Source organism: Cognatishimia sp. F0-27, from assembly GCF_020667845.1.
Lineage (GTDB): Bacteria > Pseudomonadota > Alphaproteobacteria > Rhodobacterales > Rhodobacteraceae > JAFMPQ01.
Genome location: NZ_JAFMPQ010000032.1, coordinates 1 through 55,495, shown reverse-complemented (window position 1 = coordinate 55,495; position 55,495 = coordinate 1). Strand labels below are relative to the sequence as shown.

Genomic DNA, 55,495 nt, shown 5'->3' with positions numbered 1-55,495 from the left:
CGACCAGACGCGCCGAACGCTCTGTGAACTCACGCCGCCATCTGACCCGGAATCCAGGACGGCGGGCAATGCGATTGCAGCGCATGATCGGGCGCGGGGCCTTTCAGGCCGCGGAACGGCTCGGCGGCGGTTGCGGACAGCGTCACCGGAACCTCGGGGAAGGTGCGTTTGCTCTGCAAGGTCGCGCGCGGCGCTGGCACCACGAACGGCTCAATGGGCGACGGCGTGGCCCGGATTGATGGCGAGGACCCGACCGTCGGCACGGCCGTTTCAGGCGCTCTTCCGCATAAGGAACACGCCTGCCACCGTGTTGTTATTCGCATAGGTCACGCGGTGTGGCAGCGTTGCGCCCTGCCTAAAATACTCCGGCCGCAAAACCGGCAGGTCAGGCGCTTTCCGGATCCGATCCCGACAGCCGAATACGATGGCAAAAGGGGCACCAACTCCCCAAGCGCGGGCAGCGGCGCGCATCACGACCCACGCCTGCTTGTCCAGTCCCAGCGATCCGCGCATGGTTGAGCGTCGGAATTGCCCCTTGGGTGGTGTCCCAGGGGCAAAACGCCGGCGTGCTCAGGCCGGAATGTCTTCGTCGACCACTTCGGCGAAGGACTTGAAGAATTTCGCGGCAAGCTTCTTGGCCGTGCTCTGGATCAGCCGGCTCCCAAGCTGAGCGAGTTTGCCCCCAATCTCGGCCTTCGCTTCGTAGCGCAGGATCGTCTTGTCCGGACCATCCGCGGTCAAGGTCACGTCAGCACCACCCTTCGCGTGGCCGGCTGGCCCGCCATTGCCTTGCCCCGTCAGCGAAAACGCGTCCGGCGCACCCGTGGTGTCGAGTTGCACATCCCCGCTGAACTTTGCTTTTACCGGTCCTACCTTCAGGACCACCTTGGCCTCCAGTTCCGTGTCGGAATGCTTGATCAGCTCTTCGCAGCCCGGGATGCATCGGCGCAGAACCTCCGGATCGTTCAGAGCCGCGTACACACGCTCTTTTGGGGCGTTGATGATGATTTCGTCGTTCAGTTCCATGGAACATCTCCTTAGCAACAGGGGAATTTCAGTGTAGCCAGATGATCGGCTTGCTGGGCAGTGGGCGCCCATCTGCGGCAGCGCCGGAACAAGTTAGAAATGAAGGCTTTCATGCGCTCTTCTCCATACATTTGAATTTGACCTCGCCGAAAGCTTCGACGGGGCTCGTCGCTGCGTTTGGATCCGCCAGAGCCGGTGCATAAGCGATCCGGAGGCCGCGACCCGCAGGTTCGGCGCCCATGGGCCCGATACTCCGCACGCGCTTTCCTGCTGGACGACCCGGCGCGGGGGGCCGGTCGAACCTGATCTGCGGCCAGCGCTTTGCACGGAAATGGACACGCTTGCGACGCGCGCTGCGTCCAGCACCCCGCCCCCCTGCCCCGCGGCATGCAATCATGGCGCAAGACCTACGCATGGGCCTGTGTCACCGAAGCCCGCCGGACTTGCACAAGCTGTGCGAGAATGGACAGCGCGATTTCTTCGGGCGTGACAGCCCCCAAATCCAGCCCGGCCGGCGCCTTGACCTTTTCGACGACGGATGGCGCGATGCCCGACGCGATCAGTTTTTCCGACAGGTTCGCGTATTTCTTGCGGCTGCCGACAAAGGCGATGAACTCGGCCTCGGCAGAAAAGGCGGAATTCAGAGCGTCCAGATCCCCTTGGCCCTGTGTTGCCACCACGACAAATCTCTGTCGCGTTTGCCGGGTTTCGGGCAATTGTGCCGTCACCGACCAATGGAACTGCGGTGCCAGCGCGCTGAGCGCCTGTGCGACGGGAGAGGCCCCGATGACCACAAGCTGCGGGGTCGGCAAACACGGCTCTATGAAGATATCCACCGTGCCACGCGAAGGGCATCCGTTGCGGGCAAAGCGGGTTCCGTCCACCTCCTCGCCGGCTCTGACACCTTTTTCGGCAAGGAGTTCTTCCGGCGCCACCGAGACAAGCTGGGGCGTGCCGTCCTGCAATGCCTGCAACGCCGCGCGCTTCACCGCACCGCGGGTACAGCCGCCACCGAGCCATCCCTGAAGGATCGTGCCATCCGCGCTCAGAAGCGCCTTGGCACCCGGCTTTGCGGCGGTTGCCCCAACCGTGCGCACAATCGTGGCGAAGGCGAAGGGCTCTTCCTTGTCTCGAAGCTGCTGCGCCGCCTGTGCCAGATCGCTTGAAAGGATTTCAGCCGGTGTCATAGCGCTGTCAGCTCCGGTTCCAGGGCTGCAAGATCGCGCAGCGTGTTGGCGGCTCTGAACGCGTCCAGATGCGGAAGTGCGGCCGCCATACCAGCGGCAACGGGGGCGTAATCCGCCCATCCTTTCAGCGGGTTGAGCCAAATCACCTTGCACCCGCGCTTGCGCAGCTTGGCCAGGGCATCGCCGATCATCTCGGGCGCCTCGGTGTCATAGCCGTCAGAGAGGATGAGCACGACACTGCGCCCATCCACGAACCGCTTCGCGTAAGTGTCGGAAAACCGCTTCAGCGATGGCCCGATCTTGGACCCACCGCCAAACCCGTCCGCCATGAGCGACATACGTCCGATAGCACGCATCGCATCCTTGTCGCGCAACGCTTCGGTGATCCGCACAAGACGCGTGTGAAACAAGTAGGCATCCGCAGATGTATCCGCCCGCATCAGCCCGGCAAGGAAGGCAAGGAACACTTGCGCATAGACGGACATGGAACCGGACACGTCGCACAGCGCCACGATCTTGCGTACGCGGTCAGGACGGTTTTTGAGCAACAGGCGCACCGGCTCACCCCCTGTCGACAGGCTCTGCCGGATCGTCTTGCGGAAATGCAGACGATCACCCTTGCGGGCTGCCTTGCGCCGCCGCGAGCGTTTGTCGCGCAGCGCCGCTCCGATGCGTCGGGCAACGTCTTCTGCCTCTGCGATGTCCTCCGGTCGGACAAGGTCGCGCAGATCCCGGCGACTGAGATTACGCTGCTCTGTGGCGATCAGTTTGCCGGTGCCGTCGCTCTCGGCCTCGCCCCCTTCGGTATCGGGTGCCGTGGCGGAGCCGGACGCGCCAAGATCCGCGCCCGTGGCATCGCGGGAGGATTTCACCGCATCGGTGCTCGGAGCCTTGGTTGTCGGCACGACCTTCTTGCGGACGCGCCCCATATCCATCCAGAAACTGTCGAACAGCGCATCAAAACGGACGGCTTCTTCTTTGCATCCGGTGCAGACCGCCCGCAAGGCACGGCGGCTCTCGTCTGGGTGGATCGCGTCAACCTCGGCAAGGGCCGCCATGGCCAGTTCCGCCTCCGCCACGCCAAGGCGCAACCCGTTGTCGCGCAGATGCGCGATAAAGCCCGCCACCCGCGCCGCAGGACCGGGATCCCTCGCGGCAAATTTTGTGACACGGCTCATGCGGCCCGTCCCGCGATCCGCCCTGCGACTTCAGGCGTGATACGGGCCTGATCGCTTTGCGTTTTCAGCAAGGTCGTCAGGGTCGACTGCAATATCGCCGGATCGTCTGTCAGATCGGCTATTCCCAGCCCCATCAACGCCGCCGCGAAGTCCAGCATTTCGGCGATACCGGGTGTTTTCTCGAGTTCTTCTTCACGAAGTTTCTGAACAAATCCAACGATCTGGTTGGCCAGATGCGCTTCGATGGCGGGACTACGGGCGTTGAGGATCGCCAGCTCTGTGCCCCTGTCGGGGTATTCGACATAGGTATACAAACACCGACGGCGCAAGGCGTCCGACAGGTCGCGCGTTCCGTTGGAGGTCAGCACGACGACCGGTCGGGTCTTGGCGACGATGGTGCCAAGCTCAGGGATGGAAACCTGAAAATCGGACAGGATTTCCAGAAGATATGCCTCAAACTCCTCGTCCGCGCGATCAATCTCGTCGATCAGGAGAACCGGTGCCTTGTCTTGGGTAATTGCCGCCAAGAGGGGCCGCTCCAGCAGGAAGTCCCTGGAAAAGATGCGATCCTCGACCGCCTTTCCGGTTTCGCCATCTTCCGCCGCCGCGCGGATCGCAAGAAGCTGACGCTGGTAGTTCCACTCATAGATCGCCTGCGCGGCGTCCAGACCTTCGTAACACTGCAACCGGATCAGGCGGGTGTCCCGCACCTGCGACAGCGCCCGCGCAATTTCGGTCTTTCCAACGCCAGCCGCCCCTTCAAGCAACAAGGGCCGCCCAAGCGACAACGCAAGCTGCAGTGCCACGGACAGGTCGTCCGATGCCACGTATCCCTGACCGCTGAGCGCGGTCTGCAGATCCTTCCAACTCATGGTCATGTGCTCCCGAGTGACGCGCGCACGGTGTCGCGCGCCCTGCTCTGCCGTCGTGGAGGGCGCGATCACCGCGCCCCCCGAAGTCGGGTCAGCCATGCAGGCCCAGTTCATTGGCGGTCTTCCAGATCCGCCAGTGATCGTGGGGCATGTTGGTATGGGTGTTTCCAAATGGTCGGAACGCGTCCTGAACAGCATTCGAAAAACACGGCACACCGCCCACATGCGGGCTCTCGCCCACGCCCTTGGCCCCGATCGGATGATGCGGGCTGGGCGTGACGGTGAAGTCGGTCTCGTAGTTCGGAACCTCCCAAGCCGTCGGCAGGAAGAAGTCCATCAGCGTGCCGGTCTTGACGTTGCCCATATCGTCATAGGCAATCTCCTGACCCAGAGCGACCGCGAGCGCTTCAGTCAGACCGCCATGCACCTGACCCTCGATGATCATCGGGTTGATCCGCGTGCCGCAATCGTCCAGCGCATAGAAGCGGCGGATCTCCGGCACGCCGGTATCCACATCGATATCCATCACGCAGACATAGGCCCCGAACGGGTAGGTCATGTTGGGCGGATCGTAGTAGCTGACCGCCTCAAGCCCCGGCTCGATCCCCGGAATTGCCTGATTATAGGCGGCAAAGGCGATTTCCTTCATGGTCTTGAACCGCTCCGGCGCGCCCTTGACCACAAACCGGTCGACGTCGAATTCCACATCGTTGTCATGCACTTCGAGCAGGTACGCGGCGATCATCTGGGCCTTGGCGCGGATCTTGCGTCCGGCCATCGCCGTGGCCGCACCCGCAACCGGGGTCGAGCGCGACCCGTAGGTGCCCAGGCCATAGGGGGCGGTGTCGGTGTCACCTTCCTCGATTGTGATGCTGTCTGCGGGCAGACCGATCTCGCTGGCGAGGATCTGCGCAAAGGTCGTGGCATGGCCCTGTCCCTGAGAGATCGTCCCCAGCCTCGCAATGGCCGAGCCGGTCGGATGAATGCGGATTTCACAGCTGTCAAACATGCCAAGGCCCAGAATATCGCAATTCTTGACCGGTCCTGCACCGACGATCTCGGTAAAGAAGCTCAGGCCAATACCCATGAGCTTTCGCGTCTTGCCAGCCTTGAAGTCCTCGACCCGCTGCGCCTGCTCTGCGCGCAAACCTTCGTAATCGACGGTCTTCAGAGCCTTGTCCCAAGCGGTGTGATAATCGCCGCTGTCATATTCCCAGCCAAGCGCCGCGGTATAGGGGAACTGCTCCTTCTTGATGAAGTTGATCCGGCGCAGCTCTGCCGCATCCATGTTCAACTTGATCGCCAGAACCTCGACCATCCGTTCGATGAAATAGACGGCCTCGGTCACCCGGAAGGAGCACCGATAGCTGACGCCACCGGGCGCCTTGTTCGTATATACGCCGTCCACCTCGAGATAGGCGGTCGGAATGTCGTAAGACCCGGTGCAGATATTCATGAACCCCGCCGGGAACTTGGTCGGATCGGCACAGGCGTCAAACCCGCCATGGTCGGCCGTCACGTGACAATGCAGCCCGGTGATCTTGCCGTCCTTGGTCGCGGAGATCTTGCCGGTCATGTGGTAATCGCGGGCAAAGGCGGTGGTCATCAGGTTGTCCATCCGGTCTTCGATCCACTTGACCGGCTTGCCGGTCACGATAGAGGCCACCACCGAACAAACATACCCGGGATAGGCCCCCACCTTGTTGCCGAACCCGCCACCGATATCGGGAGAAATCACGCGGATATTGTGCTCCTCGATGCCGGAAATCAGGCTGACCACGGTGCGGATGGCGTGCGGCGCCTGGAACGTGCCCCAGAGCGTGAGCTTGCCATTGACCTTGTCCATCGACGCAACACAGCCGCAGGTCTCGAGCGGGCACGGGTGCGTGCGATGATAATACATGGTCTCTTCGGCCACGACTTCGGCGTTTGCGATGACCTCTTCCGTCGCGTCCTTGTTGCCCGCATCCCATGTGAAGATATGGTTGGCGTGCTTGCGCGGTCCATGCGCCCCGTCGGGAAGCGAGCCGTCCTCGGCCACAAGATCCTCGCGCAGCACCACATCGGATTTCAGCGCCTCGAACGGATTGACGATAACCGGCAGCTCCTCGTACTCGACTTCGACCAGTTCGATGCCATCGGCGGCCGCATAGCGATCCTCGGCCACGACAAAGGCCACTTCCTGCCCTTGGAACAGAACCTTGCCATCCGCCAGCACCATCTGCTTGTCACCGGCAAGCGTCGGCATCCAGTGCAGGCCCAGCGGCTCCAGATCCTTGGCGGTCAAGACTGCAAGAACCCCCGGGACCTTCAACGCTTCCTCGGTGTTGATGCTGACGATCCGCGCATGCGCATAGGGAGAGCGGACAAAGTCACCAAACAGCATGCCATCCAGCTTGATGTCGTCGACGTAGTTGCCCTTGCCTTGCGTGAACCGGGCATCTTCGACGCGCTTGCGCGAGCACCCCATGCCCTTGAGGTTGGCGACGCGATCTTCGCGGGTGATTTCGTCCTTCATTCCGCCGCCTCCTTGGCCGCATTCATTTCCGCCGCAGCGGCCTGAATGGATTTGATGATGTTCTGATACCCGGTGCAGCGGCAGATATTGCCGGCCATGCCAAAGCGGATTTCCTCTTCGGTCGGGTTGGGGTTTTCCTCGAGCAGCTTGGTTGCGCGGGTGATCATGCCCGGCGTGCAATAGCCGCACTGAAGCCCGTGGTGCTCCTTGAACGCCGCCTGGAGCGGGTGCAGGTTATCCGGACCGCCGATGCCCTCGATCGTCGTGATCTCGGCCCCGTCGGCTTGCGCCACGAACATCGTGCAGGATTTCACGGACTTGCCGTTGATCGTCACGGTGCACGCGCCGCAATGGGAGGTCTCGCACCCGATATGCGGCCCGGTGATGTTGAGGCGCTCCCGCAAGGTGTAGATCAGAAGCTCGCGCGGTTCGGCGAGAAATTCCTCTTCCTTGCCATTCACGGTGATCTTGTAATGCTGTTTCTTCGACATGGTGTTTCCTTGTTTGCCCGGCCGATGCGCTACAGGAGGGCGTGGCGCCGGTGGCGCTGCAATCTGTGAGAGCTTTGCGCCTGCCCCTTGCGCTGCTTGCGGGCCGGTTCCCTTATGACCGCGACCAGGCGCGCTCGATGGCGCGGCGCAGGATGACGCCTGCGACGTGTTTCTTGAACGCGACCGGCCCTCGGTTGTCCTCGGAAGGGTCGATATCGCCGAGCATTGCGGACATGGCGGCCTTGATGGCGGTGTCGTCCACGCTTGTCCCGATCAGCGCTGCGCCCGCGGCTTCGGAAAAGATCGGCGTGTCACTCAGATTGGTCATGGCGATTGCCGCAGCGACGCATTTGTCGCCTTCCTTGACGATCTGAACCGCGGCGGCGGCGGTCGCATAATCCCCGATCTTGCGTTTTTGCTTCTCGTAGGCGTAGCCGCCTTTCGGCTTGGGAATGCTCACACCGGTGAGCACTTCGTCATCCTCGCGCGCGGTCATGTAGGCCGCCTCGTAAAACGCGCGGGCCGCGATGTCGCGCGCACCGTCCGGACCGACGACCGTGAAAGTGGCATCAAGGCATTGCATCAGACCGGGCATGTCGTTGCCGGGATCGCCATTGGCAACATTGCCGCCGACCGTGCCCATGTAGCGCACCTGCGGATCGGCGATCTGCAAGGCGGCTTCGCGCAGAATGGGCGCGGCTTCCGCGAGGCCGTCATGATCGATGATCTGATGCTGGGTCACCATGGCACCGATCTTGATGCTGTCGCTGCCGATCTCGATGTCGGACATGCCGCCCACGTCCTGAAGATCGATCAGATGTGGCACGTCGGCCATGCGCAGCTTCATCATCGGGATCAGGCTGTGCCCTCCCGCCATGACGCGCGCATCGTCGCCATGCTCCTCAAGGATCGACAGGACACCTGCCATATCCTTGGGGCGATAATATTCAAAGGCCGCTGGAATCATCGCTTTCTCCTCCCTAAAGCGCCTGTTCTGGCTTGCCGGGAGCCTGCATGCGGCCGCATGCCGCAGCACTATAAAATCAATGAAATACAGGTGTTTTGCACGAAATGCGCCGGATCACGCACGAATTGCGCCCGTTGCGCCGGCAAGTGCTTGCTTGATCGCGTTCAGCTTCGAACGGCTCACGGGCGCGGGCGGCAGATCGGGCGCGGTAAAGATGCAGCGCCCCTTGTCCTTGGTCCGCTCAAACCGCAAGACCCGCGCCGGATTGACCAGGTAACTCCGATGAGTCTGGAGGAATCCGGCAGGCACCAGGCGCTTCGACGCCTCTGTGACGGGCCACGCGCAGAACAACCGCTCGTCATCCGTGTAGACCTGCGTGTAATGCCCGTCTGCCCGCACAAACGCCACGTCCTCGGCGCGAACAAACACCTTCGCACCGTCGCGCTCGCAGGGAACCTGAACACCGATCGGTGCAGGTGGATCCTCCGACCGCGCCGGGGCATCCACGCTTTGCGCGCCACCCGCCGTGACGGGAGAGGCATCAGGAACGAGATATGTCACACTGACCCAAAGACAGGCACCGAAGATCACGAAGCTGAAAAAGATCACGCCGAGCGCGAGTGTCTCATTACTCATCGTCGGACCGAAATCGGACATGTTCGGTTCGGATACAAAGTTGGTGCCGGCAATGGCCAGAAAGTGAACCGAACAGACCGCCGCTGCGAAACCGGCGGTCCCGAGCAAGATGTTGCGGTTGGTGCGCTTTCCGTATGCGATCCCGAAGGCGAGGATACAGAGCCCGATCGCGGCGAGGGACGACAGGACAACCCCGGAGGGAGTGTACACGGCCCGGCAGAGTTCCAAGCCCGCCATCCCGATGTAATGCATCACCAAGATGCCAATGCCGACAATCCCGCCCGCAACCGCAATCGTCATCCGCGTGCGCTCGGTGAAATGCAGCAAGATCAGAGCGGCGCCAACAATCAGGATGGCAGACAGCGCAGACACAAGCGTGATGGCCGCATCGTAGTAGAACAGGATCGGTAGCTTCAGACCCAGCATTGCGACGAAATGCATGGCCCATATGCCACCGCCCAAGGCGACAGATGCAAGCGCGATGGAGGCCTTTTTCTGAAACATCGGTTTTGCAGAGAGATCGCGCGTGAGGGACAGGCCGGTAAATCCCGCGACAAGCGCGACGATACACGACATCGCGATCAGAAAGCTGCTGTGACTGACTGTCAGGAAGGCCATGCCGGTCAAGATGACCAAATCCTCAGCGCTTGGCAACAGATGCGGGCGGTCTGAAAACCCCTGTTCTGCGCGAATGGGCGCGCTGCATCACGATGTGTGAGACAGGCATGAAGCCCGAGCCACGCACCGCCGCGATCCCGCATCGACACGGCCGCCCGGCAGGATTTGGCGGCTTGAATTGCCCGACATTCGTCATTTCTGGGGGCGCAGAGAGCCTTAAGGCCGAAAACAGTTGCTATAGGCCCCGGCGCAAGCGACGCTTCCCGCACGCCTTAGACCTTCGGGCGTGTCTTGGGTTGTCCGGACGGCTCCATACCCGGAACACGCAACGTGCCTTGTTTTGAACCGCTGTCCGGTTTGCTGGTTTCCGGACGCTTGAACCGCCCCTGTTTTGCACAAGGAATACCACAATGGTTTTGTCGATTGCCCCATCCGCAACGGGCGCCACCAAGGGCGAAGTTGTCACTCTGCCGAACGGATCGTTCATGGTTGTCTGGATGCAGTCCGTTTCGGCGCAGGCGCCCATTCCGGGCGTGGCGGACGTGTCAGAAACGACCATTCTTGGTCGGATCTTTGACGAGCAGGGCCAGCCTGCAAGTGAGGCGTTCGCCATCAGCGCGGAAACCGGACCGAGGCGGCAGGACACGCCCGATCTCGCTGTTTTGGAGGGCGGAACGGTCGCCGTGGTCTGGCAAGAGACCCCGGTTCAGGGAACAATCGGCGTGGTTCTGGTGCGTTTGATCGGCGCGGATGGTGTGCCGGTGACCGAGCCCATCGCCCTGTCGGGTCCATCCGGCAATGCGCGGTTCCCGCAGATCGCGCCCACTTCGGATGGCGGCTTTGTCATGAGCTGGGTCGATGGGGCCGCAGAGGATTCATTTGCACCATGGCTGGCGCAACGGTTCGACGCGACCGGGATGGCGCAAGGTCCCGTATTCGATACCTTCCCGAACGGGTCGGGGTTCGCCGAGGTAGAGCGTGCGCTGGTGCCGCTGAATGATGGGCTCTTCTTGATGGCCGGCGCCAGCTATTTCGGGCTCGACACGCAGGAGGATGAGTTCGGCAGCGTGGTGCCTGTGGAGCTGGGCTTTGGCGGGCTGCGCGGATTCGAGGATCCGTTCTATTCGGGGCCGCTGGATGATGTCGCCGTGCTGGAGGACGGGCGTATTGCCTATATACGGGCCCGGGGCGCGACCGAGGCCAACCTTCTGGTGGCCTCGCTACAGGAACGCAATGGCGAGCGAGCGGTCTCGAGAGATTTCGACTTCTTCGGTCAGACCCTGCGCGCCCCGGACGGGACGGGGCCGGATTTCACGCCCGATCCCGGGTCGAGCGCGGCCACGGCGTTGGCCCCCCTGCCGGATGGCGGGGTCGCGGCGATCTGGAGCGCGGTTTCGGGCGGCACCGCCGCCGCACCGGAGTTCAGTGTCTATGCCGAGCTTTTCGATACCGAAGGGCTGTCTCTGTCCGGGGTGCAGGTCGTGGCAAGCGCCGTCTCCGGACAGACGGCGCCGCTGCCCTTTGTGAGTTCGGGCGAGGACGGCCAGCTGTTCATCGGCTGGACGGGCATCGCCGAGGGCACGGACGCGCCGGCGCTGTTGGGCGGGGTGTTCGATCTGCCGCGCGTGGGCAGCAGCGAAGCCACGGAGGGCGACGACCAGATCCGCGCCACGCTCGAGGATGACGTCCTGATCGCCACGGCGGGGGTGGACACGATCTATGCGCTTGCCGGCGACGACGTGTTTTTCCAGAGCGAGGATGGTCCCGGGCGCGGTTCACAATGGTTTGGCGGGATCGGTGACGACCGTTTTGTGTTGACCGGCTTCGTGCGCGATCTGCAGATCAATGGCGGTGCGGGTTACGATACGCTGGATCTGACGCTGCAACAAAGCGGATACAGGTTTCCCAACGACGTGCCCGAAGCGCTCACGGAGCGAACCATCGGCACAATGTTCAACGACGAGATCGCCGCCTGGAGCGATATCCACGCCGAGGCGGGCAATGATGTGGTGCGGATGGGATCGCTGTTCAGCGCCAACCGGCTGGATGGCGGCGACGGGACCGATATGCTGGTTTACGAGGGCGAACGGGACGATCTGATCCTCACCAATATGGGCGATCACTACATCATTCAGACGAACCGGCTCGACTTCCAGAGCGGCACACGCACGCCGGATCCGAACGAGACGGCCGAGATCCGCAGCTTCGAGTCGATCGGTTTCGCCTTTGCCGACGGGACCGTCGTCGATGAGATCGCGCTGGATCCGACGCCGAGCCTGCCCTCGGGCGGAGAGGGCAGTGCCGAAGGCCCGCCACAGCCTGAGCCGGGGATCGGCGCGGTCGGCACGGGATTGGCCAACCTGATCGAAGGTAGCGCGGGCAATGACGATCTGGCGGGTGCAGCGGGCAATGACACGCTTGTCGGCGGTCTTGGCAACGATTCCCTGATCGGGGGGATTGGTTTCGACGACTTGCGCGGCGATGCGGGTGATGACCGGCTGAGCGGACAGAACGGGTTCGACTTGCTTGACGGCGGAGCTGGCAATGATCTGCTGCAAGGCAATTTCGGCAATGACAGTCTTGAGGGTGGTCAAGGGAATGACACGCTTGAGGGCGGGCTTGGCTTCGACAGCTTGCGGGGCGGGTTCGGCGACGATTCCCTGCAGGCGCGCGATGGGTTCGATACGCTGATTGGCGGGGCGGGCGACGACACGCTTGAAGGCAACAATGGCAATGACAGCCTTGAAGGCGGCACCGGCCAAGACATCCTCGAAGGCGGGTTGGGATTTGACACGTTGGGCGGTGGTCTTGGCAATGACACGTTGCGCGGCGCGAACGGATTCGACCTGCTGATGGGGGGCGTGGGCGACGACCTTTTGCAAGGCGGCGCAGGCTATGACACGCTGATGGGCGGATTGGGAGAGGACAGCCTGCGCGGCGGTCTGGGTGCCGATACCTTCGTGTTCACCGGCGGAGCAGACCTGGTGACGGATTTCCAGACCGGTATCGATGCGATTGAAATCGCCGCTGATCTTCTGGCCGAGGGCGATCCGGTCGTTTCGGATCTGGTTGGCTATGCCAGCACTGCGGCCAACGGCGCCTTGCTTTTGGATTTCGGGACCGGCATCTCGTTGACCATCCAGAATGGCGGCCCCATCGAGACTCTCTTGGATGACGTGAGTTTCATCTGACGCTGCCGTCGAGGGCTTGGCTTCTCTGGCGATTGAACTGCGCAGCGCAATTGCTGCGGAGTGCACGCCGCACCGGCTCAAACGCTTGGTGCCGCCACCGTCTGTTTCGGTGGCGCGGAAATCGTTCTGCCTGAGATGGCGCACCGCATTGGCGCGTGCGCCCGGTCAGCCCAGCTGTGCTTTACCTAGCAACGGATCGGCGCTTCCATACGCAAGCCGGAAGCACGGTATTTCAAAGGATCGGGGTTTGGTCTTGCGCTCTCGGGAATGGCCTTCGCCGGATTGACAACCGCTAGCCTGATCAAACCGCGCATAGCGCGTGTTGCGCTTACTTTCGCGGCAACTGCATCAGAAATCATGGTCAAGGGTGGTTGGCGGACCGAGGAGGATTCGAACCCCCGACCCCTTGATTCGTAGTCAAGTACTCTATCCAGCTGAGCTATCGGTCCGTCGAGCCGGGAGATACCCCCGGCGCAGGACCGATGCAAGAGGGGTTGAAAAGAAAATTCACGCAACCCGGCCCATCGGCAGGCAGATTTCGAAAACCGTGCCGGTTTCTCCAGTGGATGTGAGCTCGAGCGTGCCTCCATGACCGCGGACAAGCTCGGCCACGATGGCAAGCCCCAACCCGGACCCGCCCTTTCGGGCGCCGCCTTGAAATGGCTTGAAAAGGTTTTCCTGCGCGCGCGGTGGCAGGCCCGGCCCGGTATCGGAGACCCGAATGAACCACTTGTCGCCCTCCTCGCGCGCGGAAACACAGATTTCACCACCCTCGCCCGACGCAACAAGCGCCTGACGGGCATTGCGCACGAGGTTCGAGACCGCGCGATAGATCTGCTCCGGATCGCCCCGCAGCTTCATTCCGGTGGGCACATCGTCCGAAAGGCTCAGATTGTGCTCCCCGATCGCAAGCCGCTCTGCTTCGAGCACTTCATGCACCAGTTCGGACAGGTTGAAATAGGTCAGCGTGGGTGCGGGTTCTTCGGCGCGACCAAAGGCGAGCGTGCTCTCGCACAAGGACACCGCGCGGGTGATGGAGTTGACCAGTTTGGGCACCAACCGCCGTACGACAGGGTCTTCGCTGCCTTCGATGCGGTCTGTAAAAAGCTGTGCAGAGGTCAGAATGTTGCGCAGATCGTGGCTCACACGGGCCACCGCCCCACCGAGCTGGGCGAGGCGTTCGCGTTGGCGGAGCGCCTGCGTGAGCTGCGTTTGCATGGATTGAAGCGCCTCTTCTGCTTCGCGCAATTCCCGCACGGTCGCTGTGGGCTCAATGATGCTGCGGGCATCTTCCGGCGCCTTGGCATAACCTTGCATGTGGCTCACCACACCCTTGATCGGCCGCACCAGAAGCACGCGGACCGCCAGAAACAGAAGTCCCGCCGTAATGACCGAGATCACCGCCGACAATACCAGGATCCGCAACCCGTAATCGATCATCGCCATGCGCAGATCGCTGGTTTCCATGGTCACTTCGATGAGCAGCCCCGCATCGCGAAACGGGTTGCCGATCACCCGGATCATCTCGTTTTCCGGCTCGACGAGCCGCGCCATCGCGTCGACGATCAGGGTTGCCGCGGTCGCCCCCCGCAGATCGTGGGTTTCATCCACCTCACCCGGCATCGGAGAGCTCAGAACAAGCTGGCGGATTTCGTCGCGGCGCAGAACCACGTTGAAGACCCCGGCATTGTCCAGCAATTCCGCCTCCAGTTCGGGGCTGATCATGTCATCCGCAAGAAGCGCGAGAGAGGCGATCTGGGCCCTCTCAAGCCGATTGAGAAGGTAGTCTTCGCGAAACCGCGCAATCGAAGGCACAAAGATCAGGATCTCGGCCAGCATCACGAAGATCACTGTCAGGATCAGGAAACGGCCGGAGAGAGAACTCATCATGTCGGGTGCTGTCTCAGGGTAGCCATCGCTGCACGAAGCCGACAACCTTCTTGACGGTATCGCTTTCGAACAGCCTTGGGGTGAAATAGGCACCGGCGGCGCGTTTGTTAACCTCTCCAATGGTGGGATAGGGGGAAACCATGTTGGACACATGACTCATTTTGAGCCCGTTGGCGATAACAAGTGACCACAGATTGATCAATTCCCCCGCCTGATGCCCGGCAATGGACACGCCGACAGGTTTGCCTTTTACCACCATGACCTTGATGAGACCTGTGGTCTTGCGCTCGGCAATCGCGCGGTCGTTATGGCTGTAGTGAAACCGGGCCACTTCCAGGGCGGGTCCGTGCTTTTTCTTTGCCTGCGCCTCTGTCAGCCCGACCTGCGCCAATTCCGGCTGGGTGTAGGTCGCCCAGGGGATATGCGCGGTCTTGGCCTTGGCAGGCAGACCGAACAGCGCCGAGCGAATGACGATCCCGGCGTGATAGCCGGCCACATGGGTGAACTGGAGCCCACCCGCGGCATCGCCAATGGCATAAACCCGCTTGTTGGTGGTTTTGAGGCTGTCATCGACCTTCACGCCCGCGCGGGTCGTCTTGATCCCGGCCTTGTCGAGATCGAGACTGTCGGTGTTGGCCTTGCGTCCCACGGCGACCAGAAGATGCGATCCCTTGAAGACGCGCCCATCCTCGGCCTCGACAGTGATATCCCCCTCGGTGCCCGAGATCTTGGCGGCTTTGGCGCCCTCTTCGATCACGACCCCCTCTTTCTTGAGGTTTTCGAGCACGATAGCGGCCATTTCCGGATCGTCCTTGCCAAGGGCCGTGTCGCCTTCGATCACGGTCACCTCGGAGCCGAGGCGGAGATGCGCCTGGGCCATTTCCATCCCGATCGGTCCGCCGCCGATAACAAGCAGATGCGCGGGCTTCTCGCGCAATTCCCACAGGGTTTCATTTGTCAAATACGGTGTCTTGTCCAGACCCGGGATTGGCGGCACGAATGGTGACGACCCGGTTGCGATCACGATGCGCCGAGCGGTGATGCGGTGCTCACCGGCTTGCACGGTATTGGCGTCCACGAAGCGCCCGTATTCCCGGATGACCCGAACCCCAAGCCCTTCAAAGCGGTCCTGACTGTCGACGGGCTCGATTGTTGCGATCACGTCGTTCACATGGTCTTTTGCCGCTGCATAATCGACCTGCGGGGTGACGCTGGCGATGCCATAAGGCGCAGCATGGCTCATCGTGTAGGCGGTCTTGGCCGAGGCAATCAGCGCTTTGGACGGCACGCAGCCATAGTTCAGGCAATCGCCCCCCATCTTGTGCCCCTCGAGCAGGACCACGCTTGCCCCCATTTGAACCGCCCCTGCCGCGACCGAAAGGCCACCGGACCCTGCCCCGATCACGAGAATATCGGTTTTGATCGTTTCCATGGCTCAGAGACCTTTCTTGCCGCGCACGGCCTTCAGAAGGATGGGAAGGGCCGCAAGCACACAGAGCCCCAGGATCGGCAGCAGGATATGTGGCTCGAAGATAATGCCGAGATCCGGCGTCTCCCCCCGTTCGAACACCTCGCCCAGCCCCGCGCCAACGGAGGTGTAAACCACCGCACCGGGGATGATTCCCAGAAATGTCGTCACCACAAAGCGCCAAAGGGGCACGCCAACGAAAGCAGGCACAAGATTGGCGACAAAGAACGGCACCGCCGGAACCAGCCGGATCAGGAACAGCATGGACCACTGATTCTCGTCGATCCCGTCCTTGATGCGTTTGACCACGCCGTCGGACGCTTCCATCCGGGCGGCCAGCCGTTCCCCCAACCCCCAGCGCGCGGCAAGGAAGATGGCCGATGCGCCGAGTGTTGCGCCCACGATGTTGAACAACGCGCCCGGAAACGTCGCAAAAAGAAACCCGCCCGTCAGGGTCGCAACCGTTGCCCCCGGCAAGGAAAAGGCGACGATGGCCACGTAGGCAGCGATGAACAGACCCACTGTCAGGGCGTAATTGGCATCGCGAAAGGCAAGGAGCGCCTCGCGGTTCTCGCGCAATGTCTCGAAGCTGAGATAATCCTTGAGGGTGAAAGCACCCACACTGGCTACGAGGACAATGGTGATCAGGGGGATGTGCCGGCGCAGGCCGCTTGGAGGTGTTTCGGTCATATCGCTCATTCTATCAGGCCTTTCCGTCGGCGGGGTGATGCGGTGTTGGATAGAACATGCGTGCTGAGGCTGCCGGGCAACAGCCATCTCACGGGCGCTTGATCGCCGGTGTGGGCTGGCGTGAGAATCCACGCCCCTCGCGTCAAGAGTGAAACATTTGCGGCCCGATCCGGGCCTTTCAGCGCGGATTTGTTGCAAAAGGCCGCCCGGAGCGTTTGACAGGCTGCGTCCACCCTCTTATAGCACGGGCTTCGAATACCCGGCCCGGGGAGAATCCGTCTCGCCCGGCCTCATCTATGGAGTTTGGACGATGAAGCGCACCTTTCAGCCGTCGAACCTTGTCCGCAAGCGCCGTCACGGTTTCCGTGCGCGCATGGCGACCAAGGCTGGCCGCAAGATCCTGAACGCGCGCCGCGCCCGCGGCCGCAAGTCGCTCAGCGCGTGAGCGTGTCCGCTGCACCCGCAGCGGAACGAGCGATCAAGACCGAAGAGGCCGCCTCGGATCATACCGCGGCGGCCCTTTCTTCGTTGACTGTCCTGACCAAGCGTTCCGATTTTCTGCGCGCCGCGCGCGCGGACCGGGCGCATGCACCGGCTTTCCTGTTGCAGGCCCGCAAGCGGCATCCCGGCGAGGCGTCAGGCATTCGCATCGGATTTACCTGCTCGAAGAAGGTCGGCAATGCGGTCGCGCGGAACCGGGCCAAGCGGCGTCTGCGCGAGATCGCGCGGCTTGTGCTGCCTGAGCTCGGTCGGGACGGCTACGATTATGTGCTTATCGGTCGCGCCGAAAAGACGGCGCTTCGGGACTTCCGGATGATGCAGGACGATTTGCGCAACGCGTTGCGGAAGGTGCACGCATGACGCTGCTGGCGCGAGTCGTTGCGGTCCCCGTGCGGTTTTACCGGCTGGTCTTCTCGCCATGGGTGGGACATGGCTGCCGATACCACCCCACCTGTTCGTCCTACGCGCTCGAAGCGCTGGAGAAACACGGCGGCGTGAAAGGCACATGGCTGATGCTGCGCCGGATCGCGCGCTGCAATCCCTGGGGCGGTTCCGGCATTGACAACGTTCCCGACTGACAGGCCCCACCCTCTCCGACCCACGCGGCTGACCCAAACGAGGCACCATGTTCGACAACGCTGACGACATCCATCCGTTGTTCTACGGAGCACCAAAGACCACCGAGTTCAAAAAGCTCCGTAAGCGCATCGTTCAGAACACCCGCGAGGCCATCGAGCAATACGGCATGGTCGAGACCTCCGACCCGAACGGCCAGAAGCCGCGTTGGCTCGTGTGCCTGTCCGGCGGCAAGGACAGCTATACCCTTCTGGCGGTGCTGCATGAACTGCAATGGCGCGGTCTGTTGCCGGTTGACTTGCTTGCATGCAATCTTGACCAGGGCCAGCCAGGTTTTCCCGCGACGGTGCTTCCGGCGTTTCTCGAAAAGATGGAGGTGCCGCATCGGATCGAGTACCAGGACACCTATTCGATCGTGGTCGACAAGGTGCCACAGGGGCGGACATATTGCGCCCTGTGCTCGAGGCTGCGCCGCGGGAATCTCTACCGGATCGCCAGGGAGGAAGGCTGTTCCGCGGTTGTGCTTGGCCATCATCGCGACGACATTTTAGAGACGTTTTTCATGAATTTGTTTCACGGCGGCCGGCTTGCAACCATGCCGCCGAAACTCGTCAACGAAGAGGGCGATCTCTTTGTCTACCGGCCGCTGGCGCATGTAGCCGAGGCCGATTGCGAAAGATTTGCCAAGGCGATGAATTATCCGATTATTCCCTGTGACTTATGCGGCAGTCAGGACGGGCTCCAGCGTCAACAGGTCAAGGCCATTCTCGATGGCTGGGAAGCCAACAGCCCCGGGCGCAGACAGGTGATCTTCAAGGCCCTGACGAATATCCGGCCGTCTCACATGCTGGACCCGAAGCTTTTCGACTTTGCTGGGCTGAGCCGCGACCAAGCGGAAGGAAATTAATCGCGCGCGTTAAGCACGAGGTTACTTCCGTGTCTTAGCCTCTGTCTCAGTAGCAACTGAGAGGGCTCTGACATGAAGCCGGGATTTGCCGCCAAGGTCGACATGTACCGCAAGGCGTTGCGCCGTGGTCTGCATGGTCCGCAAGCTTTGGCATTCCTCCCTGCGCTGGCACTTGCCGCGTTTTGGCTGGGGGGCGAACCTGCATTGATCGTGACGGCGCTCGGTCTGCCAGTCGTCTTCCTCTTTGCCGGCGGCAGCCTGGAGAGTGACCGCCCTATCGCCCAAAGCGGCAAATCCGACATGTTGACGCAAGCCGCGGCCGTTGAGTTGGTCGATATCAATCTGGCGCAAGCGCGCAGCGCCTCTCTGTCAACCGCGTGCATGGTGATCGAATGCGACGGGTTTGCCGATGTATCACAACGCGCGGGCGAATCGGCAGCCGATGCGTTGCGGGATCTGACGCTGACGCGCTTGCGCAACATGCTTCGCAAGGACGATCACGCTGCCCGTATGGGCGACAATCGCTTTGTCGTGGTGTTTGGTCCTACCCTTCGCCTCGACCTCGAGCGGCTATTGCAGTTGGCAGCGCGGCTCCAAGCCGGTCTCGAAGAGCCTGCATCCGTCCATAATACGATGCGCTACCTCTCTGTATGCGTTGGTTTTTGCGGAAGCTCCCGCCTGCCCGATACAGCGTCCGGACAACAGATGCTCGAGTCCGCCCAGATTGCGCTCGCAGAGGCGGTCGCCAATGGTCCGTCTGCCGTGCGGGCGTGGTCGGAAAATATGCGGGCCGCGCATCAGGCCCAGAAAACGCTGTTACAAGAAGTCGAGCGCGCACTCGCAAATGGGCAGATCCAGCCATGGTTCCAACCGCAGGTCGACACCTCCACCGGAGAAATCAGCGGTGTCGAAGCCCTCGCGCGATGGATCCATCCCGAGCGCGGGATCGTCCCACCCGCGCAGTTTCTTCGTTGCCTAGAGGAATCCGGGCAGATGGGGCGCCTGAGCGAAGTCATCCTCCAACACAGCCTCACCGCCTTGCGCAGTTGGGACAAGGCGGGACTCGATATCCCCCGTATCAGCGTCAACTTTTCTGATGCGGAACTGCGCAACCCCAAGCTGGTCGAACGCATCCAATGGGAACTGGACCGCTTTGGTCTGACCCCGTCTCGCCTCGGCATCGAAGTCCTCGAAACCGTCATCGCGCAATCACCGGACGGAATCATCGCGCGCAACATCACGGCGCTCAGCGATCTCGGCTGCCAGATTGATCTGGACGACTTCGGAACGGGTCACGCATCGATCACCGCGCTGCGCCGCTTCAAGGTCCACCGCCTTAAAATCGACCGCAGCTTCGTGACCCGCATTGATCGGGACGAAGAACAGCGCCGCCTGCTCACCGCGATCCTCGGCATGGCGGACAGATTGGGTCTCGAAACACTTGCCGAGGGGGTCGAGAGCGTCGGAGAGCACGCGTTGCTGTCACAACTCGGCTGTGAACATGTCCAGGGTTACGGTATTGCCAGGCCCATGGCCGTGGACCAGATCGTACAATGGGCACACAATCACGCCGAACGCATCGCCTCCGCAAAGTCGCTCGGACGCAGCAGCTCGGGGTGATCGGTTGAACACCGCACCTTAACTGAACGATGCAGACACAAGTTCTTACGCCAAATCAATAAGGGCGTTCGCAGAGGAGCACCGGGCTGTTTCCGGGAAATTCCTGAATTGCGTGCGTTCGCTCATTGCGATCCCTGACTTGAAGGTCGACGCGGGCAAGCTTCAAATGGCAAGAGGACCGGCTGGGTAAACCTGTGCATACGAGCGGCGACACGGAAATCTACGATCGCTTCTCAAACCGCACCGGATAACCGGGCCTGACCGGCGCGCTCACAAGAGTGTCTGGCCCGCACAGGGTCGAAGCCCCCAGTTCCAGATACTTGCATATGATCTCGAGGGTATTGACCCGCCTTCTTGGCAAAGCCCTTGCCGCATCACCTTTGCAAGAGAACGCGACAACCCGTCAGCAAAGGCGCTACCCGGTCCAGACCGCGACACCGCCACAGAGCTGCGGCCGGATAATCCGCTTGACCTTTGGGGCGAGGGAGGTTTGAACCGGCGGAACCCTTTTCTTATCCAAGCATGGCTGTCTTCATGGACGATCAGAACAAGAACCTGCTTCTCGCAACCGCGCTGAGCTTTGCCGTTATCCTGGTCTGGTTTCTTCTTTTCCCGCCGCCCGACGCACCGCTCGAGGATCCGAATGCGCCCGCGGTCGTTGAAACGGTTGACGGGGCTACAGGCGAAGCGATTGCCGCGGGCCCGCGTGCTGCACCCGACGCGGCCCAAACGGCTGCGGGCACGACGGATGCCGCCGACTCCGCGGTGAACGCGCCGCGCCTGCCGATCGACACTGCGCGCATCGAGGGCTCTATCTCTTTGATCGGGGGCCGGATCGACGACCTCCGTCTCAAGGATTATCGCGTGACCATCGAACCCGATGCGCCGATCGTCCAGATGCTCGATCCGGTCAACAGCACAACCCCCTACTATGCCCTGCACGGTTGGGCGCCCGGCGCCGGCTTGACCATCGAGGACGTTCCCGGCGCCAACACCGCATGGACCGTGGAATCCGGCGATACGCTGTCCTCGGACAACAGCGTCACACTGGTATGGGACAGCCCCGCTGGCCTGAGGTTCCGCCGCTCCATATCCGTCGACGAGGACTACCTCTTCACGATCACGCAAAGCGTGGAGAATACAAATGCCGGCACGGTGTCGCTGGCGCCATACGGGATCGTCGCACGCCACGGCGTGCCAGAAGATCTCAAGAATTTCTTCATTTTGCATGAGGGCGTCATCGGCATGGCGGATGGCACCCTCGCGGAAATCGACTACGACGAGATGGTCGATTATGACTTCAACGCCGCGGAAGGCGCGCGCGCCGAAGTCACGCAGGTGACTGAAAACGGATGGATCGGCTTCACAGATCATTACTGGATGACCACGCTCATTCCGGAGCCTGGCTCCGCTTTCAAGCAGGTTGCCAAATACGATGAGCGACGCGACATCTACCAGACCGAAGCGGTCATGCCGACGATCCAGCTTGCCGAAGGCCAGAGCGAAACCGTCACGACACAGCTTTTCGCCGGTGCCAAGGAGTGGGAAACGATCCGCGGCTATCAGAACGATGGTGTCGAGGGCTTTCTGGACAGCATTGACTGGGGTTGGTTCTTCTTCCTGACCAAGCCGATCTTTGCCGTCCTGCACTATCTCAATATCTGGATCGGCAACATGGGCTGGGCGATCATCGGCCTGACGCTGCTGATCAAGGCAATTTTGCTGCCCCTCGCGTATAAATCCTACGTCTCCATGGCAAAGATGAAGGAACTTCAGCCGGAGATGGAAAAAATCAAGGAGCGTGCCGGTGACGACCGTCAGAAGCTCCAGCAGGAGATGATGGCGCTCTACAAGAAGGAAAAGGTCAATCCGGCATCCGGTTGCCTGCCCATCCTGCTTCAGATCCCGATCTTTTTCTCTCTCTACAAGGTGATTTTTGTCACGCTCGAGCTGAGACACGCGCCGTTCTTCGGTCCGTTTCAGGACCTTTCCGCACCTGACCCAACGTCGATCTGGAACTTGTTCGGCGCATTTCCCTGGGCCGCGCCGGATCCGAACTCGATCATGGCGCTTATCTTCATCGGCATCCTGCCGTTGCTCCTGGGCATTTCGATGTGGCTCCAGCAGAAGCTGAACCCGGCGCCCACGGACCCAACGCAGCAGATGATCTTTGCCTGGATGCCATGGGTGTTCATGTTCATGTTGGGCGGTTTCGCAAGCGGCCTCGTGGTCTACTGGATTGCCAACAACACCATCACTTTCGCGCAGCAATACGCGATCATGCGCAGCCAGGGTTTCAAACCCGACATCCTTGGCAACATCGTCGGCAAGAACAAACCGGAAAAGCCGAAAACGGCCAATGCGGATGGCAAGCCGTCAGGCAAAGGGAAGTCTAAGAAGTGACCGCGCGCGTGACCGGCCTGTGGCGCCACCCGATCAAGAGTCATGGACGGGAAGCGCTCAGGGCGGTCTCGCTCACGGCCGGTCAAACTCTGCCCTTCGACCGGCTCTGGGCGGTGGCACACGAGAAATCCAGCGCCGATGGCACAGAATGGCTGCCATGCGTGAACTTCAGTCGCGTGTCCAAGGTCCCGGCGCTCATGGCAATAACTGCAACCCTCGATGAGGGTACCGAACGGGTGACGCTCATGCATCCGGATCGCCCGGAAATCACGTTTTCACCGGATAGCGAAGCCGATCAATTCCTCGACTGGGTGCGCCCCCTGATGCCCGAAAACCGTGCAGCGTCGACCAGGGTCGTGCGCTCCCGGGTCCGGGGCATGACCGATAGCGACTTCGCCTCCGTCACCCTGTGCAACATGTCTTCGCATCGTGCGGTCGAACAGCGGATCGGGACTCCGTTGTCGGTTCATCGTTGGCGCGGCAACATATGGATTGACGGCCTCGCCCCCTGGGAAGAGTTCGATTGGATCGATCGCGAGGTCCGGATCGGCGAAGCGGTTTTGCATGTTCGTGAACGCACGGACCGCTGCATGGCCACCACGGCCAACCCCGATACCGGGCGCCGGGACGCTGACACGCTGGGCGCGCTGGAAAGCTGGGGGCATCAGGATTTCTCCGTGCGGGCGGAGGTTGTTCGATCCGGGCGTGTCGCCTTGAACGATAGCGTGGAGCGCGCGTAATGGCCCTGCCCTTTCCCATAGCCGAAGATCCGGATCCGGCCTTGCAAGAGCGTGCGCGCATTCTCTGCACCGGCCAGGTCGAATTTCTCAAAGGTGTTGTGGCGATGGATGGCCTGCCCGACGCCGATCGGATCGAGGTCTGCTTTGCCGGTCGGTCGAATGTCGGAAAATCTTCTCTGATCAACGCGCTGACCGGGCGCAAGGGTCTGGCGCGCGCCTCCAACACGCCGGGCCGCACGCAGGAAATCAACTTTTTCACACTGGCCGACAGCCATTACATCGTCGATCTTCCGGGCTATGGCTTTGCCAACGCGCCCTTGGCCAAGGTCGAGCAATGGCAGCGCTTGCTCAAACGCTACCTCGCAGGACGCGTGAGCCTGCGTCGGGCCTTTGTGCTCATTGACTTCCGCCATGGGGTCAAACCCGTCGACGAGGAGATCATGGGCCTGCTCGACAGTTCGGCGGTGACCTTTCAGACCGTTTTGACCAAGGCGGACAAGGTCAAGGCAAAGGACCGGGACCGCGTGCTTTCTCAGGTCCGCGACAGGCTCTCAAAACACCCCGCGGCCTTCCCCGAAATCGTGACCACCAGTTCCGAAACAGGCGACGGTATTCCCACCTTGCGCGCGATCGTGGCCAGCTTGGTCTAGAAACCCGCCGCGCGGACAGGCATTGTGCTGCAACCGAAATCAGGCCCGAGACTGCAATGAGACCCCGCAACATGAATGATGACTGGATCGCCAGCGCACGCACGCTCAGCCAGGCGCTGCCCTATCTGCAACGCTACACCGGCGCGATCGTCGTGGTGAAGTTCGGCGGCAATGCCATGGGCGATGACGCGGCCATGGCCGAATTCGCACGCGACATCGTCTTGATGCGTCAGGTCGGGGTGAACCCCCTTGTCGTGCATGGCGGCGGGCCGATGATCAATGACATGCTTAAGCGCCTGAACATCGAGAGCCGCTTTGTCCGTGGCAAGCGCGTCACGGATCAGGCCACCGTCGAGGTGGTGGAGATGGTGCTGACCGGGCTGGTCAACAAGCGCATCGTGCAGGCACTGACCCTTCAGGGCGCGCGCGCGGTGGGGCTGTCGGGCAAAGACGATCAACTCATGGTCTGCGAAGCCGATGACCCCGAGCTTGGCTTTGTCGGCCGGCCTGTCGCGATGAACCCGCAAGTGCTGCATGACCTATTTGAAAAGGACATCATCCCGGTCATCGCGCCGCTTGGAACCGGGCGGCAGGGGGAGACCTTCAACGTCAATGGCGATACGGCCGCAGGCGCCCTGGCCGGTGCGCTCAAGGCCGATCGCCTGTTGCTGCTGACCGACGTTCAGGGCGTCAAGAATGCCGATGGCGAGGTGGTGACCGAACTGACGCCGGACGATGTGACACGCATGACCAATCAGGGCGTGATCGCCGGCGGGATGATCCCCAAGACGGAAACGGCCTTGCGCGCCATTCGTGACGGCGTGCGCGGCGTCGTCATCATCGACGGGCGGGTTCCGAACGCCTGCCTGTTGGAGCTGTTCACGGAGCACGGATCCGGCTCACTCATCCGACCGGCGGATCGCCTGCCGCGATGACGGCGCTGTCCGCTCTGGATGATGCGGCGCGGGCTGTCGGCCTTGCTATCCGTGGCGCGTTTCACCCCGTCGCCGAGGACGATGCCGGGGCCGCGCAGACCGTCCTGATGCTGGGCCCGGACGAGCCCGCATTCTGGCCCCTCTTCCAGGCAAGCGACGAATATTGCGACGGCACCGCCAACCCGCTGGATCGGTGGTCCAAACGCGTGGTGGGCGGATTGGCACAGAGCTGGGGCGGTGAGGCGGTGTTCCCCTATGACGGCCCTCCCTATGCTCCGTTTATCCGGTGGGCGACGCGCACCGGGCAAACCTTCCCGAGTCCGGTCGGGCTTCTGGTGCATGACAGGGCTGGCCTCTTCATCAGTTTCCGCGGCGCGGTTCTGTTGCCGCAGCGGCTGGCGCTCCCGGCGGGACCGCAAAGCCCCTGCCTGACCTGTGCGGAAACCCCTTGCGCGACGGCCTGCCCAGTGGGCGCGCTTGGCCCCGATCAACCCTATGACGTACCGTCCTGCCGGGCCCATGTCAGCAGTGCGGCCGGTGCGGAATGCCGCGAAGGCGGGTGCCTTGTCCGGCGCGCCTGTCCTGTTTCGCAACGCTTGGGACGCCAAAGCGCGCAATCCGCTTTCCACATGGCAGCCTTCGTGGGACAATAGCGGCATGCGACGTCTCGTGCTCATGCGCCATGCCAAGTCTGACTGGTCCTTCTCGGAACCGGACCATGCGCGCGCGCTCAACAAGCGCGGTATCCGCAGCGCAAAGGCACTCGGGCACTGGCTGCGCACGCAGGGCGTTGGGGTCGATCAGGCGCTGATCTCCTCGTCAACGCGGACAAGGCAAACCTGGGATCTGCTCGAGATTGACGGTGCGCCGCACTATGACCGCGCGCTGTATCATGCAGAGCCCGAGGCGATCCTTGATGCGCTGCGCGATGCTGAGGGTCAGACGGTTCTGATGTTGGGGCACAATCCCGGTATCGCCATGCTGGCGCAGAGCCTTGTCGCGAGACCGCCAAACCACCCGCGTTTTGACGATTACCCCACTGGCGCGACCCTCGTGGTTGATTTCGAGACCGACAGCTGGCCAGACATCTGCCCCGGAACCGGCAAGGTCGCGCAGTTCATCGTGCCCAGAGACCTCACCGGATAAGAAAAACGGCGAAGGCTGCCCCTCGCCGTTTCCATTTTCTTCCGTCCTGCACATTTGGACAGGCGCGCCGCCCGCCGTTCAGTGCCCGAGGATCTGGCTCAGGAACAGTTTCGTGCGCTCGTTCTTTGGATTGTTGAAGAACTCTTCAGGCTCGTTCTGTTCGACGATCTGACCGGCATCCATGAAGATGACGCGGTTGGCCACCTGTCGCGCAAAGCCCATCTCGTGGGTCACGCAGAGCATGGTCATCCCTTCTTCAGCGAGGCTGACCATGGTGTCGAGAACCTCCTTGATCATCTCCGGATCGAGCGCCGAGGTCGGTTCGTCAAAGAGCATGATCCGCGGGCGCATGCAGAGCGACCGGGCGATGGCCACACGCTGCTGCTGACCACCCGAAAGCTGACCGGGATACTTGTCGGCCTGCTCCGGGATCTTGACCTTTTCGAGGAAGTGCATCGCGATTTCTTCGGCTTCTTTCTTGGGTGTCTTGCGGACCCAGATCGGCGCGAGCGTGCAGTTTTCGAGGATGGTCAGATGCGGGAAGAGGTTGAAGTGCTGAAACACCATCCCCACTTCCGAGCGGATCTTGTCGATGTTCTTGATGTCCGAGCTGAGCACGGTGCCATCCACTTCGATCCGGCCCTTCTGGTGCTCTTCGAGCGCGTTGATGCAACGGATGAGCGTCGATTTGCCCGACCCCGAAGGACCGGCAATAACGATGCGCTCGCCGCGGTTCACGGTCAGGTCGATGTCGCGCAGCACGTGAAAGGTGCCGTACCACTTGTTCATTTTATCGATGCTGATTGCGATTTCGTCGGAGACTTGCATTTGTTGAGCAGTTTCAGCCATGTCGTTGGCTCCCTGTTTTCACCTTATGTGTTGTGCTGCGCCGAACCACCGGCCGGCGCAGCGCCAAAATCAGGCGGATTTATCTGTGATCCGTGGCCAACTGACGTTCGAGCCATTGCGAGTATTTGGAGATGCCGTAGCAGACCGGGAAGAACATCAGGATCGCAAAACCCCAAAGCTCCCAGTAGACGCCGTTCCATTCGGTCGAGGCGAGGATCGGACCGCGGATCATGCCGACAAGGTCGAACATCGAGATCACCGATACCAGCGTGGTGTCCTTGAAGAGACCCACGGCCACGTTCACGATTCCGGGGATGGAGATCTTGAGTGCTTGCGGCATGATGATCAGGCGCATGGCCTGCGGATAATCCAGCCCAAGGCTGTCCGCGGCCTCGTATTGACCACGCGGCAGGGCCGCCAAGCCACCCCGGATCACCTCTGCGATATAGGCAGAGGAGAACATGGTGATCATGATGATCACCCGCAGGATCAGGTCAAAATTCGTGCCGGGCGGCAGGAAGTAAGCCAGAACCACGTTCGCGACGAAAAGCAAGGTGATCAGCGGAACACCGCGAATGAACTCGATGAACACCACGCAGATCCACTTGATGATCGGCATGGAGGACTGGCGTCCAAGCGCAAGCAGAATCCCGATCGGCAGAGACAGCGAGACGCAGACCGTTCCGAGGATAAAGTTCAGCATGAAGCCGCCCATGTCGCGCGACGGCACCTCGGGCAGCGCCAGAACGCCGCTCATGGCGGACGACAGGAACCCGCCGACATACCAGACGACCGCGGCGGCCAGCACACCGGCGCCAAGCCCTGCGGCAAAGCTGTTGCGTTCGAACTGCTTGAACGCGACATAGGCCGCGATAAAGCCAACAAGCGCGACGATCGGCACAATGATCGTGCCGCCCCAGATCAGCCAGAACGCGATGAAAGGATAAAGCGCGGTAAAGATCAGCACCTTGCGCGGCACATACATCGCAAAAAGCAGGGGCGCTGCGGCGACGAACAGCAGGATGAAGGCCAGCGTCGGCCGCCAGTATTCCTCGTTCGGATACTGGAACCCGAACAAGAGTTGGTTCCAGCGCTCGGTGAGAACCGAGAAACAGGCGCCCGTTGTCCCCTGAAGGATCTCGCGACACTCGGCGAGCGAGTCGGTCGACCAGATGCCGTTCAGGAACCACGGCCATGCACCAGATACGATCTTGTAGAGGAAATAGATCGCCACCAGCGTCAGGATCGCGTTGATCCAGTCCGGGAAGAGGTTCTCCCGCAGCCATTTGATCACGCCGCGTTCGGTTGCGGGCGGCTCCTGTTCCGGAAGCATGGTATCGCGCACGAATGCGACGGATTGAGCGTGTGTATCGGACATGGATCAGCGCTCCTTCAGCTTCACGGCGTTGTTGTAGACATTCATGATTGCGGAGATCGCCAAGCTGAACGTGAGATAGAACAGCATCAGCAGCAGCACGCATTCGATGGCGCGCCCGGTCTGGTTCAGCGTGATGCCGCCCAGTGTTCCGGTGAGGTCCATGTAGCCGACGGCAATCGCCAGAGAGCTGTTCTTCGTCAGGTTGAGATATTGCGAGATCAGCGGCGGAATGATGACACGCAGCGCCTGCGGAAGGATCACGAGGTTCATGATGCGGTTGGGACGCAGGCCCAGCGATGCCGCCGCCTCCGTTTGGCCTTTTGAGACCGCAAGGATACCGGCACGAACGTTTTCCGCGATGAAGGCCGCGGTGTAGATCGACAGCGCCAGAGTCAGTGCGATGAAGGAGTTCCGCGCAAAAATGCCGCCCTGGAAGTTGAAGCCGCGCAGCTCGGGGATATCCCAGGCGAGGCCCATGATCACACAAGCGAGAATGAGCGGCACAAACCAGATCGCGAGATTGATCCAGAGCGTGTTGGGACGCACGCCCGTTGCTTCCTGAATGCGTGTGGCCCGGGCCAGCATGGCCCGCGTGCCGAACAACGCGCCGACAAGGAGCGCAATGATGATCAGCCAGCCCGTCGAGCCGGTTGCCCATTCCACTGTGAAATAGGGCTGCGGAAAGTAGAATCCGCGCCCGGTAAAGGCGAAGAGGTCAAGAAACATGGAGGCTTCAGGGCTGTCGCCCCGGAAATCCCGCGGCTGCGGAAGCACCGCCACAAACACGGCCATGACGATCAGGATCCACACGAGAACCGGCACATTCCGGAAGATCTCGACATAGACCGACATGATCTTGGAAATCAGCCAGTTCTTGGAGAGGCGTAGAACACCGACGACGACACCGATGATCGTCGCGAGGATACAGCCAACAAACGCCACAAGCAGCGTGTTGAGCGCTCCGACAACGGAGGCGCGCCAATGGCTCGACTGGCTGTCATACTCCAGGAGCCGTTGGTTGATGTCATACCCGGCCGGTTCGCCGAGGAACTCGAAACTGATATTCAAACCCGCCGCTGCAAGGTTTCGGACAAGGTTGATGCCAAGAAAGGCCATCAGCCCGATCAGACAGAGCAAGGCAATGAATTGGAATGTGTAGGAGCGATACCGCGTGTCGTTCAACAGCTGCGAAGGCCGAAACGACTCCGACGGCGGGTCGGACATGGTCGTCATGGTGTTATCCCTGATGCGTCCGCTGCTTGATCGTAAGGCGGTTGTCCCGCTCTTCTACAGTCTTGGCGGAGTTCTTCTTGTGGGTAGATGAGAAAAGGGCGCGGTCTGTGCCGCGCCCTTCTCCGTGTCAGATTTTAGCGGAAGGGCGGGCTATAGAGCAGGCCGCCATCGGTCCACTGAGCGTTGAGGCCGCGCGAGAGGCCAATCGGCGTGTTCTCACCGATGTTCTTCTCGAACAGTTCACCGTAGTTGCCGCCAGCCATCAGGGCTTTCATCGCCCAGTCGGCTTCCAGCCCAAGCATCTCGCCCAGGTTGCCTTCGGTCCCCAGCAGACGGTTGATTTCCGGGTTGTCGGAACCGGCTGCCAGCTCTTCGAGGTTGGCGGAGGTGATGCCAAGCTCTTCGGCCGCGATCAGCGCATTGAGCGTCCAGCGCACAATGTCGCCCCACTCGTTGTCGCCGTGGCGAACGAGCGGACCAAGCGGCTCCTTGGAGATGATTTCAGGCAGAACCACGTGATCGCCCGGGTTTTCGAATGCCGCGCGGGTTGCCGCGAGGCCGGATGCGTCGGTGGTGTAGACGTCGCATGCGCCCTCAAGATAGAGCGGCTGCGCTTCGGCATTGGTTTCGATCGGAACCGGCTCGTAGCTGATGTTGTTGGAGCGGAAGAAATCCGCAAGGTTCAGCTCGGTGGTGGTGCCGGTCTGGATGCAGACGGTCGCGCCGTCGAGTTCCTTGGCCGAGGAGACGCCCAGCTCCTTGGGAACCATGAAGCCCTGACCGTCGTAGTAGTTGATACCAACGAATTCGAACTTCAGATCAACATCGCGCGAGAAAGTCCACGTGGTGTTGCGGGCCAGCATGTCGATCTCGCCGGACGCCAGCGCGGTAAAGCGCGTCTTACCGGTGGTCGGCACGAACTCGACTGCGGTCGGGTCGCCAAGTACGGCCGCTGCAACGGCACGACACACGCCTACGTCGAAACCGTCCCACTCGCCATTGGCGTCGGGCGCTGCGAAACCGACGAGACCTGTGGTCACACCACAGTTCAGCGTGCCGCGCGCTTTGACATCGTCAAGCGTCGCCGCGGCCGCTGCGGATGCAGCGAGACCGGCGATCGTGACCGTGCCGAGAATTACCGATTTTTTCATTGTTACCTCTTCCTGTTTCCCGCCCGCAAAGGCGGATCAGACGCCCATTCGGGCTTTTGATACCGTATAGGGGAAGATCCCCACTCAGTGGGCCAGAGTGTGTTCGAATCTACATGGGAAGGTCAAGGCGATTTGCCTGTAAATTAACCGTTTCTACGCGTGTTGACCAAGGGTAAGGCACAGGAATTGAGCACGGCTTTCCCGCTCAGGAAGAACGGGCCATCGCAAAATAGCGATTCGCGTGTCGAAACGCTTCGGCTTTGATGGCAGCGGCTTCTTCGGCCTCTTCATCCACGCCCCATTGCTCGGCCTGCCAGCGCTCGTCGATCCGTGACATGTCCCAGATCTCGTCGGCCGGGTGCGTCTGGTGCGCGCCGGCAAGCCCCAGAACCAGCGATCCGGTGAGCGTCACAAGGTCGTGAAACGCCGCAAGCGCGTGGTTGTCCAGCGCATGCACCTGTGCCGACAGACGTGCCAATGCGTCGGGCTGCTGGGCTTCGTGCATGATCCCGGTGCGTGGCTCAAGACGGGCTTCGAACGTCCGGTCCGCCCAGTCCAGCATCGGATCCCAAACGGCGTTCTGGCGATCCACGAGCTCTTGCGGGCTGGCGGCGCGATAGCACAGAAGGTCGGCATCCCCATAGGCCGCCAGCATCTCGGCGACCGCGCCATGTTGCGGCGCAACCTTGTCGATGGCCGAATTGGCGGTGCGGGTGAACGGCATGGTGCGGGGATCGATCTTTTCCTCCTGCGCCCGCCACTCCTCGGCGATGGCCGCGGCAAGCGCTTCGGTCGGAACGCTCAGCAGCGTCTTGGAGGGCGTTCGCACGCTGCGACCGTCCAGAAGAACGGTGAACCCACCCTCCGTCTTCTCGATGCTGGTGTCCTGCCAGAAGCGTCTCGGTGCCCATTCACTCATGGTGCTCCCTCCAGAATGTCGTGGATGGCCCCTTCAAGCCCTGTGACGTCCTCGACGACGGACGACGCGGCTGACAGGCGGTCCACCGAATGATAGCCCCAACCCACGCCGATGCTGGCCATGCGGGCGGCGCGGGCCATGTCAATATCAAAACTGGTATCGCCGATCATCACGCAATGTTCCGGGCCAAGCCCGGCATCCCCCATGGCGCTGTGCAGCATGGCTGGATGAGGCTTGGACGGGTGATCGTCGGCGCATTGCGCGGTCACGAATAGCGGCCCGATGCCATGGGTTTCCAGAAGCGCGTCGAGCCCCCGGCGCGATTTGCCCGTGGCCAGCCCCAGAAGGACGGTCTCCCGCCCATGCAAGCGCCGGAGCAGTTCCGCAATACCGGGATAGAGCGGCGACGACGCGGCCCCGTTCTCGCGACGCAACCGGGCGTAGGCGTCCTTGTAGGCGGCAACGATCCGCCCCCGGGACGTGTCGCTTTGATCCGGGGCCAAGGCATGAATTGCCTGCGGAAGCGAGAGCCCAACAATTCCAAGGATTTGCGCGCGGGCCGGGGGCGTCAACCCCTCGGCGCCGAAGGCCTGCGACATCGAGGCCACGATATCGGCCTGGCTGTCCACGAGCGTGCCGTCGACATCGAAGACAACAAGCCGCAGATCGCTCATAGCATCGCCTCGAACGGGTCTTCTGCGGCAAAGCTTTCTTCCCAGCCCAGCGTGTTCCAGCTATCGGCCATGTGCGGCGGCAAGGGGGCATCGACCCGGACCAGCTTTTTGGTGACCGGATGAACAAAGGCCATGGTCCGCGCGTGCAGATGCAGCTTGCGCGACATGTCCCCGCCCAGATGGGCACCCCAGCCGTCGCCAAGGTTTTCCTGACCGGAACCGCCATATTTGCCGTCACCGGCGATGGGGTGACCGATCTCTGCCATATGCGCACGCAGCTGATGGGTGCGGCCGGTGACCGGCTCCATCGCGACCCAGGCCGCCCGCCCTGCCACACGGTAGAGCGTGGCATAGCGTGTCAGCGCGCGTTTGGCGCCCGGCGTGCTGTCGATCTCGCGCGGCAACACACAGCGCATTTTTTCGCCTTCACCGGCCTTGCCATGCCCGGACGCCTTCACCAGTCCAAACCGGATCTCGCCAAGATAGGGTGTCGGCACACCCGCGACGAGCGCCCAGTAGATCTTGCGGGTTTGCTTGTGGCGGATCGCGTCGGTCAACGCCTTGGCCATTTCGCGCGTGCGGGCCAGGATCAGAACACCGGAGGTGTCCTTGTCGAGCCGGTGCACAAGCCGCGGCTTGTCCGTGTAGCCGTCTTGCAGGGCCACGCAGAGGCCGTCCACATGGCGCGTCTGGTTTGTGCCGCCCTGCGTCGGAAGGCCGGCGGGCTTGTTGATGGCGATCACGTGGTCGTCACGATACAGCACTGCGGCGCGCATCATCTCTGCGTCGGCATCGCTCACCTTGACCTGCGGCGCGGATTTGGCGCGCGCGGCGCCTTCCTGCGCGTCCGGAAGCGGGGGAATGCGCACCTCCTGCCCGGCTTCGAGCCTTGTGGAGGCTTTGACCCGGCCGCCATTGACCCGCAATTCCCCCTTGCGGCACATCTTTTCAATGCGGCCCTGCGAAACCTGCGGAAACAGGCGTTTGAACCAGCGGTCGAGCCTCTGGTCACCGTCACCGGGCGCTACGGTCACTGTCTGAACCCGGCTCATGTGACCACACTCCGCGCCAGGAGAAGCCCTGCGGCCAGGGCCGCGATCGACAGGGTCACGGATCCGACAACGTAAAGCGCTGCAAGCCCCAGATTGCCGCGTTCGAACAGGGTGACCGCATCGAGGGAAAACGCGGAAAAGGTGGTGAACCCACCCAGAACGCCGGTCATCAGAAACGGTGCGACCCGGGTTCCGGATACCGCCGTGAGAACCACCACAAGCACGCCCATCGCGAAACAGCCGATCAGGTTGACGAGCATGGTGCCCCACGGAAAATCCTTGCCGAGCAGACGTGCGGCGCCGACACCGGTGAGATACCGGGCGGAGGCACCGAGTGCGCCGCCAGCGGCGACTTGCAGAAGGGTCATGGTCATGGGCCTCCCTTCGCCGCGCAGGCGCCGCTTGTCAAGCTGGGCTCAGGTCTCGCGCTCGTCACGCAGGCGCGCAAAATAGGCCACCCGCTTCTTGAGGTCACGTTCGAAACCGCGTTCGACAGGATCGTAGAACGCCGCGCGCGCCATATCATCGGGAAAGTAATTCTGACCGGAGAACCCGTCTTCGGCATCATGGTCATAGGCGTAACCCGATCCGTAGCCGATATCCTTCATCAGCCGTGTCGGCGCGTTGAGGATGTGCTTCGGCGGCATCAGCGAGCCGGTCTTCTTGGCGGCGTTGCGCGCCGCCTTGTAGGCGACGTAGGCCGCGTTGGATTTCGGCGCAAGCGCCAGATAGACCAGAGCCTGCGCGATCGCGAGTTCACCTTCCGGCGAGCCCAGCCGCTCATAAGTCTCCCAGCTCTGCAAACAGATCGCCTGCGCTTGCGGATCGGCCAGTCCGATGTCCTCTACGGCCATCCGGGTGATCCGCCGCGCGAGGTAGCGCGGGTCTTCACCTGCCTCCAGCATACGCGCAAACCAGTAGAGCGCCGCGTCCGGGTCCGACCCACGCACCGATTTGTGCAACGCAGAGATCAGGTTGTAATGCCCGTCGCCGGATTTGTCATACTGCGCGGCACGGCGCATCAGCCGTGTCGTGAGAGCCGCACGGTCCAGCGGCGCCGCCGCATCTGCAGGCCAGGACAACACCTGTTCAACAAGGTTGAGCAACGCCCGCCCGTCGCCATCCGCCATCTCGATCAGGGCCGCGCGGGCGTCCTCATCCAGCGGCAGCGCCCGCCCCACCTCGGCTTCGGCCCGTTGCACGAGCCGGTCCAGATCGTCTGCCCCGAGCCGTTCAAGCACAAGCACCTGCGCCCGCGACATGAGAGCCGCATTGAGTTCGAAAGACGGATTCTCCGTCGTCGCACCCACAAGCAGGATGGTGCCATCTTCCATATGGGGCAGGAACCCGTCCTGCTGCGCCTTGTTGAACCGGTGGATCTCATCGACAAAGAGAAGCGTTCCCTGCCCGTTTGACCGGCGGTGCCGCGCTGCCTCGAACACCTTCCGAAGATCCGGGACACCCGTGAAGATCGCACTGATCTGCACGAAATGCAGATCCGTTGCATCCGCGAGTAACCGCGCAATCGTGGTTTTTCCCACACCGGGCGGTCCCCAGAAGATGATCGAACCAAGCGATCCGGACGCCAGCATGATGCCAAGGGGCGAGTCTGGGCCGAGCACCTGCGTTTGCCCAACGACGTCTTCGAGCCGTGTCGGGCGCAATCGGTCGGCCAAGGGGCGCGGCGCCTCTCGCCCGACATTTGGCGTGGCGCCGGTATCGAACAGATCCGCCATCGCTCAGACCCGGAAGCGGAGCAGAACGCGACGCCCGTCGCGGTCTGCCTCGATCCCGATGCGCGGAGCCGCCCGTTCAAGCGCGGGTGCAACGTCATCGGGTGTGCGAATGGCGCGGCCGTTGATTGCCCGGAGCACATCGCCCGCGCGCAATCCGGCCCGCGCGCCATAAGGGCCGGGATCGGTCACGACAACGCCTTGCGCCATGAGCGGCAGACCGGTTTCCTCCGCCACTGCGGGGTTGATCCGCGCGATGCGCAATCCCGGCAACACGGCGCCGCGCGACAATACCTGTTCGGCCCGGTCAGGGCTGTCAGGCGGCAGGATCAACGGCACCTCGACCTCTCTGGTGACGCCGTCGCGAAAATAGCGGATCGCGACGCTCTCGCCAGCGCCTCTGATCGACATCCGGAACAGCATTTCCTGCGGTGAATTCACCGGCAGGCCATCCACGTCGAACACCACATCGCCGGGTTGCAGACCGGCTTCGGCAAACGGGCTTTGTGGATGCAATTGCGCGATGATCACGCCGCTCGGAATCGGCAATCCGAGCCCATCGGACAGATCGGCGGTGACCGGTTGGCCCGTAATCCCGGCCCATGGCCGGCGGAAGCTCGTTTCGCCCGCGCGGGCCTGCGCGACGAAGGCGGACACAAGCGCGGAAGGGATGGCGAAACCGATGCCGTTCGAACCTCCGGACCGCGTGAGGATCGACGTGTTCACTCCGATCAGCCGTCCCGCCAGATCGACGAGGGCCCCACCGGAATTGCCCGGATTGATCGGCGCATCCGTCTGGATGAAATAGCCGCGCCCGAGGCCCGTCGCAGCGCCGGACCGCGCCAGTCCGGACACGATGCCGCTCGACACCGTCTGTCCGACGCCAAACGGGTTGCCGATGGCCAGTACGAGCTCGCCCACCTCCACCGTGTCGCTGTCGCGCAGGGGCAGGTGGACGAGGTCCTCAGCCCCGTCGAGCTTGAGAATGGCAAGGTCGGCCTCCTCGTCGCCGAGCAGCACGCGCGCGTCAAATTCCCTGCGATCGTTGAGCACAACCCGGATGTCGGTGGCCTCGCCAACCACGTGGTAATTGCTCACGACGATCCCGTCTGCGGTCAGGATCACCCCCGAACCCAGCGAGTTTTGCACCCGAGGTCTGCCGGCACCGCCGCGGAAGAAATCGCGAAAGAACGGGTCATCGGCAAACGGGCTTCGGCGCTGCTCCACGACGCGGCGGGCGTAAATGTTGACCACTGCGGGCGCGGCCTGGCGCACAACAGGCGCGAAGCTCAACGAAATCTCGGCAGCGCTTTGCGGCACACGTGTTTCGGCGCTCAGGGGACCGGCCAAACATAGCAGCAAGACGCAAACCGCACGGATCATCGCTCTTCCTCCCTTTGCACAAGGATATGTCGTTGCAGCCCGCGCTTTGCAACCCGCCCGGATCGGGGCAGGTAAGCGAGTCTGCCGACCCACGACCTGTCTCATGACGGAGTGCTCGTGCCATTAACGGCGGGTCCAAACGACAAAGGCCCCATCGCTAAGATGGGGCCCCGACACTTCCTGTAAAACCGAATTCGGCTTAGTCTTCAGTCACTTCTTCCGCTTCGAGGCGCGCTTTGTCCGCAGCGCCTTTTGCTGCGACGTCGCGGTCGACCAATTCGATGATCGCCATCGGCGCCATGTCGCCATACCGGAAACCGGCTTTCATGACGCGGGTGTAGCCGCCCTGGCGCTCGGCATAACGCGGGCCGAGGATCTCGAAGAGCTTGGCGACGTCCTTGTCCTGCTTGAGCTGGGCTGCGGCCTGGCGGCGGGCATGCAGATCGCCGCGCTTCCCGAGCGTGATCAGCTTGTCCATGATGCGCTTGAGTTCCTTGGCTTTCGGCAGGGTCGTCTTGATCTGCTCATGTTCGATCAGAGAGCCAGCCATGTTGGAAAACAAGGCCTTACGGTGTTCGTGGGTGCGGTTGAGACGGCGGTAGCCTTTTGCGTGACGCATGTGTCTTACTCCTAATTGCCCTCTACGGGCTGTTTTGCTTTGTCCGGCAGTCCGTGCGTGCGGACCGCTCACCTTGGGGTCGAAACCGACCCGAAACCGGCCAATCCGGCCGATGCACAATCGATGCACATCCAATGCACAAACCATGCGCATGCCTTGCGGCACCAAACCCGCCCGCTTCCCCGGTTTGAGCGGGGCGACGGGGTGGGTGGGTGGGCGTCCGCGCCGTTCGAAGCGGGGAAGCGGGCGCCCGGATCTCTTAGAACGAGTCTTCGAGCTTCTTGGCCAGATCCTCGATATTGTCCGGCGGCCAGTCCTCGACATCCATGCCAAGGTGGAGACCCATGCCCGAGAGCACTTCCTTGATCTCGTTGAGCGACTTGCGACCGAAGTTCGGCGTGCGCAGCATCTCGGCTTCGGTCTTCTGGATCAGGTCACCGATATAGACGATGTTGTCGTTCTTGAGGCAGTTCGCGGAGCGGACGGACAGTTCGAGCTCGTCCACCTTCTTGAGCAGAAGCGGGTTGAACTCCAGACCATCGTCATCATCCTGACGCGACGCGCTTTCGGGCTCTTCGAAGTTCACGAAGATCGACAGCTGGTCTTGCAGGATGCGCGCTGCGAAGGCGATGGCGTCCTCGGGGGTCACCGATCCGTCTGTTTCCACCTTCATGGTCAGCTTGTCGTAGTCGAGCACCTGGCCCTCACGGGTCGGTTGCACGTCATAGGAGACCTTCTTGACCGGCGAATAGATGGCGTCGATCGGGATCAGCCCGATCGGGGCATCCTCGGGCTTGTTCTTGTCCGCGGAGACGTAGCCGCTGCCCATGTTGACGGTGAGTTCCATGTAGACTTCGGCGCCCTCGTCCACGTGGCAGATCACGTGATCGCGATCCAGCACCTCGATGCCGTTCGTCTCGGAGATGTCGCCCGCGGTGACAACGCCCGGACCCTTCGCGGAGATCGACAGGCGCTTGGGCCCTTCGACTTCCATGCGCAGGCTCACGCCCTTGAGGTTCAGGATGATGTCGGTCACATCCTCGCGCACACCGGCAACGGACGAAAACTCGTGCAGCACGTTGTCGATCTGCACCGATGTGATCGCCGCACCCTGCAGGCTCGAAAGCAACACGCGGCGCAGCGCGTTGCCGAGCGTGAGGCCAAAGCCGCGCTCCAGCGGCTCTGCGATCAATGTCGCCGTGCGGGACGGATCGGCGCCCGGCTTCACCTGCAATTGCTGAGGTTTGATCAGCTCTGCCCAATTCTTGTGGATCATGCGTCCCTCCATACCTGCAAACCTTCCATGTCCCAAAAGGCCTGCGCCCGAGGTTTCAAATGACGACTCGAGGCCGGGCAGAAAATCCACCCGGCCTCGATTGATTTTGATGCCGTTTAGACGCGACGGCGCTTCGGCGGACGGCAGCCGTTATGCGCGATCGGCGTCACGTCGCGGATCGACGTGATGTTGAAGCCGACAGCGGCCAGCGCGCGCAGCGCCGATTCGCGACCCGAACCGGGGCCCTGCACTTCGACTTCCAGTGTCTTCACACCGTGGTCCTGTGCCTTCTTGCCGGCGTCTTCCGCCGCAAGCTGTGCCGCGTAGGGCGTGGATTTGCGCGATCCCTTGAAGCCCATGGTGCCGGCAGACGACCAGGCGATCGCGTTGCCCTGCACATCGGAGATCAGGATCTTGGTGTTGTTGAAGGTCGAGTTCACATGCGCAACGCCAGCTGCGATGTTCTTGGAGACCTTTTTCTTGCCGCCACGGCGAGTATCACGTGCCATATCGAATAGCCTCCCTTACTTCTTCTTGCCGGCGATGGGCTTTGCAGGGCCCTTGCGCGTGCGTGCGTTCGTATGGGTGCGCTGACCGCGCACGGGGAGGTTGCGGCGATGGCGCAGGCCGCGGTAGCAACCAAGGTCCATCAGGCGCTTGACGTTCATCTGCACTTCGCGGCGCAGGTCGCCTTCGACGTTGTAATTGGCGTCGATATGCTCGCGGATGGCGAGCACTTCGGCATCGGAGAGCTCGTTCACGCGCCGCGCGGCGTCGACATTGACGGCCTCGCAGATCTGCTTGGCCGAGCTGTGGCCGATTCCGGTGATATATGTGAGTGCAATGGGCACTCGCTTGTGGGTCGGGATGTTAACGCCGGCAATACGTGCCAAGTGTCTGTCCTTTCGCTGCGAGCCCGTAACGCCAGGCCCTTTTTTCACAACAACGGCCCGGCGCTTGAAAAGGCGGTCCGGGCCAGCGTCATATCGAGGTGATGCGCCGGATCTCTGCAGTGCGATTCGGCTGAGATACCCCTTGCGGGATGCGGCTATCTATGGGCGTGAGCCGCTCGGGTCAACCCCTGTCAAGAGATTTGTTCTTCGGATCGTCGGCACCGTCGGACTGCCCCTCAAGAGGCAGGTCAAGCTGCACCTCCGGCGCCCATTTGAGCGCCAGTTCCTCAAAATTGGAGAAGGCCTTGTTGGCGCTCACTTTGGACCCGCTGTCCGGCGTCGGGCGGCGGATATGCGCGATGAAATCCTCCGCTTCAAACCAGTCGCGCACCACCGTGGAGCGCATGAAGCTGCGATAGAGGTCCTCGTCGAGCACGCCCTTCTTGATGCCGATGGCAATGATTTCGTAGTGATTGAGGAAATTGAGAACCCTTTGCCGTTGCAGCATCAGATCGGGATTGGTCACCACCTTAAGCTGCGCCAGCCCGCCCTCGTCGCGGCGGACGGCGGTGAAAGCCCGGTGCAGGCTCTGATAATACTCCGTGGACTCGGAGCGTTCGATCAGATCGAGAGTTGCGCGCTTGCGGGCGATTTCCTTGTTCGCGGCAATGGCGCGCAATGAGATCAGCGCCGCCATGACGGCCGAGCAGGCAATCACCGCCGGGGCGACCCACCAATACGTATTCGGGGCCGCGCAGATCACCTGCGCCGCCCCGTCAATCTCTTCACAAGACAACTTCACTGTCTCGGATCAGTCTCTGTAACCTTCACGAAGCATGGATATCTCCCTTGGTTGCGCGACAAATATAAGCACGGATCGGCTAATAATCAATGAACCCGATCACGCCAGCGCGATGGCGATCTCCGCCTTGACCGCATCGATCTCGCCCAAACCATCCACCGCCGCGTGATTGCCCTTGGCGTAGTAGTAACCGATCAGCGGCGAGGTCTGCTTGTAATAGGCCATCAGGCGCGTCTTGAGGCTTTCCTCATTGTCATCGGCCCGCCGCTTGAACTCCGTGCCGCCGCAGTTGGAACATTTGCCATCCGCGGGGATCGGCTTGGTGAGGTCGTTATAGACTTCGCCGCAGCTTCCGCAGGTGGAGCGTGCCGTGATCCGGGCCACGAGCGCCTCGTCATCGACGCGCAGTTCCACCACCTTGTCGAGGGTCTGGTTCATCTCTTCGAGCAGCGCCCCCAGCGCGTCGGCCTGTGCCAGGGTCCGCGGGAAACCATCGAAGATGAAGCCCGAGCCGCCTGCTGCCAGTTTCTCGCGGATCAGACCGATGACGATTTCATCGGTGACAAGCTCGCCGCGCGCCATCACGCCCGCAACCATCTTGCCCATTTCCGTCCCGCTGTCCTTGGCCTCGCGCAGCATATCGCCGGTCGAGAGCTGGGTCAGACCGCGTTCCGTTTCCAGGATCCGCGCCTGTGTGCCCTTGCCCGCCCCCGGCGGTCCCAAAAGAATAATGTTCATCGCCGCGCCGGAGCCCCCTTCTTCTTGCGTGACTTACCCTTACCGCGCAACTGCGATTTCTGAATGAGACCTTCGTATTGGTGGGCGAGCAGGTGGCTCTGCACCTGCTGGATGGTGTCCATGGTCACGGACACGACGATCAGAACCGAGGTGCCGCCGAAATAGAAGGGAATCGCGAATTCGTTGCGCAGGATCTCCGGCAGCAGGCAAACCGCCGCGAGATAGGCAGAGCCAAGCGCCAGAACGCGGTTCACCACGTATTCGAGATATTCCGCCGTCTTCTTGCCGGGGCGGATGCCGGGCACGAAGCCGTTCTGGTTCTTGAGGTTCTCGGCCACATCGTCGGGTTTGAAGCTGACGTTGAAGGTGTAGAAATAGGCGAAGAAGATGATCATCCCCGCGAAGAACAGCAGGTAGAGCGGCTGTCCGGGTCCGAAATAGGCAAGGATCGTGGACATCACCGGGCCCGCGTTCTCGCCGCCCGAGAAGGTCGAGATCGTCACCGGGAGAAGCAGCAGGGAAGAGGCGAAGATCGCCGGGATCACGCCCGCCGGGTTCACCTTGACCGGCAGGTGGCTGTTCTGGGCCTCGGTCATTTTCATGCCGACTTGGCGGCGCGGATACTGAATGGTGATTTTTCGCAGCGCCCGCTCCATGAAGACCACGAAGGCAATCACCGCCACAACCATCACGATCACCCCGACGATCACCGCGGGGCTGATGGCGCCGGACCGGCCACTCTCGAAGAACTGCGCCAGCGCGGCGGGCAGCTCGGCGATGATGCCGACGAAGATGATCAGCGAGATGCCGTTGCCGATGCCGCGTGCGGTGATCTGCTCACCGATCCACATCAGGAACATGGTGCCGCCCACAAGGGTGATCACGCAGGCCGCGCGGAAATACCAGCCCGGATCGGCGGCGATATCGCCCGCCTCCAGCGACACGGCGAGGCCGTAAGCCTGCATCGTCGCCAGCAAAACCGTGCCGTAGCGCGTATACTGGTTGATCTTCTTGCGGCCCTGCTCGCCCTCTTTCTTGAGCTGTTCGAGCTTCGGCACCATCGATGTCAGGAGCTGCACGATGATCGAGGCCGAGATATACGGCATGATCCCGAGCGCGAAAATGCCCATGCGACCGAGCGCACCGCCCGTGAACATCGACACCATACCGGCAATGCCCTGCCCCGCCTGGTCGACGAAATCCCGAAGCGCGCCACCGTCGATGCCGGGAACCGGCAGGAAGGTGCCGATCCGGTAGACGATCAACAGGCCAAGGGTGAACAGGATGCGATTGCGCAGGTCGGTTGCTTTGCCAAGCGCCGCCCAACTCGTGTTGGCGGCCATTTGCTCTGCTGCGGATACCATGCGGATCTCTCTGTCTATGACAAACGCCGCCACGACGTGTTTTCCGTCGGGCGGCGTTCAATGGAAAACGTGGACAAGATGTAAGCGGCGCAGGGGCCGCTCACAAGTCGTTATTCCGCCGCTGCCGCGGACGTGACCGAAAGCGACCCGCCCTTGCCGGCCACGGCGTCGATGGCGGCCTTGGAGGCGCCGGTCGCCGAAATCGTCAGCGCGCCGGTGACATCGCCCTTGGCGAGCACGCGGATGCCATCGAGCTTGCGGCGCACCAGCCCGGAGGACACAAGCGTATCCTCGGTGATGTTGCCGGCCTCAAGCTTGCCTGCGTCAACGAATTTCTGGATCAGGCCAAGATTGACCACGGCGTAGGCCTTGCGGTTCGGCTTGTTGAAGCCGCGCTTGGGCAAACGCTGGTAGAGCGGCATCTGGCCGCCTTCATAGCCATTGATCGCCACACCCGAACGGGATTTCTGACCTTTGATACCACGGCCACCCATCTTACCCTTGGACGAGCCGGGACCACGGCCAACACGGCGCTTGGATTTGGTTGCGCCGGGATTGTCGCGCAGTTCATTGAGTTTCATGTCGCTTCTCCTTGCCGGATGCTGCCCGCGAAGCGAAATGGGCAGACCTCGGCTTTTCTTGCTTTGTGAATCGGGCCTCTGTGGACCACCGGGCGCGTATAGCGGTGCTTTTGGTGCAGATCAAGGCTCCGTCTCGCCGATCCTCGGCGGGCTTCTTCGGCCTTGGTCCGGACAGGGCTTCCCGGGGCCATCGCGGCCCGGCAACGGCACCGGTGCAAAAGGCACAGCCGCGCCCCTGATTCCACGCACCCGTTGACAAGGCCCGCCCCCTGCCCCATATGCCGCGTATCGGTCGCCCCACCGCGTGAGTGGGCAGCCCGTCGTTCCGAGCGCCCACAGGGCACCCGTCAGGCAGCGACCGCTCTTTCCGATATCGGTTCCCATTTCACGCGGGGTTCCATGGCTTTGACGGCCATGCGGCAATCCGGCTGTATGCGCATGTCAGGGCTTCACCCGTATGCCCGGCGCTCCGACACGGTGCGTGGCGCCCCCTTGCGCGGTTTGGGCCGTCCGGTGTGCGTAGAGCACCTCGGAGACCGGGCCGTGCGTCAGACAAAGGAAAATCCATTGGATTTTGACATGCTGGGACTGCCGTCCCGCCTTCAGACAAACCTCGCCGCCGCCGGCATCACCGATCCGACCCCGATCCAGACAAAGGCCATTCCGCACGCCATGAACGGCCGCGATGTGATGGGCCTTGCGCAGACCGGCTCCGGCAAGACGGCCGCTTTCGGTTTGCCGATCCTGTCCACGCTCCTGCGGATGGAAGGCAAACCCGACCCGAAAACGGCGCGGGGGTTGATCCTTGCGCCAACCCGCGAACTGGCCAAGCAGATCGTCGAGGCGCTCCGCGTCTATGCCGACAAGACGCAGATCCGGATCACGCTTGTGGTGGGTGGCAATTCGATCAACCCTCAGATCCAGAAGATGGGACGCGGCACGGACCTGCTCGTGGCGACCCCGGGCCGGCTGATCGACCTGCTTGACCGCAAGGCCGTCCGGCTCGACCAGACGCGCTTTCTCGTGTTGGACGAGGCCGATCAGATGCTGGATCTCGGCTTTATCCACGCGCTGCGCAAGATTGCGCCGCTCCTGCCGAAAGATCGGCAAACGATGCTGTTCTCGGCCACCATGCCGAAACAGATGAACGAAATCGCCGGGGCCTATCTCAACGATGCCGTGCGCATCGAGGTGAACCCGCCGGGCAAACCGGTGGAACGGATTGCGCAATCGCTGCATTTTGTCGAACAATCCGCCAAGACGGCGCTGCTCAAGAAGCATCTCGACACGCACCGCTCTGAAGCGGCGCTGGTTTTTGCACGCACCAAGCACGGGGCGGAGCGGCTCAAGAAGAACCTCGAAGCGGCAGGATTTGCCGCCGCGTCGATCCACGGGAACAAGTCGCAGGGCCAGCGTGACCGGGCGTTGAACGCCTTCCGCGAAGGCGAACTGACGGTGCTGGTCGCCACGGATGTGGCCGCACGCGGGATCGACATCCCGCTTGTGCGCTATGTCTACAATTTCGACCTGCCCAACGTGCCCGACAATTATGTGCACCGGATCGGGCGCACCGCGCGGGCCGGGCGCGATGGCACCGCCATTGCCTATTGCTCTGCCGAGGAAATGGACGAGCTGCGCGCGGTCGAGAAGGTCATGGGACGCAAGATCGACGTTGCGGGCGGCGAGCCGTTCGAGCCTGTCCGTCCGGCAAAAGGCGGCGGTCGCGGGCGCGGTCGCCCGGGCGGCGGCGGCGGCGGACAAAAGCGCAGCGCCGGTGGCGGCGGCGGAGGGGGCGGCGGTGGCCGGTCCCGTCGCAGCGGCGGCGGCGGCAATCGTCGACGCAAGGCGGCCTGATCCGCTCTGGCTCCCAGGAATGACGGCCCCGCAGAAATGCGGGGCCTTTTTTGTCGACGCTGAGGTGGCGTCCGGTTGGGCCATCCGCGGACCACACCGCCGGAGGTCACGCTCAGCGCACGGAGATCGGGAAGGCGGTATAGCCGCGGAACCGCGCCAAAGGCAGGATTTCGCGCGGGCCGGTCTGCGCCAGCTTCGGGAACCGCTTGACGAATTGTCCGATGGCGATGCGCCCTTCCGCGCGGGCGAGGGTCGCGCCAAGACAGACATGGATGCCGGTGATGAAGGCGATCTGCCGGTTCGGACGGCGGCCGAGATCGACGCGGTCAGGCTGATCGAACACCGCCGGGTCGCGGTTCGCGCCCCCGATCGAGGTGTGGATATAGGTGCCCTTCGGGATGGTGCCGGAGGGCAGCGTGATGTCTTCGCCCGCAAGCCGATTGCCGATCTGCAACGGGCTTTCATAGCGCAGGAATTCCTCGATTGCGGCGGTGATCAGGTCCGGATCGTCGAGCAGGCGGCGATGCTCGCCGGGATGATCCAGCAAGGTTCCGATGGCATTGCCGACAAAGCTGGTGGTGGTTTCGTGACCGGCATTGAGCAGGAAGATACAGTTCTGCACCAGTTCCTCGTCGGTGAGCGTGCGGCCCTCATGCTCCCCGAAGATCAGCGCATCGAGCACCTCGCCCTCCCCGGCGTCCTCCGGGTTGGCGCGGCGATACGCGATGAGCTCACGCAGGATTGCGCCGAATTCGGTGACCGCGCGATTGCCCGCCGCGAGCCTGTCCGGCGGCACCACGGGATCGAGCGCACCGAGGATGGCGATGGAATAGCCGCGCAGCTCGGAGCGGTGCGATTCGGGAATACCGAGCATCAGCGAGATGATTTCAGTGGGCAGGATCTTGGCGAAGTCCTCGATCAGGTCGAGCGTGCCCAGATCCTCGACGCGGTCGAGCAACCGGTTGACGATGCGGGCGATCAGCGGCTCGAACGCCGCAAGCTTGCGCGGTGTGAACGCCCCGGAGATCAGCTTGCGCACCACCGTGTGATAGGGCGGATCGTTGAATATGAGGCTGGTCGTGTGGTGGGTCAGGAGCGGGCATTGGCCGAATTTCTCACCAAACGCCTCGGTCTTGTCCGACAGCATCGCTCGGGACCGGTAGACCTCCAGCACATCCGCGTGGCGGGTGAGAAACACCGAGCCGTCGGGGTTATGGTGGATCGGGTTCTGCGCGCGCAGGGCATGCAGTGTCGGGTGCGGGTTGGCGATGAAGTCCGCGCCGATGGCGTTGAGATCGAAGCGGGTGATGTCGGGCGTATCAGACATGGCGGGATCCTCCGGGGGCGATGGTGGGCGAGCGCAGCCCGGCTTGCAAGCGGCGTTCGGACATGCGGCGTTTGCGGGGCGGGGACAGGCGCAGTTTGATGGCAGCCTTCGAGCCGCAGGCCTTCCGATGAGTCGCGTGAAACAGCGGCGTTCTGGACGGTAGGATGCCAGCCGCGTGAACCGGGCTCGTCTGTCTGCGGCCAAGGGGCTTGCGCGGAAGGACAGTGCCGGCGCCGCGATTGCAACGCGTGAAACGAGACGGTTCATCGGCGCGATGAGGACAATGCCGCGCGCGGGGGTTTGCGAAGGGCAAGGAAGATCGTGCGATGCGCAGGGGGTCTGGCAAGCGGTGACGGGGACAGCAAATCGCAGGGAGCGGTCCGTCGGCGCGATGAGGACAATGCCGCGGGCGGTGGTTTGTGAAGGGCAAGGAAGATCGTGCCATGCGCAGGGGGTCTGGCAAGCGGTGACGGAGACAGCTAGTCGCAGGGAGCGGTCCATCGGCGCGATGAGGACAATGCCGCGGGCGGTGGGTTGCGAAGGGTAAGGAAGATGGCGCGATGCGCGCCGTTCTGGGGGTTGTCAAAGGGTCGGTAAGAAACCGGGTGTTCAGAAAGAGAGGATAAGCACTGCAAGACACGAGGAGGGTCTGGCGGCGCAATAGGGGCGGAAAAGCATCGAGAGTTTTCTGCGCCCGACAGGGATGTTCCGCATCACGGACGCGCGCAAGAGGCTCGCGCACTGCATTACCGTCAACGCAAAAGACCCCGGGGCACCTGTCCCCGGGGTCTTTGATATCAGTAACCGTCAGTGATGCGGTTAGCCGCGCTCTTCGACAATCTCGACGAGGTGCGGGATCTTGCGGATCATGCCGCGCACGGAAGGCGTATCTTCCAGCTCGCGGGTCTTGTGCATCTTGTTGAGCCCGAGGCCGATCAGCGTTTCACGCTGCTTGGCGGGGCGGCGGATCGGAGAGCCGATCTGCTTGACGACGATGGTTTTTGCCATGGATCTCACGCCTCCTCAGCGACTTGGCTGGATTCCTGGGGTGCTTCGTCCCGCTTGGGCAGGATGTCGGCTACCTTCTTGCCACGACGCTGGGCAACATTGCGCGGCGACTGCTCGCGGCCGAGGCCGTTCAGCGTGGCGCGGATCATGTTGTAAGGGTTCTGCGACCCGATCGACTTGGCGACCACGTCCTGAACGCCCAGCATCTCGAACACCGCACGCATCGGACCACCGGCGATGATCCCTGTCCCGGTCGGGGCGGTGCGCATCACGACGCGACCCGCGCCATGGCGGCCTTCGATGTCGTGGTGCAGCGTGCGGCCTTCCTTGAGCGGCACACGCATCATCTTGCGCTTGGCCTGCTCAGTGGCCTTGCGGATGGCCTCGGGGACCTCTTTGGCCTTACCCTTGCCGAAGCCCACACGGCCCTTCTGGTCGCCCACGACGACGAGGGCTGCAAAGCCAAAGCGCTTACCACCCTTGACGGTCTTGGAAACGCGGTTGATCGCGACCAGGCGGTCGGCGAATTCGGAGGCTTCGTCGCGGTCGCGGCGGTTGCCCCGGCGGTTGTTGTCACGGTCTGCCATGCGGCATCCTCTTTCATTGAGCGACCACGGGTTTCCCCCTGGTCCGGTTGTCCAATCCTAGTGTCCCGCGCTGCGGAACCCGGATCATCGAGACGGCGCGCCGCCTGCAAGTCTTGTGGCTCACGCATTCCCGGGGGTGCCCCGGTGTAAGCCGTTTTAGGTGCAGCAGGGCTGCGGTCCGTGGCCGGAGCGAAAAAACGCGCCGCCGGCCGCGGAAACGTGAAGCGGCGGGGTTGCCCCCGCCACCGCATCAGATTTTCAGACCACCTTCGCGGGCTGCATCGGCGAGCGCCTTGATGCCGCCGTGGAAGAGGTAGCCACCGCGGTCGAAATACGCCTCGGTCACGCCAGCCGCCTTCGCACGCTCGGCGATTGCGGAGCCAACCTTGGCGGCCACTTCAGCGTTGTTCTTGCCGACCGACCCCAGATCCTTCTCGAGCGAGGAGGCGGAAGCGAGCGTCTTGCCCTGCGCGTCGTCGATGAGCTGAACCGAGATGTTCTTGTTCGAACGGTGAACCGAAAGGCGCACGCGACCTGCGTTAACCTTGCGGAGTTTGTTCCGGACGCGCAGGCGGCGCTTCTGGAACAGTTGACGTTTACTGTTTGCCATGTCCTTGCGTCCTTACTTCTTCTTGCCTTCCTTCTGGAAGATGTATTCGCCCTTGTAGCGGATACCCTTCCCCTTATACGGCTCGGGACGACGCCAGTCGCGGATGTTTGCCGCAACCTCGCCCACCACCTGCTTGTCATGGCCTTCGACCACGATTTCGGTGGGTTTCGGGCAGACAATCGTGATCCCGTCGGGGATCTGAAAATCCACGTCGTGGCTGTAGCCGAGGTTCAGCTTGAGAACCTTGCCCTGCACCTGTGCGCGGTAACCCACGCCCTGGATCTCGAGCTCTTTCTTGAAGCTGTCGGACACGCCGTGCACCAGATTGGCGACGATTGTGCGGGACATGCCCCATTGCTGACGGGCGCGCTTGGACGTGCCGCGCGGCGTGACCGTCACCGTGTTGTCGTTCACCGCGAGTGTGACATCGTCGGTGGCCGTAAAGCTCTGGGTGCCTTTCGGCCCTTTCACTTCGATCGTCTGACCCGAAACCGAGGCCGAAACCCCCGAGGGCAGCGCGACCGGTTGTTTGCCGATACGAGACATGAAGCCCTCCTTAGAATACGGTGCAGAGCACTTCGCCACCGATATTGTGGCTGCGTGCGGTTGCATCAGACATGACGCCCTTGGACGTCGAGACGATGGACACGCCGAGGCCCTGACGGACCTGCGGGATGTCGGAGACACCCATGTAGACGCGGCGGCCGGGCTTGGAGACCCGCTTGAGCTCGCGGATGACAGGGGCGCCATCATAGTATTTGAGGCTGATTTCGAGCGTCGGGTGACCGCGGTGGTCGGTCCCGGACTCGTAGCCGCGGATGTAGCCTTCGTCGCTCAGCACGTCGAGAACCCAGGCGCGCAGCTTGGAAGCCGGCGTGGAGACGGTCGACTTGCCGCGCATGGAGGCGTTGCGAATGCGGGTGAGCATATCACCGATAGGATCGTTCATCTGTTCAAACCCTCCTTACCAGCTCGACTTGACCATGCCGGGGGCCTGGCCATTGCTGGCCAGCTCGCGCAGGGCGATCCGGCTGACTTTGAGCTTACGGTAATAAGCGTGGGGACGGCCCGTGAGCTGGCACCGGTTGTGCAGGCGGGTCGGCGAGGAATTGCGCGGCAGTTTCGCAAGCTTCAGGCGCGCCTTGAAGCGCTCTTCCATCGGCTTGGATTCGTCGTTTGCGATTTCCTTGAGCTCCGCACGCTTGGCGGCGTATTTCTCCACCAGACGCTGGCGCTTCTTCTCGCGTTCGATCATTGCTTTCTTGGCCATGATGCTCGCTCCTTAAGCGTTGAAGGGCATGTTGAAATGCTTCAACAGCGCTTTTGCCTGCGCATCGGCGGTGTGATCGCCGAGGTCCTGCGCAGTGGTGGTGATGATGATGTCCATACCCCAGACCTCGTCGACCTTGTCGAACTCGATCTCGGGGAACACGATGTGCTCCTTGAGGCCCATGGCAAAGTTGCCACGACCGTCGAAGGAGGGCTTCACGCCGCGGAAGTCACGGATGCGGGGCATCGCGATGGTGATCAGACGATCGAGGAATTCGAACATCCGGTCGCCACGCAGCGTGACCTTGGCACCAAGCGGCATCTCTTCGCGGACCCGGAAGCCGGCGATGGACTTCTTGGCCTTGGTCGACACGGCCTGCTGGCCGGCGATGGCTGTGAGGTCCTCGACAGCGGCCTTGGCCTTCTTGCTGTCACGAACCGCCTCTGCGCCACAACCGATGTTGAGCACGATCTTGTCGAGACGCGGGATCATCATGTCGTTGGAGTAGCCAAACTCCTCCTTCATGGCGGCCTTGATCTCGTTGGCGAATTTCGCCTTGAGGCGCGGGGTGTAGTTTGCAGTGTCGAGCATCAGATCACGTCTCCCGTGGTCTTGGCGAAGCGCACTTTCTTGCCGTCTTCCATACGGAACCCGACGCGGCTTGCCTTGCCGTTGGCGTCCACGATGGCGAGGTTCGACAGATCGATGGGCTGGGCCTGCGGGATGCGGCCACCCTGGCTCGTCTGCGACTGGCGGGTGTGGCGGATCGCGATGTTGAGGCCGTCGACAACCGCTTTGCCCTTGGCTGGCATGACAGCGGAAATCTCACCGGTCTTGCCCTTGTCCTTGCCGGCGAGCACGACAACCTTGTCACCCTTCTTGAGTTTGGCAGCCATTACAGCACCTCCGGGGCAAGCGAGATGATCTTCATGAAGTTCTTGGCGCGCAGCTCGCGCACAACCGGCCCGAAGATCCGGGTGCCGATCGGCTCGCCGGAATTGTTCAGGATGACGGCTGCGTTGCGGTCAAAGCGGATGGCGGTGCCATCTTCGCGGCGAACTTCCTTGGCGGTGCGCACGACGACGGCCTTGCGGACGTCCCCCTTTTTCACGCGACCGCGCGGAATGGCCTCTTTCACCGAGACGACGATGATATCGCCGACCGATGCGTAACGGCGGTGCGAACCGCCGAGGACCTTGATGCACTGAACCCGGCGAGCACCGGAGTTGTCAGCGACATCCAGATTGGTCTGCATCTGGATCATTTGGTTTCTCCCGACGTCCGGGGCCGCCTTTTTAGGACATTGACCCCGGGGTTTCGTTCAAACCGAGATGTGGTCTCGGGCTTTTGCTCATCGCGCCTTTGCATGCGCGCCTCGCTGCATCAATGCCGCGAGGCCGCCTGCGAGGGCGGATGCGCTTAGTCCGCGATCACCTCCCAGCGTTTGGTTTTCGACTTCGGCGCACATTCGATGATGCGCACCGTATCACCCACGGCGAACTTTTCCGCTTCGTCATGGGCGCGATACTTCTTCGACTTCCGGATCGTCTTCTGAAGCACAGGGTGCTTGAAGCGACGCTCGACGCTGACCGTGACGGTCTGCGCGTTTGCAGTGGAGGTGACGGTGCCTTGGAGGATACGCTTGGGCATGTCGTTACGCCTCGCTTGCCGCAGCAGCGGCCTTTTCGTTCAGGATGGTTTTCACGCGCGCGACGTCGCGACGCACGGCACGCATGCGCGCGGTGCTTTCCATCTGGCCGGATGCCTGCTGAAAGCGCAGGTTGAAGGCCTCTTTCTTCAGTTGGACAAGCTGGTCCCGGAGTTCATCCGGGGTCTTGTCACGGAGTTCGCTGGCGTTCATCGCCTTTTCCTTTCTCAACATCACCGGAGAGCCCCTGCCCTTGCGTGCAAGGTCACCCTGATTCCGGTGGAGTCCGTGGATGAAGTGGCGCTATAGAAGGGTTGGGCCGACTTGGCAAGGGGGGCATTGCGCATTCCCGGCAGATCGCCACCACGCCACAGGCGCATGTCGCGATCCCCGCCATCTGAACCGCGTGTCACAGCCCGTCGGCGGACTGCTTGTGGCACCCCCGGCCAGGGTGACGAAGCAATGCCGGTCACCCCAGCGGACAGACCTCGCTATAACCGGTGCGCGCTTGGCCGCCCATCCCGGTTTCGACCCTGTGAGGCACCGGCCCAAGGGTCCAACCGGCAGCCGTTGGCGCGACCCGGTGCAGCCCGGATCGCATACTGCCGCTCTCTGTGACCTGTGTGACCTTTGACCACTGACCACTGACCACTGACGGCATCTCAAGTCTATGCCCTGCGCATTGGGTCAATTGATCCGAAGCCCCCCGTATCGATCTTGCATCCTCACCCACGCAAGAAGCCTGTCAACACCAAGGATCAGTTCTGCGCGTCGGTTTTTTGCTACGCAGGTTGTCGTTGTGAACTCAGATCTCGAAGATCAGACCGCCCCACGCGCAGGGTCGCGCCCTCCAACGCCTTCGACACGGGAGGAACACAGCGTGCGGCGTTCGAGGCCATCGCCAAAAAACGGTTTGCGTCAGTCGTGGCCTTCGCCGGACCGGAGCGGGCCCCGCCAAAGGGCCGATGACACCGGCACATGATGCAGAGGCAACCAGCCTTTGCCTTGTAATCCACGACCGGACCAGCACATGCATCCGTGCATCCGCTAACCGGTTCGACCCCGACAGCCGGTTCGGAACAGGACCTCCGCGCGGACGCACGCGGCGCGGATCGCGCCATGCACGCATCCATCAAACGCCTCCAAATTGGGACGGACGGCGCAGCACATGGCCGGACCATGGGCTTGATTTTGATCAAGGCACCGCGCTCCGAACACGCCTCACAATCCGGCTGTGGTCAACGAGGAGAGCGTGGATGGGTATTTGCCCCTATTCTCTTGCCGCAGGCATGGCCCTTGGACTTGCGGCATGTCAGACGGTCGAACCGGTTTCGACCGGCATACCTGTAGGCGACCGCCATTCGCTTGCCGGATTGCCGTTGAGTGACGCATCGCGCCGCGTGCTGGCGCAGGATCTCGATGCGTTGCAGGCAGTGCCTGTGAAACAGACCTGCAGCGCGTCGGACATCACGTTTCTGTCGGTTTCCCTCACCCTTTTCGCGATTGGCGTCGACGAACCATTGACCGAACCCTGGAGCAGTGCGGAACGGGGGCGCTTCGACGCCCTGATGGCGCGCTGGCAGTCTATCGGAGGGGACCGGCGTGATATCGCGCCGCGATGCCGTGCCGAAGTCTCGAAACTCGGGTTGCCCATCGTCTAGGGTCAGAACCCGTTGATATGCGACGCGCGGCTGACCGGATCGACCTGGGCTTTGAAGCCATCGTTGGGTTTGCAGCGGGAGCCCGCTCGAAGCGCCGCGTGACAAAGTACGGGTTGTCCGCGTCGCGGCTTCGGGTGGCTTTGGCCTGTGGACCAGCGTCGCGCCATGGGTGGCTTCCGAGATCGGACCCTCTGGCCATGACGGACCGCCCGGCGCATCGAAAGGCCTAGCGGCGACCCGTTCGAGTTGGTCTTCGAGCAGTTTGCGCCCCGCCGCCCGGGGATATGCTATAGTTCCCGAACAGCGAGACAATGGAGCGACGGCGACATGGACCCAATCACCCTTTCCTTCTACGCCGTCGTCTGCGGCTGCCTGAGCGTGGCGGCGCCGCGGCTCGGCGGGTTTGTCCCCCGGTTGATCGTTGGCGCGGTCGTCGGCCTCGTCGCTGCAACCCTGCTACCGCCGTTCAGATCGATCTTCTTCTAGGCAAGAAGGCGGTGCCGCGGCCTATGCCCACTTGTAATTGAAGCTCACCGAAATCCGTTCATCCTCGGCCATGTTCATCGGAACCTCGTGACGCAGCCAGCTTTCCCAGAGCAGCACGTCACCGACCTTCGGCGCGACATAGACAAACTGGCGCAGTTCCTCGCGCGCGTCTTTCACACGGGTCGGGGCGGCCATCATCATCGGCAGGCGCGGGTCTTCGAGCTTGAGCGCAGAGGTGCCGTCGGGCATCGCCACGTAGGTCGTGCCGGAAATCACGGAATGCGGATGAATGTGGCTGGAATGCGTGCCGCCTTCGGGCAGGATATTGATCCAGAGGTCTTCGAGCACAAGCGCGCGGCCCTGAAGATCGAACTGCACATCCTTGGCGAAATCCGCAACATGCGCATCCAGCGATTTGACCAGATCGGCGAAGATCGGGAACCGCCATGGCAGGTCGGTCAGCGACGCGTAGGAGGTGTATCCCGGATAGCCGTTGGCCTCACACCAGTCCTGCCCCGCGTCGTCATCCTCGGCGATGGAATAGCATGACGCCTCAAGCTCTGCCGCATCGATGCCGGGCGGGTGATCGGAGAGCGCAGCCTGATACAGGCGGGTGGTGAAAAGGGATCTGATCTGGGCCATGGGGTGGGCATACTGCAGGCTCGGGTGCGGATCGAGAGCAAAAATGCGCGATTTCCCCATGACGTCTTGCCCATCCGCCCTCGGGCCCCATGCCTTAAAGCTGGCTGCGCCGAAGCCGGGCGCCCGATCCGCGCGCCGCAGACGCGACGGTCCTGCGTTGGAAAGCAAGTGTAAACCTTGTTGTGCGACACCGGAGGGCATGATTGCGGTTTTGGTCTTTCGGATATCCTTGCGCCGCTTCGGCACACATGTGGCTGGTATTGCAGCGATTCTGTGCAGCCTGCTGGCCGGGGTGGTGCGGGCCGAGCCCGGGGCGTTCTTTGCGGATCGCAAGCCCCTGTTTTCGATGGACCGGGGGACCAGCCCGGTCGTCGGCGCGTCGCTTTTTGTCGGACGGGCCGAAACGAGCCTGTTTGCCCCTTTGCCAGAAGCGCGCAGCACGCCATTGCCCGAACCGCTGTCGGCCCGGGCCGGAAGTGCGGCGGACCGTATTCGCGACCTGATCGCCAAGGCCGAAGCCGGTCCGGACGGGTTTGATGCGGTTCAGTTCGGCGCGCGAATCAAGCCGCCGAAGCCCCCCACCCAGATGACCTTGCGCGAGATCGACGCATGGATTCATGCGACCCCCGGACAGCCGCACGCGATCGGTCGGTACCAGTTCATCCCAAAGACGCTGCGCTGGCTCGTGGCCCGTCTGGAACTGGACCCCGATACACCGTTCACGCCGGCGGTGCAGAACCGGTTGGCGGATCTGTTGTTGGCGGATGCCGGTCTGGCAGAGGCGCTGGCCGGGCGCATGTCGCAGCAAACCTTCATGAAGAACCTTGCCCGGACATGGGCAGGACTGCCAATGCCGGACGGTCGGTCCTATTACGAAGGCTTTGCGGGCAACAAGGCGACCATGGGATTTGACGCGTATCGCCGGGCCATCGCTTCGATCCTTTCGGGATGACCGCGGATGGCGCGCGCCGAGCTTTGCATGGCGACGATGGATATCGGCGGTTGGTCGCGTCGGCCGGCCTATATGTGTGCGTCCGCCAAGGCGCAGGCTTCGCGCGCACGCCAAGCGAGGTAGGCTGACCGGGGCGGGATACCTACGGGACGCACAACCGTGAGAGGCCGCGCGGCGCTGATGGGCCGCGCGCGGTGTCGGTTGGGCGACAGGCAGATGCGGCGAGCCTGGTCGAACGCCACAGCGCCGATCACGATGCGTAGACTGCTCACGATCTCGGCCTGTAGGGCCAACCAACTGAGCACGGAGCCGGAAAAATGGCAATTGGAGCGCATAGAGCGCGGAGAGGAAAGCGCGGAGCGGAAGGTGCAGAACCCGCAATTCAGAGCGCAGAACAGAGAGAGAGGAAAGCGCAGAGCGCAGAAGAAAGAGTGGCAATTGGAGTGCGCAAAGCGCGGAGGGGAAAGCACAGAGCGGAAGCCGCAGAACCCGCAACTCTAAGCGGAGAGCGGAGAGCGGAGAGCGGAGAGCGGAGAGCGGAGAGCGGAGAGCGGAGAGCGGAGAGCGGAGAGCGGAGAGCGGAGAGCGGAGAGCG

Annotated in this window: 58 protein-coding genes and 1 tRNA gene; 16 read left to right on the top strand and 43 right to left on the bottom strand. The window is 62.4% G+C overall.

Annotation, left to right across the window (positions count from 1 at the left end; genetic code table 11):
• Positions 1-570: 570 nt before the first annotated feature.
• The 8 genes from J1C49_RS16295 to J1C49_RS16260 form a co-directional block, all read right to left on the bottom strand.
• Positions 571-1,026 carry a CoxG family protein gene (locus J1C49_RS16295; protein WP_227446899.1) on the bottom strand — a complete coding sequence of 152 codons (456 nt, stop codon included), beginning with the start codon at positions 1,024-1,026 and terminating at the stop codon, positions 571-573.
• Positions 1,027-1,433: 407 nt separating this feature from the next.
• Positions 1,434-2,213 (bottom strand): XdhC family protein, encoded by a 780-nt coding sequence (locus J1C49_RS16290; RefSeq protein ID WP_227446898.1) that lies wholly within the window; start codon positions 2,211-2,213, stop codon positions 1,434-1,436.
• Complete coding sequence (locus J1C49_RS16285) at positions 2,210-3,391, bottom strand: VWA domain-containing protein (RefSeq protein WP_227446897.1); 1,182 nt, start codon at positions 3,389-3,391, stop codon at positions 2,210-2,212. Before J1C49_RS16285 ends, J1C49_RS16290 begins: the two co-directional genes overlap by 4 nt.
• The gene (locus tag J1C49_RS16280; protein WP_227446904.1) at positions 3,388-4,263 is read right to left on the bottom strand and encodes a MoxR family ATPase; all 876 of its coding nucleotides are present in this window, start codon (positions 4,261-4,263) and stop codon (positions 3,388-3,390) included. Before J1C49_RS16280 ends, J1C49_RS16285 begins: the two co-directional genes overlap by 4 nt.
• Before the next feature lie 91 nt (positions 4,264-4,354).
• Entirely contained in the window at positions 4,355-6,781 is a 2,427-nt protein-coding gene (locus J1C49_RS16275; RefSeq protein WP_227446896.1) for an aerobic carbon-monoxide dehydrogenase large subunit, read from the bottom strand.
• Positions 6,778-7,272: a (2Fe-2S)-binding protein gene (locus J1C49_RS16270; protein WP_227446895.1), complete on the bottom strand. Its 495-nt coding sequence runs from the start codon at positions 7,270-7,272 to the stop codon at positions 6,778-6,780. The genes J1C49_RS16275 and J1C49_RS16270 overlap by 4 nt, the downstream gene beginning before the upstream one ends.
• A gap of 112 nt (positions 7,273-7,384) precedes the next feature.
• Entirely contained in the window at positions 7,385-8,239 is an 855-nt protein-coding gene (locus J1C49_RS16265; RefSeq protein ID WP_227446894.1) for a xanthine dehydrogenase family protein subunit M, read from the bottom strand.
• Between the two features lie 114 nt (positions 8,240-8,353).
• Positions 8,354-9,493, bottom strand: coding sequence for an MHYT domain-containing protein (locus J1C49_RS16260; RefSeq protein ID WP_227446903.1), 1,140 nt, complete (start codon positions 9,491-9,493; stop codon positions 8,354-8,356).
• Between the two features lie 410 nt (positions 9,494-9,903).
• Between J1C49_RS16260 and J1C49_RS16255 the strand changes: the two genes are divergently transcribed.
• On the top strand, positions 9,904-12,684 hold the full coding sequence (locus J1C49_RS16255) for a calcium-binding protein (protein ID WP_227446893.1): 2,781 nt from the start codon (positions 9,904-9,906) through the stop codon (positions 12,682-12,684).
• Between the two features lie 372 nt (positions 12,685-13,056).
• On the opposite strand, the gene J1C49_RS16250 is transcribed toward J1C49_RS16255, so the two are convergent.
• The 4 genes from J1C49_RS16250 to J1C49_RS16235 all read right to left on the bottom strand — a co-directional run bounded on the left by J1C49_RS16250 (position 13,057) and on the right by J1C49_RS16235 (position 16,741).
• Positions 13,057-13,133 (bottom strand) — tRNA-Arg (locus J1C49_RS16250).
• A gap of 58 nt (positions 13,134-13,191) precedes the next feature.
• Entirely contained in the window at positions 13,192-14,574 is a 1,383-nt protein-coding gene (locus J1C49_RS16245) for a HAMP domain-containing sensor histidine kinase (protein WP_227446892.1), read from the bottom strand.
• 13 nt (positions 14,575-14,587) lie between these two features.
• Positions 14,588-16,006, bottom strand: a complete 1,419-nt coding sequence (locus J1C49_RS16240) for an NAD(P)/FAD-dependent oxidoreductase (RefSeq protein ID WP_227446891.1) — start codon at positions 16,004-16,006, stop codon at positions 14,588-14,590.
• A 3-nt stretch (positions 16,007-16,009) separates the two neighbouring features.
• Entirely contained in the window at positions 16,010-16,741 is a 732-nt protein-coding gene (locus tag J1C49_RS16235; protein ID WP_227446890.1) for a TVP38/TMEM64 family protein, read from the bottom strand.
• Between the two features lie 301 nt (positions 16,742-17,042).
• Between J1C49_RS16235 and rpmH the strand changes: the two genes are divergently transcribed.
• From rpmH to J1C49_RS16180, 11 genes are all read left to right on the top strand, one after another.
• Positions 17,043-17,177 (top strand): 50S ribosomal protein L34, encoded by a 135-nt coding sequence (rpmH, locus tag J1C49_RS16230; protein WP_012177012.1) that lies wholly within the window; start codon positions 17,043-17,045, stop codon positions 17,175-17,177.
• Positions 17,178-17,209: 32 nt separating this feature from the next.
• Entirely contained in the window at positions 17,210-17,593 is a 384-nt protein-coding gene (gene rnpA / locus J1C49_RS16225; protein ID WP_227446902.1) for a ribonuclease P protein component, read from the top strand.
• Complete coding sequence (gene yidD / locus J1C49_RS16220; protein ID WP_227446889.1) at positions 17,590-17,811, top strand: membrane protein insertion efficiency factor YidD; 222 nt, start codon at positions 17,590-17,592, stop codon at positions 17,809-17,811. The genes rnpA and yidD overlap by 4 nt, the downstream gene beginning before the upstream one ends.
• Positions 17,812-17,858: 47 nt before the next feature.
• Positions 17,859-18,716 carry a tRNA 2-thiocytidine(32) synthetase TtcA gene (gene ttcA, locus J1C49_RS16215; RefSeq protein ID WP_227446888.1) on the top strand — a complete coding sequence of 286 codons (858 nt, stop codon included), beginning with the start codon at positions 17,859-17,861 and terminating at the stop codon, positions 18,714-18,716.
• Positions 18,717-18,788: 72 nt separating this feature from the next.
• Positions 18,789-20,336 (top strand): bifunctional diguanylate cyclase/phosphodiesterase, encoded by a 1,548-nt coding sequence (locus J1C49_RS16210; protein WP_227446887.1) that lies wholly within the window; start codon positions 18,789-18,791, stop codon positions 20,334-20,336.
• A gap of 534 nt (positions 20,337-20,870) precedes the next feature.
• Positions 20,871-22,739, top strand: coding sequence for a membrane protein insertase YidC (gene yidC / locus J1C49_RS16205; RefSeq protein ID WP_227446886.1), 1,869 nt, complete (start codon positions 20,871-20,873; stop codon positions 22,737-22,739).
• Positions 22,736-23,479 carry an MOSC N-terminal beta barrel domain-containing protein gene (locus J1C49_RS16200; protein ID WP_227446885.1) on the top strand — a complete coding sequence of 248 codons (744 nt, stop codon included), beginning with the start codon at positions 22,736-22,738 and terminating at the stop codon, positions 23,477-23,479. The genes yidC and J1C49_RS16200 overlap by 4 nt, the downstream gene beginning before the upstream one ends.
• Positions 23,479-24,129 carry a ribosome biogenesis GTP-binding protein YihA/YsxC gene (gene yihA, locus J1C49_RS16195; protein ID WP_227446884.1) on the top strand — a complete coding sequence of 217 codons (651 nt, stop codon included), beginning with the start codon at positions 23,479-23,481 and terminating at the stop codon, positions 24,127-24,129. Before J1C49_RS16200 ends, yihA begins: the two co-directional genes overlap by 1 nt.
• 71 nt (positions 24,130-24,200) lie before the next feature.
• The gene (gene argB, locus J1C49_RS16190; protein ID WP_370639427.1) at positions 24,201-25,064 is read left to right on the top strand and encodes an acetylglutamate kinase; all 864 of its coding nucleotides are present in this window, start codon (positions 24,201-24,203) and stop codon (positions 25,062-25,064) included.
• On the top strand, positions 25,061-25,717 hold the full coding sequence (locus J1C49_RS16185; RefSeq protein ID WP_227446882.1) for a ferredoxin: 657 nt from the start codon (positions 25,061-25,063) through the stop codon (positions 25,715-25,717). The genes argB and J1C49_RS16185 overlap by 4 nt, the downstream gene beginning before the upstream one ends.
• A gap of 4 nt (positions 25,718-25,721) precedes the next feature.
• Positions 25,722-26,210, top strand: a complete 489-nt coding sequence (locus J1C49_RS16180; RefSeq protein WP_227446881.1) for a histidine phosphatase family protein — start codon at positions 25,722-25,724, stop codon at positions 26,208-26,210.
• 78 nt (positions 26,211-26,288) lie between these two features.
• Here the strand turns inward: J1C49_RS16180 and J1C49_RS16175 are convergent, their stop codons facing one another.
• The 18 genes from J1C49_RS16175 to rplO all read right to left on the bottom strand — a co-directional run bounded on the left by J1C49_RS16175 (position 26,289) and on the right by rplO (position 42,855).
• Entirely contained in the window at positions 26,289-27,059 is a 771-nt protein-coding gene (locus tag J1C49_RS16175; RefSeq protein ID WP_227446880.1) for an amino acid ABC transporter ATP-binding protein, read from the bottom strand.
• 79 nt (positions 27,060-27,138) lie between these two features.
• Positions 27,139-28,437: an amino acid ABC transporter permease gene (locus J1C49_RS16170; protein WP_227446879.1), complete on the bottom strand. Its 1,299-nt coding sequence runs from the start codon at positions 28,435-28,437 to the stop codon at positions 27,139-27,141.
• A gap of 3 nt (positions 28,438-28,440) precedes the next feature.
• The gene (locus J1C49_RS16165; RefSeq protein ID WP_227446878.1) at positions 28,441-29,670 is read right to left on the bottom strand and encodes an amino acid ABC transporter permease; all 1,230 of its coding nucleotides are present in this window, start codon (positions 29,668-29,670) and stop codon (positions 28,441-28,443) included.
• Positions 29,671-29,804: 134 nt separating this feature from the next.
• Positions 29,805-30,821 carry an amino acid ABC transporter substrate-binding protein gene (locus J1C49_RS16160; protein ID WP_227446877.1) on the bottom strand — a complete coding sequence of 339 codons (1,017 nt, stop codon included), beginning with the start codon at positions 30,819-30,821 and terminating at the stop codon, positions 29,805-29,807.
• 205 nt (positions 30,822-31,026) lie between these two features.
• Complete coding sequence (locus J1C49_RS16155; RefSeq protein ID WP_227446876.1) at positions 31,027-31,740, bottom strand: ATP12 family chaperone protein; 714 nt, start codon at positions 31,738-31,740, stop codon at positions 31,027-31,029.
• Positions 31,737-32,414 carry an HAD-IA family hydrolase gene (locus J1C49_RS16150; RefSeq protein ID WP_227446875.1) on the bottom strand — a complete coding sequence of 226 codons (678 nt, stop codon included), beginning with the start codon at positions 32,412-32,414 and terminating at the stop codon, positions 31,737-31,739. Before J1C49_RS16150 ends, J1C49_RS16155 begins: the two co-directional genes overlap by 4 nt.
• Positions 32,411-33,466 carry an RluA family pseudouridine synthase gene (locus J1C49_RS16145; RefSeq protein ID WP_227446874.1) on the bottom strand — a complete coding sequence of 352 codons (1,056 nt, stop codon included), beginning with the start codon at positions 33,464-33,466 and terminating at the stop codon, positions 32,411-32,413. The genes J1C49_RS16150 and J1C49_RS16145 overlap by 4 nt, the downstream gene beginning before the upstream one ends.
• Entirely contained in the window at positions 33,463-33,840 is a 378-nt protein-coding gene (gene crcB, locus J1C49_RS16140; protein WP_227446873.1) for a fluoride efflux transporter CrcB, read from the bottom strand. Before crcB ends, J1C49_RS16145 begins: the two co-directional genes overlap by 4 nt.
• Before the next feature lie 42 nt (positions 33,841-33,882).
• Positions 33,883-35,202: a replication-associated recombination protein A gene (locus tag J1C49_RS16135; RefSeq protein WP_227446872.1), complete on the bottom strand. Its 1,320-nt coding sequence runs from the start codon at positions 35,200-35,202 to the stop codon at positions 33,883-33,885.
• 3 nt (positions 35,203-35,205) lie between these two features.
• On the bottom strand, positions 35,206-36,582 hold the full coding sequence (locus J1C49_RS16130; RefSeq protein WP_227446871.1) for a trypsin-like peptidase domain-containing protein: 1,377 nt from the start codon (positions 36,580-36,582) through the stop codon (positions 35,206-35,208).
• Positions 36,583-36,781: 199 nt separating this feature from the next.
• A complete protein-coding gene (gene rplQ / locus J1C49_RS16125) occupies positions 36,782-37,201 on the bottom strand; it encodes a 50S ribosomal protein L17 (protein ID WP_227446870.1) in 420 nt (139 codons plus the stop codon).
• Positions 37,202-37,460: 259 nt separating this feature from the next.
• On the bottom strand, positions 37,461-38,477 hold the full coding sequence (locus tag J1C49_RS16120; RefSeq protein ID WP_227446869.1) for a DNA-directed RNA polymerase subunit alpha: 1,017 nt from the start codon (positions 38,475-38,477) through the stop codon (positions 37,461-37,463).
• A 116-nt stretch (positions 38,478-38,593) separates the two neighbouring features.
• The gene (gene rpsK / locus J1C49_RS16115; RefSeq protein ID WP_227446868.1) at positions 38,594-38,986 is read right to left on the bottom strand and encodes a 30S ribosomal protein S11; all 393 of its coding nucleotides are present in this window, start codon (positions 38,984-38,986) and stop codon (positions 38,594-38,596) included.
• A gap of 15 nt (positions 38,987-39,001) precedes the next feature.
• A complete protein-coding gene (gene rpsM, locus J1C49_RS16110) occupies positions 39,002-39,370 on the bottom strand; it encodes a 30S ribosomal protein S13 (protein ID WP_227446867.1) in 369 nt (122 codons plus the stop codon).
• Positions 39,371-39,551: 181 nt separating this feature from the next.
• Complete coding sequence (locus J1C49_RS16105; protein ID WP_227446866.1) at positions 39,552-40,172, bottom strand: DUF4760 domain-containing protein; 621 nt, start codon at positions 40,170-40,172, stop codon at positions 39,552-39,554.
• A gap of 99 nt (positions 40,173-40,271) precedes the next feature.
• Positions 40,272-40,910 carry an adenylate kinase gene (locus J1C49_RS16100; protein WP_227446865.1) on the bottom strand — a complete coding sequence of 213 codons (639 nt, stop codon included), beginning with the start codon at positions 40,908-40,910 and terminating at the stop codon, positions 40,272-40,274.
• Positions 40,907-42,274, bottom strand: a complete 1,368-nt coding sequence (gene secY / locus J1C49_RS16095) for a preprotein translocase subunit SecY (RefSeq protein ID WP_227446864.1) — start codon at positions 42,272-42,274, stop codon at positions 40,907-40,909. Before secY ends, J1C49_RS16100 begins: the two co-directional genes overlap by 4 nt.
• Positions 42,275-42,384: 110 nt before the next feature.
• Positions 42,385-42,855, bottom strand: a complete 471-nt coding sequence (gene rplO, locus J1C49_RS16090; RefSeq protein ID WP_227446863.1) for a 50S ribosomal protein L15 — start codon at positions 42,853-42,855, stop codon at positions 42,385-42,387.
• Positions 42,856-43,422: 567 nt separating this feature from the next.
• Here rplO and J1C49_RS16085 point away from each other — a divergent pair.
• A complete protein-coding gene (locus tag J1C49_RS16085) occupies positions 43,423-44,709 on the top strand; it encodes a DEAD/DEAH box helicase (protein WP_227446862.1) in 1,287 nt (428 codons plus the stop codon).
• 112 nt (positions 44,710-44,821) lie between these two features.
• Here J1C49_RS16085 and J1C49_RS16080 read toward each other — a convergent pair whose 3' ends face one another.
• The 12 genes from J1C49_RS16080 to rpmC all read right to left on the bottom strand — a co-directional run bounded on the left by J1C49_RS16080 (position 44,822) and on the right by rpmC (position 51,372).
• Positions 44,822-46,036, bottom strand: coding sequence for a cytochrome P450 (locus J1C49_RS16080; protein ID WP_227446861.1), 1,215 nt, complete (start codon positions 46,034-46,036; stop codon positions 44,822-44,824).
• A gap of 819 nt (positions 46,037-46,855) precedes the next feature.
• Positions 46,856-47,044: a 50S ribosomal protein L30 gene (gene rpmD / locus J1C49_RS16075; protein ID WP_227446860.1), complete on the bottom strand. Its 189-nt coding sequence runs from the start codon at positions 47,042-47,044 to the stop codon at positions 46,856-46,858.
• A 5-nt stretch (positions 47,045-47,049) separates the two neighbouring features.
• Entirely contained in the window at positions 47,050-47,631 is a 582-nt protein-coding gene (gene rpsE / locus J1C49_RS16070) for a 30S ribosomal protein S5 (protein ID WP_227446859.1), read from the bottom strand.
• 250 nt (positions 47,632-47,881) lie between these two features.
• Positions 47,882-48,241, bottom strand: coding sequence for a 50S ribosomal protein L18 (rplR, locus tag J1C49_RS16065; RefSeq protein ID WP_227446858.1), 360 nt, complete (start codon positions 48,239-48,241; stop codon positions 47,882-47,884).
• Between the two features lie 12 nt (positions 48,242-48,253).
• Positions 48,254-48,787, bottom strand: a complete 534-nt coding sequence (gene rplF, locus J1C49_RS16060; protein WP_227446857.1) for a 50S ribosomal protein L6 — start codon at positions 48,785-48,787, stop codon at positions 48,254-48,256.
• Between the two features lie 10 nt (positions 48,788-48,797).
• Complete coding sequence (rpsH, locus tag J1C49_RS16055) at positions 48,798-49,190, bottom strand: 30S ribosomal protein S8 (RefSeq protein ID WP_227446856.1); 393 nt, start codon at positions 49,188-49,190, stop codon at positions 48,798-48,800.
• A gap of 15 nt (positions 49,191-49,205) precedes the next feature.
• Positions 49,206-49,511: a 30S ribosomal protein S14 gene (rpsN, locus tag J1C49_RS16050; protein WP_227446855.1), complete on the bottom strand. Its 306-nt coding sequence runs from the start codon at positions 49,509-49,511 to the stop codon at positions 49,206-49,208.
• Positions 49,512-49,523: 12 nt separating this feature from the next.
• Entirely contained in the window at positions 49,524-50,102 is a 579-nt protein-coding gene (gene rplE, locus J1C49_RS16045; protein ID WP_227446854.1) for a 50S ribosomal protein L5, read from the bottom strand.
• A complete protein-coding gene (gene rplX / locus J1C49_RS16040) occupies positions 50,102-50,407 on the bottom strand; it encodes a 50S ribosomal protein L24 (RefSeq protein WP_227446853.1) in 306 nt (101 codons plus the stop codon). Before rplX ends, rplE begins: the two co-directional genes overlap by 1 nt.
• Positions 50,407-50,775 (bottom strand): 50S ribosomal protein L14, encoded by a 369-nt coding sequence (rplN, locus tag J1C49_RS16035; RefSeq protein ID WP_227446852.1) that lies wholly within the window; start codon positions 50,773-50,775, stop codon positions 50,407-50,409. The genes rplX and rplN overlap by 1 nt, the downstream gene beginning before the upstream one ends.
• 155 nt (positions 50,776-50,930) lie before the next feature.
• Positions 50,931-51,161 carry a 30S ribosomal protein S17 gene (gene rpsQ, locus J1C49_RS16030; RefSeq protein ID WP_227446851.1) on the bottom strand — a complete coding sequence of 77 codons (231 nt, stop codon included), beginning with the start codon at positions 51,159-51,161 and terminating at the stop codon, positions 50,931-50,933.
• A gap of 4 nt (positions 51,162-51,165) precedes the next feature.
• On the bottom strand, positions 51,166-51,372 hold the full coding sequence (rpmC, locus tag J1C49_RS16025; RefSeq protein ID WP_227446850.1) for a 50S ribosomal protein L29: 207 nt from the start codon (positions 51,370-51,372) through the stop codon (positions 51,166-51,168).
• A gap of 1,043 nt (positions 51,373-52,415) precedes the next feature.
• Between rpmC and J1C49_RS16020 the strand changes: the two genes are divergently transcribed.
• On the top strand, positions 52,416-52,820 hold the full coding sequence (locus tag J1C49_RS16020; RefSeq protein ID WP_227446849.1) for a hypothetical protein: 405 nt from the start codon (positions 52,416-52,418) through the stop codon (positions 52,818-52,820).
• Between the two features lie 327 nt (positions 52,821-53,147).
• Positions 53,148-53,306: a hypothetical protein gene (locus J1C49_RS16015; protein ID WP_227446848.1), complete on the top strand. Its 159-nt coding sequence runs from the start codon at positions 53,148-53,150 to the stop codon at positions 53,304-53,306.
• A gap of 21 nt (positions 53,307-53,327) precedes the next feature.
• Here J1C49_RS16015 and J1C49_RS16010 read toward each other — a convergent pair whose 3' ends face one another.
• Positions 53,328-53,948 carry a 2OG-Fe(II) oxygenase family protein gene (locus J1C49_RS16010; protein WP_227446847.1) on the bottom strand — a complete coding sequence of 207 codons (621 nt, stop codon included), beginning with the start codon at positions 53,946-53,948 and terminating at the stop codon, positions 53,328-53,330.
• Positions 53,949-54,147: 199 nt separating this feature from the next.
• Between J1C49_RS16010 and J1C49_RS16005 the strand changes: the two genes are divergently transcribed.
• Entirely contained in the window at positions 54,148-54,900 is a 753-nt protein-coding gene (locus J1C49_RS16005; RefSeq protein ID WP_227446846.1) for a hypothetical protein, read from the top strand.
• Positions 54,901-55,495: the final 595 nt, after the last annotated feature.

What these genes read in the sequence shown, in the direction of transcription:
- J1C49_RS16295 (WP_227446899.1), bottom strand. Translation starts at nt 1,026, where the DNA reads ATGGAACTGAACGACGAAATCATCATCAACGCCCCAAAAGAGCGTGTG.
- J1C49_RS16290 (WP_227446898.1), bottom strand. Translation starts at nt 2,213, where the DNA reads ATGACACCGGCTGAAATCCTTTCAAGCGATCTGGCACAGGCGGCGCAG.
- J1C49_RS16285 (WP_227446897.1), bottom strand. Translation starts at nt 3,391, where the DNA reads ATGAGCCGTGTCACAAAATTTGCCGCGAGGGATCCCGGTCCTGCGGCG.
- J1C49_RS16280 (WP_227446904.1), bottom strand. Translation starts at nt 4,263, where the DNA reads ATGAGTTGGAAGGATCTGCAGACCGCGCTCAGCGGTCAGGGATACGTG.
- J1C49_RS16275 (WP_227446896.1), bottom strand. Translation starts at nt 6,781, where the DNA reads ATGAAGGACGAAATCACCCGCGAAGATCGCGTCGCCAACCTCAAGGGC.
- J1C49_RS16270 (WP_227446895.1), bottom strand. Translation starts at nt 7,272, where the DNA reads ATGTCGAAGAAACAGCATTACAAGATCACCGTGAATGGCAAGGAAGAG.
- J1C49_RS16265 (WP_227446894.1), bottom strand. Translation starts at nt 8,239, where the DNA reads ATGATTCCAGCGGCCTTTGAATATTATCGCCCCAAGGATATGGCAGGT.
- J1C49_RS16260 (WP_227446903.1), bottom strand. Translation starts at nt 9,493, where the DNA reads ATGGCCTTCCTGACAGTCAGTCACAGCAGCTTTCTGATCGCGATGTCG.
- J1C49_RS16255 (WP_227446893.1), top strand. Translation starts at nt 9,904, where the DNA reads ATGGTTTTGTCGATTGCCCCATCCGCAACGGGCGCCACCAAGGGCGAA.
- J1C49_RS16245 (WP_227446892.1), bottom strand. Translation starts at nt 14,574, where the DNA reads ATGATGAGTTCTCTCTCCGGCCGTTTCCTGATCCTGACAGTGATCTTC.
- J1C49_RS16240 (WP_227446891.1), bottom strand. Translation starts at nt 16,006, where the DNA reads ATGGAAACGATCAAAACCGATATTCTCGTGATCGGGGCAGGGTCCGGT.
- J1C49_RS16235 (WP_227446890.1), bottom strand. Translation starts at nt 16,741, where the DNA reads ATGAGCGATATGACCGAAACACCTCCAAGCGGCCTGCGCCGGCACATC.
- rpmH (WP_012177012.1), top strand. Translation starts at nt 17,043, where the DNA reads ATGAAGCGCACCTTTCAGCCGTCGAACCTTGTCCGCAAGCGCCGTCAC.
- yidD (WP_227446889.1), top strand. Translation starts at nt 17,590, where the DNA reads ATGACGCTGCTGGCGCGAGTCGTTGCGGTCCCCGTGCGGTTTTACCGG.
- ttcA (WP_227446888.1), top strand. Translation starts at nt 17,859, where the DNA reads ATGTTCGACAACGCTGACGACATCCATCCGTTGTTCTACGGAGCACCA.
- J1C49_RS16210 (WP_227446887.1), top strand. Translation starts at nt 18,789, where the DNA reads ATGAAGCCGGGATTTGCCGCCAAGGTCGACATGTACCGCAAGGCGTTG.
- yidC (WP_227446886.1), top strand. Translation starts at nt 20,871, where the DNA reads ATGGACGATCAGAACAAGAACCTGCTTCTCGCAACCGCGCTGAGCTTT.
- yihA (WP_227446884.1), top strand. Translation starts at nt 23,479, where the DNA reads ATGGCCCTGCCCTTTCCCATAGCCGAAGATCCGGATCCGGCCTTGCAA.
- argB (WP_370639427.1), top strand. Translation starts at nt 24,201, where the DNA reads ATGAATGATGACTGGATCGCCAGCGCACGCACGCTCAGCCAGGCGCTG.
- J1C49_RS16185 (WP_227446882.1), top strand. Translation starts at nt 25,061, where the DNA reads ATGACGGCGCTGTCCGCTCTGGATGATGCGGCGCGGGCTGTCGGCCTT.
- J1C49_RS16180 (WP_227446881.1), top strand. Translation starts at nt 25,722, where the DNA reads ATGCGACGTCTCGTGCTCATGCGCCATGCCAAGTCTGACTGGTCCTTC.
- J1C49_RS16175 (WP_227446880.1), bottom strand. Translation starts at nt 27,059, where the DNA reads ATGGCTGAAACTGCTCAACAAATGCAAGTCTCCGACGAAATCGCAATC.
- J1C49_RS16170 (WP_227446879.1), bottom strand. Translation starts at nt 28,437, where the DNA reads ATGTCCGATACACACGCTCAATCCGTCGCATTCGTGCGCGATACCATG.
- J1C49_RS16165 (WP_227446878.1), bottom strand. Translation starts at nt 29,670, where the DNA reads ATGACGACCATGTCCGACCCGCCGTCGGAGTCGTTTCGGCCTTCGCAG.
- J1C49_RS16160 (WP_227446877.1), bottom strand. Translation starts at nt 30,821, where the DNA reads ATGAAAAAATCGGTAATTCTCGGCACGGTCACGATCGCCGGTCTCGCT.
- J1C49_RS16155 (WP_227446876.1), bottom strand. Translation starts at nt 31,740, where the DNA reads ATGAGTGAATGGGCACCGAGACGCTTCTGGCAGGACACCAGCATCGAG.
- J1C49_RS16150 (WP_227446875.1), bottom strand. Translation starts at nt 32,414, where the DNA reads ATGAGCGATCTGCGGCTTGTTGTCTTCGATGTCGACGGCACGCTCGTG.
- J1C49_RS16145 (WP_227446874.1), bottom strand. Translation starts at nt 33,466, where the DNA reads ATGAGCCGGGTTCAGACAGTGACCGTAGCGCCCGGTGACGGTGACCAG.
- crcB (WP_227446873.1), bottom strand. Translation starts at nt 33,840, where the DNA reads ATGACCATGACCCTTCTGCAAGTCGCCGCTGGCGGCGCACTCGGTGCC.
- J1C49_RS16135 (WP_227446872.1), bottom strand. Translation starts at nt 35,202, where the DNA reads ATGGCGGATCTGTTCGATACCGGCGCCACGCCAAATGTCGGGCGAGAG.
- J1C49_RS16130 (WP_227446871.1), bottom strand. Translation starts at nt 36,582, where the DNA reads ATGATCCGTGCGGTTTGCGTCTTGCTGCTATGTTTGGCCGGTCCCCTG.
- rplQ (WP_227446870.1), bottom strand. Translation starts at nt 37,201, where the DNA reads ATGCGTCACGCAAAAGGCTACCGCCGTCTCAACCGCACCCACGAACAC.
- J1C49_RS16120 (WP_227446869.1), bottom strand. Translation starts at nt 38,477, where the DNA reads ATGATCCACAAGAATTGGGCAGAGCTGATCAAACCTCAGCAATTGCAG.
- rpsK (WP_227446868.1), bottom strand. Translation starts at nt 38,986, where the DNA reads ATGGCACGTGATACTCGCCGTGGCGGCAAGAAAAAGGTCTCCAAGAAC.
- J1C49_RS16100 (WP_227446865.1), bottom strand. Translation starts at nt 40,910, where the DNA reads ATGAACATTATTCTTTTGGGACCGCCGGGGGCGGGCAAGGGCACACAG.
- secY (WP_227446864.1), bottom strand. Translation starts at nt 42,274, where the DNA reads ATGGTATCCGCAGCAGAGCAAATGGCCGCCAACACGAGTTGGGCGGCG.
- rplO (WP_227446863.1), bottom strand. Translation starts at nt 42,855, where the DNA reads ATGAAACTCAATGAACTGCGCGACAATCCCGGCGCAACCAAATCCAAG.
- J1C49_RS16080 (WP_227446861.1), bottom strand. Translation starts at nt 46,036, where the DNA reads ATGTCTGATACGCCCGACATCACCCGCTTCGATCTCAACGCCATCGGC.
- rpmD (WP_227446860.1), bottom strand. Translation starts at nt 47,044, where the DNA reads ATGGCAAAAACCATCGTCGTCAAGCAGATCGGCTCTCCGATCCGCCGC.
- rpsE (WP_227446859.1), bottom strand. Translation starts at nt 47,631, where the DNA reads ATGGCAGACCGTGACAACAACCGCCGGGGCAACCGCCGCGACCGCGAC.
- rplR (WP_227446858.1), bottom strand. Translation starts at nt 48,241, where the DNA reads ATGGCAAACAGTAAACGTCAACTGTTCCAGAAGCGCCGCCTGCGCGTC.
- rplF (WP_227446857.1), bottom strand. Translation starts at nt 48,787, where the DNA reads ATGTCTCGTATCGGCAAACAACCGGTCGCGCTGCCCTCGGGGGTTTCG.
- rpsH (WP_227446856.1), bottom strand. Translation starts at nt 49,190, where the DNA reads ATGAACGATCCTATCGGTGATATGCTCACCCGCATTCGCAACGCCTCC.
- rpsN (WP_227446855.1), bottom strand. Translation starts at nt 49,511, where the DNA reads ATGGCCAAGAAAGCAATGATCGAACGCGAGAAGAAGCGCCAGCGTCTG.
- rplE (WP_227446854.1), bottom strand. Translation starts at nt 50,102, where the DNA reads ATGCTCGACACTGCAAACTACACCCCGCGCCTCAAGGCGAAATTCGCC.
- rplX (WP_227446853.1), bottom strand. Translation starts at nt 50,407, where the DNA reads ATGGCTGCCAAACTCAAGAAGGGTGACAAGGTTGTCGTGCTCGCCGGC.
- rplN (WP_227446852.1), bottom strand. Translation starts at nt 50,775, where the DNA reads ATGATCCAGATGCAGACCAATCTGGATGTCGCTGACAACTCCGGTGCT.
- rpsQ (WP_227446851.1), bottom strand. Translation starts at nt 51,161, where the DNA reads ATGCCCAAGCGTATCCTCCAAGGCACCGTCACCTCCACTGCAAACGCG.
- rpmC (WP_227446850.1), bottom strand. Translation starts at nt 51,372, where the DNA reads ATGAACGCCAGCGAACTCCGTGACAAGACCCCGGATGAACTCCGGGAC.
- J1C49_RS16020 (WP_227446849.1), top strand. Translation starts at nt 52,416, where the DNA reads ATGGGTATTTGCCCCTATTCTCTTGCCGCAGGCATGGCCCTTGGACTT.
- J1C49_RS16015 (WP_227446848.1), top strand. Translation starts at nt 53,148, where the DNA reads ATGGACCCAATCACCCTTTCCTTCTACGCCGTCGTCTGCGGCTGCCTG.
- J1C49_RS16010 (WP_227446847.1), bottom strand. Translation starts at nt 53,948, where the DNA reads ATGGCCCAGATCAGATCCCTTTTCACCACCCGCCTGTATCAGGCTGCG.
- J1C49_RS16005 (WP_227446846.1), top strand. Translation starts at nt 54,148, where the DNA reads ATGATTGCGGTTTTGGTCTTTCGGATATCCTTGCGCCGCTTCGGCACA.